The sequence below is a fragment of the Levilactobacillus bambusae genome, assembly GCF_003124125.1.
In the GTDB taxonomy this organism is placed as follows: Bacteria; Bacillota; Bacilli; order Lactobacillales; family Lactobacillaceae; genus Levilactobacillus; species Levilactobacillus bambusae.
Genome location: NZ_QCXQ01000005.1, coordinates 1 through 57671 on the forward strand (window position 1 = coordinate 1; position 57671 = coordinate 57671).

Genomic DNA, 57671 nt, shown 5'->3' on the forward strand with positions numbered 1-57671 from the left:
AGCTCAAGCAGTGAATCCAGCTCTAGCTCACAATCGAGTTCAAGTTCTCAATCAAGCTCGAGCTCACAATCAGATACAGGAAGTGAATCCAGTTCTAACTCACAGTCGGGTACGGATAGTGAATCTGATTCAGACTCGCAATCAAGTACGAACAGTGATTCTAACTCCAGTTCAGAATCTAACTCTGCTTCAGATTCTGAATCTGGCTCCAACTCCGTAGATGATAGTGACAGTAATAATGGGGCGGGGAACCCTGGCAACCCTGGAAATGACAATAACGGATCGGGTTCTAACGATTCAGCTAGTGGATCGAATGAATCAAGTCAAGCATCCGAAAATCCTTCTGATAAGGGACAATTGCCACAGACAGGCGAAGAAGCTGCTGATCCAACTGCTGAACTTACCGGTTTAGCATTATTGGGAGCCACACTTCTAGGTCTTCTGAGACGGCGTAACAAACGTAACGAAGACTAATAATTAGTGGATTTACCACAAAAATAAAGGAACCTGAGAAGTATTTTCTCGGGTTCCTTTTTTGTGATATCTAATGAAAGTCGAACTTAATTGTTTTATAATATAACTAGGTTACTAAACTAAATATTTATGAAATGGGGGAAGACTATGGAACAACCAACCGTTCCTAAACGGATAATTTTGGCTGAATATCTAGTGGATATGTTTGATGCCCAACGACAAGATAAAAAAACAGTTGAAGATATTTTACCTAAAACCGAAAAGTTGGTTGAGTCAACCAAATCCTTTAATATTCCCGTCTATGTTCTGACCAATGCGAAGATCTCATACAATACACCTGAATTGACGATACTAACGGCATCGTTGCCTCCAGAACTTAAGGACCTTTCGCTATATATGCTAAGGTGGGTCATGGCTTATCAATTCGTGCTCCAGCACCCAGAAATCGAGGAATTGGTATTAGTGGACTTAGGTGATGTGGTCATGCTAAAGAATCCGTTTGGCTTGTTCGATGAACGTTACCTGTACATGGGTGATGAATTAACCGATTTAAATATTCCGATTATTAATACGGGCTATATCCCAGATTATGGGCGTAACTTTCTGCGGGAGAATCAATTAGTTCAGGGTCTAAACCCGGGAGTAATTGGTGGGAAGCGGGCCATTGTTCTAGAATTTTTAAGTATTATGGCCAACCTTATTTGCCAAACGGAAGTGGAGCATCAAATAGATGGCAAGCCAGCAATCCGCCCGTTTGAAATGGGGTTGATCGATTACATATTTTATCGTTACTTTGCTACTCGAATGAAACATGGGCGGCAAGTGACAACATTATTTTACTTTAACCGGCCAGATATTCGGGCATGGTTTAAGCATAAGTAAGTGGCTTTAAAGGAGTTTAGTTATAATGAATAAAGCGGAATTTTATCGCAGTGTTAAGGACCACTGGTGGAAGTTCGCCATTGATGGGTGGCGGAATCTTACTTTAGAGGGTAATGACGGGACTAAAGCTCTCTTGTCCATTGAGTTTGAGGCTGACGGTGATCTTTCCTTTCCCTCTGAAATTCCCTATCTACCAACGATGCGGCACTGGGATTGGAATGAAACAACAAATACCATTCTGTTACTGGATGGTTACTATGGGTTAGATAAAACGCTGCTACCGCCAGTCCGTGAGAATCAGGATTTAGTAATCCAAGATGCAAGGACTAAGGATCGGTGGGTGAGTGCGAATGTTTTTGAAACCATTATTCGGCATACTTGGGCGCCCGATCCGCTAATTAAAGATTTAGGGACGTTCTCTCGGTTAATGCACCCCTTTATGGTAGTGGATAAGCAGCTTCCAATTGATGAATACGAGTCATTGGTTCAAGAATTGGCCATCGCAAGTATTCAGGTTCAACGGAGTTCCTATCAATTAGGAAATATTCAACTGTGGGAGGAACTTCATCAAGAACTATTGGATCAGGCCGAAAAAAGTCCCATTGCGGTTCTGAATGGACGCGTTAAGATGAGGGAGCCTTTTTATGTGAGGCTCAAGACTAATAAGTTGACCTTATTGACCTCGCAGCATGCTGAGGTGGTGGGGGTTATGGGGCACCGCTCACTAATGACAGAGTTTGTGGGCGAGCTTCTATTTGAGTGGCGCTTAAACCAGCTGAATCAGCAGTCACAATCCGTTAATAGGTTATGCTTAACCATTTTGGAACGTTATTTTAAGGGCCGTTATGTCAATCGGAAAGAAAAAGCCATTAAAGGAGAATTCAATCGTGAATCTCAATTCAATTTTTAAGTTAGACCAGATCCCCGTTAACTTTCAGCCTCACCAGGCCGTACAGCGGCAGATTGTGCTAGGTGAGTTAATGGGCGATAACCATGATGAAAATATCCGGGTGGGGAATCGACTAGCTGATTCGGTGAATCAAGTTATGCTGCCCCTGTATCTGCGGTCGTCAACAACGGGATTTGACGAGCGGCCAGGCTTCTACGTTATACCCAATGCGGAACCCGAAAGCTTTTGGCGTTGGGCCTTTCAGTTTGTTCTAATACACGATGAGTTGGAAGAAATGGCGCTGACGGATCCCTTTGAAGTTCAACTTCTTCATCATCCGTTTGAGGCGCTGCAGGCTAATCGCCTGTACGTGGCCGATGAATGGGGCGAACTTTCTAAAATTAATTTTAGTGAGAATAGTATTTCGGCTGTTCAAGAGTTCGGTAGGATTAATCCCCACCTCCAGCTTCTCAATGCTTCAGTCATCATGGGTGATAGAAGTCTCATATTGGAATTTTTGAGTTTAATGATCCGATATACGGAACAGTTAGAACCTGCAGAACAACAGAATTACTTTAAGGTGGACCAGATTTTTAATTTTGTTTGTTACTCTTATTTTGCTAATCGGTTAGTCCACGGCCGACAGGTTACAACAATCTTTGGGTTTGAGCAGCAGCATAGTGAAGCCTGGTTTAAATGTCGATAGAAAGGCTAGATGATATATGGACAGATTAAGTGTGGTACGGCAACTGTGCGGCCATAATTGGATTTTTTTAAAGAACGGGCATAGTTTGATTAAAATGGGGGACGGTGGAATTCTGGCCCTGAAATTTTTAGAATCGGGCCGGCTGGCATCAGAGTCTGAAATGAGTTTTTTACCTGATACCCAGACCTGGGATTTTAATAGTGATCAGCAATTGATTGAGCTGATGAACCGGAGCGGCAAGGTTGCTTTGACGCTTCGATTGCCGATTCAAGAAGGCCGGCAGGTAATTATGCGGGACGTTAATTCTAACGATCAATACAGCTATTTTAGTAACGTTGACGCCATTTTGAACTTACCATTAGCGCCGGACCCCTTGGTGATGGAAAATCCCAGCTTAGGTCGCCAACCAGTCCCAGTAGTCTTACAATTAGGTCAAAAAGAAAGCTCACCGTTAAAACACTCCGTCCGGAAGCTAAACGTCAGGATGGAGACTTTATCCATTGATTTGACGCTGCGACAGGGCTGGGACAGTCTGTATGATTACCTGACCCAACATCCGGAAATGGATCTAATTGCGGCTATGACGCCCGAATACCAGGTATTAAATGCCCCCTTTGATAGTCTGGTTCCTGACCTGCTATATTTAGATGATGAGTTAGAATTTATGACGCTTCCGAATGGGCGTGGCGAAGTCATGCGGCTCAGTGGGCAGATGATGATTGGAACGAGAAGTCTACTGATTGAGTGGGTCAGTGCGATTTTGATGCAGACGGATTCTGAACGGCTCACCCCGCATACCATTAATTGGGTGGCCTATACTGACTTTGCAGATCGACTTGTCCATGGACGCCAAGTTACTCAGAAGCCTAGTATTAATTCACCCCAATCATGGATTCAGAGTCCAGATATTCGCCGAAAACGGCATTAATTTAAGGCTAAAGTTATTGAACGCTTTAGTTTTTATCCAATTGATTTATAGTGTGAAAATAAAATACAGTAAACTATTGACATATCATATAAAAATTATTTATACTTAGTGGTGGTTAGAAAACCAAACACACTTTTTTAGGGGGAATCATTTTGAATATCAAGACTTCAATGGCTTGCGCCATGGTTTTAACAACTATGGGAGCCACAGCAGTTACCAGCGTAGCTGCACCCGCAACTCAAGCACAGGCAGCAACTACAACGACGGTTAACCGACGGGAAGCTGCTGCAGCGCGTTCATTAGGGGTTTACACCAAGGGAAGCTTAACCGCTAGCGGGACTGCTGTTAACGGTTTACGTCTTCAAGCGAACAATACGGTCACTACCGGTCAACTAAACCTGCAGTACAGTGCTACTTCAATTTCAACAGCCTTATCTGAAAATTCGAAGTACGTGGTTAAAGTTCCTAAGGAATTACAGCCTTTAGTTGCTTCGAAGGACTTTAAACAATATATTTCTGGTTCATTTAAGTGTAAGGTCAAATTAGGTGGCACTGCTAAGCGTACATATACAGAAGATGATATGAGTATTGCTTCGGATGGTTCAACAATCTCATTTGATAACCCACAAATGACGTATTTAATTGGTTCAGAATATACGATTAACGTTACCTTGGACTTAGGTCAAGCAGTAACAAACTCAGGAATTCGGATTGCTAATTCTAGTGCTGCTAATGGTTACCACTTTGATAGTGCGGTTACTCCAGCTTCTAACGCCATTAACTGGTCCGCTGTCGGTAACTATAATGCAGGTGCAACGTTGCCAACTGTTCAATTAGATCCTGGTTATGATTTACTTCATACCAAACCAACTATTGAAAAAGTTACGGATAAGAGTACGTACGTTACTGGTACTGGAACTCCAGGTGCCAAAGTAACGGTTAAAGTTGGCGACAAAGTAATCGGAACGGGTACCGTTGATGCTAATCGAGTATACGTTATCGATATTCCAAAACAGCATGCTGATGTAACGTTATCCGTTACTCAAAATACTGGAGTAGGTGAAAGTGATGCTGCAACCACGGTTGTTCAACATGAAGCCTCAGCACTTCCAGCACCCACTTTGACACCAGGCGTTTACGCTCAAGGTGCTAAAGTTACTGGGATTGGTGACACACCCGGCGATAAGATTACGGTAATGGATGCCAATCGAGGAAATGTACTTGGAATCAGCTACGTTAATTCCGATAAGACATTTGCTGTTGGCGTTTCCAATGCAGGAAGTAATACTGTTATTTCCGTATACGAATCTAATAATGACGGCGATAAGAGCCAATCAACCTTTGGACTGATTCAATAAACTTAATGGTAATAACGATGAAAAGATGTCAATGTTATTTGACATCTTTTTTTGTCAACTAAATTGCAAATTTATTCACAAATAGTTCATAAATATGATTTTTTTAAGAATTAAGAAATATTAAGATATCTTAAAAACGCTAATATATATGAACTAGTTAAGTATTTCATAATTAATTCATAAAATTAAATCAAATTATAGTGTTGACTAACTAGATTTAGGGGTGATATTCTATGGGTATGGAAACGCTATCTGATAGCGGAGCCAAAAAATTTTTGGAGGGATTCATATATGGCTAATTATAAGACAGCGTTAATGAGCGCTATTGTTCTTGCTTCTTTAGGAGCTACAGCTGTTACTTCTACTACGCAGGCGGATGCTGCTTCGTATAAGGGGCAAACAACATCGGTTGCTAAGCAAAAGGCAGCGGATAAGCAGAACTTAAAGAAGACCAAAGATGGCAAGCAAACCAGAGCATTGGACGTCTACACTAAGGGTACTTTAACTGCTAGTGGGACTGCCGCTAACGGGCTAGACTTGCAAGCTAATAACACAGTAACGACTGGTGTGCTAAACTTAAGCTATGACGGTGAATCCGTTGGGACTGCGTTATCAGAAGATTCAAAGTATGTTGTAAAAGTGCCAAAGGAATTACAACCATTAGTTGCCTCCAAAGATTTTAAGCAGTATATATCTGGTAGCTACAAGTGTGATATCACTGGTGGGGGAACAGTAAACCATACCTACACTGAAGATGACATCAGCATTGCAACGGACGGTTCAACCATCTCCTTTGATAACCCACAGACAACGTATCTGTTGGGTGCTAACTATACCATCAATATTTCCTTAGACTTAGGTCAGGCCGTGACAGATACTGGAATTCGGATTGCTGATTCGACTGACGTCAGCAATGATTATCATTTTATATCAGCTGTAGTACCTAGTGAAGGCGCCATTGACTGGTCCCTAGTAGGGGATTACAATGCTGGCGTAAACTTGCCAACTAATAAGTTAGATCCAGGATACGATCTGCTAAACCAAAAGCCGACGATTGAAAAGGTAACGGACAAGAGTACGCATGTTACCGGTTCAGGGGTACCTGGAGCTAAGATCACGGTTAAAGTTGGCGACAAGGTAATTGGAACGGGTACCGTTGATGAAAATGGAATTTATACGGTAGAAATTCCGACGCAAAGTGAGGGTGTGACCATCACCGTTACCCAGAATACTGGGGTCGGTGAAAGTAAGCCGGCAACAACAGTGGTTCAGCATGAAGATGCTGACATTCCTGCTCCAGTTGTGAATAATCCGATTAAAGCTGGTGAACCCCTGACAGGTTTAGGTAGTGAACCAGGTGATAAAATTACCGTGGTTTCTGCTAATGACCAAACTAAGGTGTTAGGAACGGGTTATGTTGAAGATGATTATACATTCTCCATTACCCTGAGTGATGCTCCAGCGGGTACAATCGTTGGAATTTATGAATCCAATAGCAACGGTGACAAGAGCGCATTAGCTTATGCTTTCATTAGTTAATTATTAACTTATTAAAAAGATGCTAAAATAAAAGGGCGATTGGAATACTTTCCAATCACCCTTTTATTGAGTTATTAAGGAGTATAAATGGATAACGGAGACAGAGAGATTCGAACTCTCGCGCCGGTTGCCCGACCTATACCCTTAGCAGGGGCACCTCTTCAGCCACTTGAGTATGTCTCCAATACCTTACCTAATAAGTATAGCGCAATTGTAATCGCCTGCCAATAGTTATCACAATTATATTTTTAATTTGTAAATTATTTCTAGTATAAACTAAAAGCGATTGACAAATTTCTAGTGGGAATCTTCGGAATGGTGGTAGCCCGTTGAAAACATCCGGAGGGTCATGAGAACGCTGAGAAATCCGACGATGATCAGGCTCAGCACGGGCGAGAAAAAGGCGATGCCAATACCAATACCGCTGAGATAGGTCAGGTAAATGATGCTGCGGTCAAGCGGACGGGTTGAATTATCGTGGGGAACGGTTGGGTTATCCCGAACAATCTGATGGTCCATGAGGTGGAATGCGATACTCCAAAGCAGCAGAATAAGACAGTAAAAGACTTCGGCCCACGTCGTATCGGGGTCGGTACCCACCCAGTTGGTGGCAAAGGGAACGAGCGTAAGGAAGAAGAGCCAGAGTCCGTTCAGCAAGAACGTTCGAATGGAGATGAATTGGGCCTTCTCGAATAGGTCATGGTGGGACGACCAGACCGTATAAATCAGAATGTAGCTGATGGTATAGGCAAAAAAGACGGTTCGATCTGCCCAAAGGCCCCTAAGATTTGAGGGGTGGGGAAGGTGTAAGTCTAATACCATGATGGTGGCTGCGATGGCAATGATTGCGTCGGTAAAGGCGACGAGCCGGTTCTTATTCATAGGAATGGACTCCAATCATGCGGCTAACCATTAACGGGTTGTAACTGAGAGATCTGATTAATCAGGGTAAGCAGCTGGTTCTTAGCCTGTTCGTATTCCGGAATCTGGTTGCCGAACTGTTCGTTGAAGCCGTCTAATCCACCAGTTGCGTACGCATTTTCATATTGGTAGACGGCTTCGTAGGCGGCAGAGAACTGGACCAATAGTGAATGGTTTTGGTCACCTGTCATTTGTAAGGCCATCTCAATGGTTCTAAAGTCAGTGTAAGCAAGTTCGAAGTGGATTGGAAATGCCCGGGTAAAAGGCTCCTGATTTTGAATAATTTTATAGTGATTTTCGGTAGTGGAACTCAAATTTTTGATGGATCCTTTAACATCTAACATGGTCATCATACTGGCCCTCCTAATTTTTAAGTTGGTAGTTTATTGATTATTATAGAAGGCTTTTTGTGAAAGAAAAGTATTTAGGCTTCGTTGCTAAATAGATTATAAAAATCTCCTATGATTAAGTCAATCACGGGAGATTTTTCGGATTATTAAGTATGATAGACGAACAGAGTGCTTAATGAAGATGGGGGTGTTCGTGTGAAAGGATTCAAAACGCTGATGACGCTAGCCATACTCGTTGGTGGCGGCTGGTGGGTGAAGACTAACCCGCAGGTAGTCGCTAACGCCTTCAATGAGCTGACGGCCCAATTCAGTCAGATCGAGCAGTCAACGAATTCCAAGGTGGCAACGAAATCCAAGACGAAAACGACGCAGAAGAAGGAACATAGCGGATCAGAGACACCGATTGAACCGATCGTCCAAGACGTTAAGTTGAGTTCGCACTACCGGTATCGGTTTGATAAGAACGTTCCGGCGGCTGCTCGGCGTGTTTTTCTGGATGCAGTGGCGGTCTATAACCGGACTAAAATTGTGCAAATTACACCGGATGGGAACGCTAAAAATCAGATTACGTTTGCGATGTACCATAAGCAGATGAGTCAGAATACGAGCAATATTGAGCTAGGGGTTGGGGGTCCGCAGATTACGACAACGACCAGTGTGACGGGCACCACAAGTGTCAATCATCCGACGGCCAAGCTGAACGGGGACTATGCCGATGCCTTTAGCGACTCTGTGGCAATTCATGAGTTGGGACACGCCCTCGGCTTAGACCATAGCGACAGTCCGATGTCAGTCATGTATCCTGAAAATCAAGGTCGGACCACGTTATCCGAAGCGGATATTGCTAGCTTGAGAGAAATTTATGGGTAACGTTCAATATTGTAAAGCAAGCTGATGATCACGCATTAAGGTTCAAATAAGCCGGGGCGTTTTCCACCGGATAAAAGACGGGATTGGTCCAGTGCAACATTGCATCGGTTAACTGCAGCCGAACGGGTGATAAACGGTGGTAAGGTTCAAAGTAGTAGGTCCGGGATTCGCAGCAGGTCGCCGCGCGATAAACGGAATAGGTTCGGCGGTGGCTGAGGCTCTTTGGAACGGTCACGGAATCGAGCAGCCGCCACGCACTAACTAGTGCTTCTTGTTCGTTCGTCGGCTGGTCAGCCCGTTCCTTATTATAGGCGGCCCGGATAAACCGGGCACCAACGGTATAGCCTCCGCTGGGAACGGGCCCAGCGAACTGTCGGGTGGTGACGTACGGCGTATTTAAGGGTACCGTTTGGTGAATAAAATCCGGCGTGAACGTCACGTACTTTGCTAGTTGAACCAGTTGGTGATCATAATCCCGTGAATTGGTGACCACGCCAAGCGGGTTTTCTCGAATGACCATGGGTGATTCAGTTGGTTCAATCACGACACACCGTCCCGTTCGATCAACGGCCGCAAAGTGCAGTTCGGGATGACCGTAATCAGTCAAAGCGTGGGTCGAGGCCATGAGTTCAATCTCGGTAATGTGGTCCTCAATATCTGCGACGCTGCGATAGTGGCCTAACATCCAAAATGAAAATTCGAACGGAGCAAGGTGAATTTTACCTGGAGTTGGATCGTCAATACGGCGGGTGCCGTTCGAAAATGTAAGCTTTTGAACGCTTAGCCCCCATTCGTTGACGCCATCGGATAAATCAATTTCGTCATCGTGGGCCCGGCCACCACCAATAATGGCATAGGGGTTTGCGTGTTGAACGTGATCAAAAAGGCTGCGCCACTGATAATTCCGGGGGACAAAGATGGGCTGGCTCCGCATTTCGTCCCAATCCATGGTTCGCGCAAAGGTATGGGTCAAATCCTGGGCAATTTGTAAGATACTGGTACACATAACAGCCATCTCCTAGATTATTGTTATCGGTCTATTTAGATACCCTAAGGATAAGGGAAACGAATAATATTGTAAACTTGATAAAGAAACCAAACTTTAAATAATCAACGGTATAAATTAGAGCCTAACTAAAATCCCGGATTTTGACGAAAAATCCGGGGTCAGTTAGGCTCTGTTTGTGCATATAATCGCATATTATTACATGCTAATGAATATCATTGAATGTTGATGAAAAATACCGATTAACGCTGTCGTGTCAGTACATTAAGCCGATTTTTAAAACGGGGTGATTTTCCAAGTTTGTCCTTATTTTACATAAAATCATGCCATTTTCGATAATTTTTTCGTTAATGAGGATTTTTTTCACATACGAGCCCATATAAATGACCCAATATGGTTAAATTATGTTCGACAATATTGTTATTGGGGTTCATTATTTACTTGTTTTTATGGCGTTAAGAGATATACTTAATATAAATAGTCTTGGAGCGTCCACATTTTATGTAAAAAAGTGCCATTCCGGTATTTAGTGTTAATAACCCACTAAATTAGGTCAATCCTTTTTTGCATAGTATAAATCTTAAAATGCTGACGCTCAATTTTTTGCAAAAGAGGGAGACCACCATGTCACGATTAATTGATTTAAAAGGTCAGCGATTTGGGCGATTAGTTGCACTGGAAATTGCCGGTCAAAAAGGGAACGGCAATAAGCTTTGGTTATGCCAGTGCGACTGCGGCAATACCTGCATTAAGGACGGATATAATTTACGTCACGGGATAACCAAGAGTTGCGGCTGCTTAGTCAAGGACGTTGCCCGTGAAAAATTCTACCAGCAGGAGGAAACCCGCCAGCGTATGGGGAACGTTGAACAATTGGCCTCCGCTTGGCATGTTACTTATATGGATAAGGTCCGGTCGACCAATCAGAGCGGTACAACTGGGGTGAGCTATGATTCAATGCGTGACCGTTGGGTGGCCCGGTTATACTACAACCACCGGTACGTCTTAAACCGAACGTTTAAGACCAAGGAGGAAGCCGTTGAAGCTCGGGTGGAAGCGGAACGACAATATTTAAAAGTTAATTAGACGATTAACAGGTAAGCGCGGGCTGTCGGTGGCTCAAACTTACCTGTTTTCATTAATAAAATCATCGAATTTTGGCCAAAGCGGCGGTGTTATTCGATATACTAGAGGAGGAAGATACGATATCGGGTAAGGGATGAGGAAAATGAGAAGATTACTAGGTGTTAACTTGATTTTGCTTATGGCGGTGATGCTATCTGGATGCGGCAATGAGACGGCAGATGATGGTCAGGCTAAGGATGAAAAAATTAGTAGTTTGCAGCGGGCAAATAGCCAGCTAAGGGCGCAATCCGGAACTGAATCCACTGAAAATGGAACGGATTCAACGGCTGCTGTCAACGCATCAAGTAGTCCAACCACTCCGGTGCAGCTTAGCGAGGGTCAAATGACAGCTGTTAATAACGCCTTCTACAGTTGGGCAGCTGGCCGCGCCGAGGTTGGAAACATGGCGGTAACCGACTGGACATTTGAACATGGCGCTGGTGGTCGCGGTGACTGGTACGCGGACACACCGGATGGAAAAGCCATCATGCAGGATGAAGGGCATCCGGGTAAAACGGCGTACCCGATTCAGGCTATTGGTGGCGTCACCTTTTTTACAGCGAAGGATGGTTCGGTAGGCAAGCAGGACATGAAAGATGTGAGCACTACCGCCGGTTATTCCACGGTCGCAAGGGAGGACAAACCAGTTACGAAGTACCTCTTAGGAAACAATGGGGTCGTCTACGAATTAAAGGGAACTCCTAAAACAGTGGGACTAACGACGGGCTATGGCGAAGCTGGCGATGATGGCACCTTTGGAGCATACGAGCCTCAGAAAAAGTTCATTGTCTCACAGGATACAGCCGCACAGACGGAGTTAAACCAACTATTGGACTCCTATCGCTAATTGGCGGGTGGTTTTCAGACATCTTTCTACATAAAAACAGCGGCAGCATGACTAATTTCTGGCATGCTGCCGCTGTTTTTGTTTCGTAACGTAACGTTAAAATGTTATGAGATCGGTTGACCTAGTTGCTTGGCTTTGACCGCATTAGGAACATTGCGGCCGCTGCGCCGATTAAAATGAGGACCATTGCCGTATAGGAAGCGGCAGTTAAGCCGTGATCGTATGCGTTGATGACAGCCGTTTGAATGCTTTTGGCGAACGGCGTTGCATTTACCCGGTGGCTAAATGCGATGGCATGACCCGAGAAGGGACCGGCCTCCAAGAGGGCCTTGTGCAGCCCATCTGCCATCTGGGCTGGTAGATGAAGCCCGTTAAAGGACTTGGTAATGTGGGCTTCGTACACCTTCGTTTGACTGAGCCCAATCACAACGACCCCAAAGGTTACCCCGAATTGCCGAAAAACATTGACGATTCCGGAAGCCATTCCCATCTGTTGCTGACTAATTCCCTCTAAGGCTGCGGCGTTCAAGGTGGGGTTAATCGTGGCGTTCCCGATCCCCATTAAAATAAGGGCCGGGAGAATTGAGATGAAGGTGGCAGTGGGACTAATGGCCTGGTTAAAGACGAGTTGGGCGATGGCGAGGAGGAGCAAGGCACCTGTGGCAATCCACTTCTTTGAGAAACGGTTGCCCAAAATGCCAATGAAGGGCCCCAAGAAGAGGGACCAAACGGACATGGAGAGCTGCCGAAGCCCAGTCCCAAGGGCGGAGTACCCCATGTAGTTCTGCATGAGACTGGTCAGGTAGACGTTAAAGGCGAAGACTCCCGCGCCTAAGCCAAAGGCGGCCAGGACGGAGCCTAAGAAGCCGAGGTCGGTGAGCATTCTCATGTCCATCATAGGTTGGGCGAGGTGGGTTTCCACGATCACAAAGGCGACTAAGAGTCCTACCGCTAGCGCCAACCAACCGCCAACTTGCCAACTAAGCCAGGCGAGGTCGGGATTGGTCTCCTTCTGGATCAGTCCGTAAATTAAGGCGAATAAACCGCCGGCGGATAACAGCATCCCAACGAAGTCGATCTTATCGTTCTGACCGTCATGGGGCAGTTCTTTCACCGTCGTCAGGGTTAAAATCACCGCAATGATCCCCAGCGGAACATTCACAAAGAAGATGGCGGGCCAGTTAAAGTATTCCACGAGGTAACCGCCAACGAGGGGGCCGGCAGCCACGGAAAGGCCGATAACGGAACTGAGAATTCCAATGGCTAAGCCCCGTTCCTTCCCCGTAAAGTTAGTGGCAACGAGGGCCATGGAGAGGGAGCTGACGCCGGCTCCACCAATCGCTTGCAGGGCCCGGGATAGGTCTAAGAAGACGAGGTTGGGAGCAATCCCGTTCAAGAATGAAGCGGCGGTAAAGATGATGAGGCTAATGACAAACATGCGTTTTAACCCAAACATGTCTCCTAACTTGGAAACAATCAGCAGGGTCACGGCGAAGGCCAACGTATAGGCGTTTAAAACCCATTGGAGCTGATTGAAACTCTCTCCGAAACTGCGCTGCATAGTGGGAAGGGCGACGTTCACAACGGTAACGTCAATCAGCGCCATAAATTCGCCCAGTCCTGCGGCGGTTAAGGCGAGCCACCGCTTCATTGATTTTTGTTCTGGCATAATTTAATGGCTTCCTTTCATAGTAAGCTGGTGAATTTGGTTATCAATCCACGTGAGTTTGGTAGTTGCGATATTTAAATAAAGGTCAAAGGAAGTCGCCGTCCAAGCAATTTCATCCGCCGGTTTATTGGGCAGCTTTAAGACGTGTTCTCTGTGCTCGGCATAGGCGTCGTATTCGGACTGGGTCACCGACCGAAAGTCCTGCAGAATTTGCAGCTGGACTTCGGGATCCACCTGGCGAAGTTCGGCAATCTTGAACCGGTACGTCTCGTCTCGGCGGGCATTTTCTGGAACGGGTTCCCGCATGAGCGCCTGAAAGTGTTCGGCACCTTGTGGGGTAATCTGGGCGTTCTTCTTTCCCCGGGTACTTTTGGGGTCCACCTGCCAAGTCAGGTCGCCCTCCTTGCCCAGTCTGACCAGGAGGGGATGCAAAGTCCCGTTAGAAATCTTTCGGCCGGGACCCAGAATATTATTGAGGATTAACCCTAATTTATACCCCGATTTATTGTTTTCTAGGAGTTCACCAAGAATCACTATTTCATACATCAGTCACACCTCCATATATCGAATCGACTTATCCAGTATAAGTCGATTCGATATATTGTCAACCCAAATCCCTAAAAAGATTTGGGTTTGCGTGATTGGAGGTTGTCCGGGCGGCGTTTCTGTGCTAACCTTGAAACAACTTAATAGTTAACGACGATAAAAAGGACGAGTACAGCTGGGAATTGCCCGTAGAGAGCTTAGGATTGGTGGAACCTAGGCGGCAATCCAGCTGGAAAAACACCGTTTTGTTTCTAACTGAAAGCAGTAGGCTTAGACGTTACCGCAACGTTACCCGCGGAAAGTATGTTTGTACTTTTAAGCTGGCTTCGTTGAAGCAATTTGGGTGGTACCGCGGAAAGACCTTTCGTCCCTGTATAGGGGATGACGGGTCTTTTTTGTCGTCTGGTGAAGAATTGAAGGGAGAGTGGATACAATGGCAAAACAAGTAACGGTCAAAGAATTATATACCGCTGATACTGAAGTGACGGAACCCGTTGAATTAACGGGTTGGGTCAAGACGGTGCGGGCATCAAAAAACGTGGGGTTCGTTGAATTAAACGACGGTTCCAGTTTGAAGAACGTCCAAATTGTGATGAAGAGCGACCTGCCTAACTACGAAGCGTTAGGCAAAATGCCAATCAGCACCACCATTACCGTTGAAGGAACGGTGGCCTACACGCCAAAGGCTCCGCAGCCGTTTGAAATTCACGCGGCAAGCATTAAGGAAGTGGGCCATTCCGATAACGATTACCCCCTCCAAAAGAAGAAGCATTCATACGAGTATTTACGGACGATTGCCCACTTGCGGCCCCGGACAAACACCTTTTACTCCGTGTTTAAAATCCGGTCCCTCGCAGCCTTTGCGGTCCACCAATACTTACAGGATCGGGACTTCGTATACGTGAACACCCCGCTAATTACCAGCAGCGACAGCGAAGGGGCCGGGGAAATGTTCCGGGTTACCACGTTGGACCTCAACAACCTGCCGAAGGATGAAGAAGGCCACGTCGATGACACCCAGGATTTCTTCAAGAAGGAAACCAACTTAACGGTGAGCGGTCAGCTTCCCGTTGAATCCTTTGCGTTGGCGCTCCGCAATGTTTATACGTTTGGGCCCACTTTCCGGGCTGAAAACTCGCACACGACCCGGCATGCTTCCGAGTTCTGGATGATTGAACCCGAAATGGCCTTTGCCGATCTTAAGGACGTCATGGATGTTTCCGAAGGCCTGTTAAAGAGCGTCATCCGGTACCTGTTCAGCCACGCCCAAGACGAATTGCAATTCTTGAACGACAACGTTGATGACCAACTCATCGAACGGTTAACCACCACCGTCAACGAAGAGTTTGCCCGGGTAACCTATACGGACGCCATTGATATTTTGCAACAGGCCGACGTTGACTTTGAAGAACCCGTTGAATGGGGCATTGATTTAGATGCTGAACACGAACGCTACCTATCCGAACAGGTTTACAAGAAGCCCGTCTTCTTGACCGACTACCCGAAGGACATTAAGGCCTTCTACATGCGGGATAACGCCGACGAAAAAACGGTTGCTGCGGTAGACTTGCTCGTCCCTGAAATTGGGGAACTGGTCGGTGGAAGCCAACGTGAAGAACGGGAAGCCGTCTTAGCCCAAAAGATTCAGGACTTTAACCTTTCCGAAGATGAATACCAATGGTACCTGGACCTGCGGAAGTACGGCGAAACGGAACACTCTGGGTTCGGAATCGGGTTTGAACGCCTCGTCATGTACGTAACGGGTATCGATAACATTCGCGACGTGATCCCTTACCCAAGAACGCCAGGGAACGCTGAATTCTAAGACGAATGTGTTAAACCGATGATACTCATACAGCAAAAGTAAAAGGGAGAGACGTTAGGTCTCTCCCTTTTTTGTGTGGGGTGGATTATCGAAATAAATTGTGGTAGGATGCTTTGCTTTTGTAATCGTAACCATTACCTTAACACAAGCGTTTTAATTAAAAATCAAGGTTTACAAATGTAGGGAATATGGTAGGCTAAGGGTGGTTAAAGCAACGCAAATTTAGTCATGGGTAAAGGATGTGAGCAGATGTCCAAAAAAGGATGTGCCTTGATGATCTCAGCCGGTGTGACCGCTGCTGTGACAGTTTACGTGTTAAAGCAACTCGATTGGTTCCACGATGACGCAAAGGACTACGCCATTTTTGAATCGTAAGGATGACGAATCAGAAGGAGGTCGGTTAGATGATCAAACACAAAGCAATTATGATTGGCGCAGGGCTAGCAAACATGGCGAGCGCAGTCTACTTGATTCAAGAGGGTCACTGGGAGGGTTCCGCCATTACCTTTTACGGGGTTGACGACCACGGGTCAAACGATGGGAGTCTCGCTTCGGAACAAGCGGATGATTACTGGAACAAGAACCACCCGCTCGATAATACCAAGGGATACATTGCCCGTGGCGGACGGATGCTGAACTACCGAACCTACGTTGATTTAATGGATCTGCTCTCCCGGGTGAAATCCGCGACGGAGCCAAATATGACGGCGGCAGAAGACACCCGGGACTTTGATGCCCAGCACCGGACCTTTGATAAGGCGCGGCTATTGCGGCGGGGTGAGGGCATTGTGGACGCCGGTAAATTAGGGCTGGATAACAAGGACCGGATGCTGCTCTCCCGGCTGGTAATGATGCCCGATAAAGATGAAGAAAAGTTAGATAATATTTCCATTGCCGACTACTTTAAGGATGATCCCCACATCTTTACCACGAACTTCTGGTACATGTGGGAGACGACCTTTGCCTTCCGGACCCAGAGCTCCGTTCAAGAATTACGGCGCTATATGCACATGATGCTGTATGAATTTACCCAGATTGAACACTTAGTCGGGGTGAACCGGACCCGTTACAACCAGTTCGAAAGTATTATGCTGCCGCTGATTAACTACTTGAAGGAAGCTGGCGTACACTTCGAGTTCGGTAAAATCGTTTCCGACTGGGAATTTAAGACCAGCCCGATGCAAGATGAAATTACGGTGACGGGGCTAGAAGTGACGGATGCCAAGACGGGTCAGATAGATCATGTCACCGTCGACGATGACACGGCCGTCATCTTTACGAACGGCTCGATCACGGATTCCGCCACGATTGGCGACTACGATTCACCGGCCCCACAAGATATGGCGTACGGGCTTTCCGCCAGTCTCTGGAAGAAGGCAGCAGATAAGTTCTATAACCTAGGCACCCCGGATAAGTTTTTTGACGACCGGGACGCCTCCGAGTGGATCAGTTTTACCCTCACCACGAAGGACCACCTGCTGTTAAACGAAATTACGCGGATTACCACTCAGGTGCCGGGTAACGCCCTCAACAGTTTTCTATCGACGGCCCCGATTACCGACTTGGGCAACCCGGACGTCAACATGTCGATCGTGGTCCATCATCAACCCCACTTCACCACGCAAAAACCGAATGAGGGTGTGATTTGGGGTTACTTCCTTTACCCCCGGCGGACGGGCGAGTTCGTGAATAAACCCTACATTGAAATGAACGGGAAGGAAATGCTGCAAGAACTCATTGGGCAGCTCAGCTTGGTTGATCCCGGCCCCGTTAACATCCGGGAAAAGGAGCAGGCTATCATGGACTCCGTGATTAACTGCATCCCCGCTTACATGCCGTACGCTTCGGCCTTGTTCAACAACCGGGCTAAAACGGATCGGCCGCTGGTGATTCCGGAACACTCAACGAACTTAGCCTTCACCGGTGAATTTGTGGAACAACCGTACCAGATGGTCTTCACGGAACAGAGCGCCGTGCGGTCGGGTGAAATTGCCGCCTACCACTTTGCGGGGATTCCAATGAGCCGCTTAGTTAAGACACCCCGTTACGATAAAGACATTCCAACGTTATTGCGGGCGACGAAGAAAATGTTTGAATAAATAGGTTAATCAATCAAACCGGTTCCGCTAAAAACGGCATGATCCAAATTCGAGTGAACGCCACCCGAATTTGGATCATGCCGTTATTTGTTTTGGGGGAATGAGTTGGTCGTCCGTCGGCTAACCATGTTCATACTTAGCGGCAATTTGACTCACCATGTCTTCCAGCCGGAATTGTTGCTGGTAGAGTGCAAAGCTGCGTTGGCTATCCTCAACGACAACAGCTTGGAGGTATTCGGTGACTAGGTGGGCGGCCGAATCAATGTGGCCCGGTGTATAAAGGTGACCGTTATGGTTAGTGACCAGGCCTTTGTGCCCGGTCACAGAACTGAGAACGACCGGGATTTGGTAGGCTAACGCATCAATCACGGAGAAGGGCATCCCCTCATAGTGCGCCGTGGACAAGAAGACCTTGGCCTGCCGGTAATAGGGGTCAACGTCACTAATGTGGCCCACGAAGTGAACGTTGGCGCTGATCCCCAAGTTGTTGGTGATGGCCTGCATATCTGCTAATAAAACGCCGCCGCCCGCATAAATGAATTGGGCCTCCGGGACGGTTTGCAGAACCTTGTAGGCGATTTCTACGAATTCTAAGGGGTTTTTCTGGGCGTCGCACCGGGCAATGTTGATGACTACCGGGGCGTTATCCGCGTAGTGACAGTTCTTTGGCTCGCTGACCCCGTTATTGACGACGACCGCCTTGTCCTCGGTCACGATCTTCTCCCTTAGGGCGTAAGCCTGTTCATCATCGGAAACGTGGATGACTAAGTTGGCCCGGGAAGTAATGAGTTTTTCCATCACTAAGATAATGGCCCGCTTCCACTTAGCCAGTGGCTTTTCGGAGTAGTAAGCGTGGGCGGTGTAGAAGACCTTGATTTGGTGGTTCAAAAAGAAGGTGTAGAGAAAAACGATCATGCCGGCGTACGAACTGTGGGCGTGCATAATATTAACGTCGTTTTCCCTGACTAACCGGTGGAGCTGCCGCAATACCCGCCAAAGGTTCCAGGGTTTGTAAAACTCGGACTGGCGGTTATCGACCAGGTAGTCATCTGGAGCGGCCTCGTTGATCCGGGTCGTTGTCACGTAGGGCATAATTTTAATGTGGTCAGTATTTAAATGGTCGTATAAGTGGTCAACGTGGCGTTTGACACCGCCACCGTAGGCTTCACAAACTTCAAGAACGGTTAACATAGCGAGCACCTCCAAGGGTTGGGTTAGTAAGCGGCGTTGGGTTTAGCAACGATAGCTACTGTTTTGAACATGATTTTAAGATCCATTTTAATGCTAGCGGTTTCAATATAGTGTAAGTCGAGGGCCACCATTTCATCGAAGTCCGCCGCACTCCGTTTAGTTACCTGCCATAGCCCAGTACAGCCAGGCTTGACGTATAACCGCTGCTTATCGTAGCAGGTGTACTGCTGGTATTCGTTAGGCAGGGGCGGCCGGGGTCCGACGAGGGTCATCTTCCCGGCTAAAACGTTGAACAACTGAGGAAGTTCATCCAGGCTGAACTTTCGGAGGGACGCTCCAAGTGGCGTCACCCGGGGATCGTTTTTCATCTTAAACATGGCACCGCCAACTTCGTTTTGGTCGGCCACTTCATGAAACCGCTGTTCGGCGCCGGGGACCATCGACCGAAATTTAAACATGGTAAACGGCTGGCCGTTCTGACCGATGCGCGTTGCCCGGTAGAAAATGGGGGCCCGCCAATCTTCGTGCTTTAACCCGACTATAATAAGTAAGAATAGGGGGCTGAGCAGGAGTAGGCCGGCTAGACTAACCAGAACGTCTAACGTGCGTTTGGCAAATTGGTATCGGGGACGCCGATGAACGGTCGCGGGATTTAAGCAGATGACGGAACGCTGTGTGTTAGGCGTCGTGATTTGCATCGTTAAAACCTCCTTCGTGAATGTTCGAACGGGTATTACTGATTGGTATTAATGATAAATGGGGTGTAATTGACTTGCAATGGATTTTTAATGAACAGTTAGTGAATTTTAGTGTATTTACTCACGGTTTTTTCACCGTAGAAACTTAGTCTCTTCACAAAACCGGCATATTTTTCAGACATACTAGCACCATTCAAACGGACGACAACCGAAAAAAGCTTCAAGAATCAAGTGATATGCACAACCACTAAGAAAAGTGAGGCGACTGAATATGAAAAAGTACGTTATTTTCACCCACGTGATCCGCGGAACCGAAATCGGAGGCTCCCTAATTTATACCCGGAACAAGGTTAATGATGTTAAGGATCGCGGTCACGTGCCCTACGTTTACTCCCGGATGGGGGACCGTGATGATGTGATTGTCTACCCCGAACTCCTACCCTTTCGGGATCACCTCATCTATGAACTGGCTTACGCTCCCAGCCTATTCAGCCGTCAGCGGGTTCGCCGGATTCTGGACCGGTTCCTCACCGAGATTGATTACCAGGTGGGTGACGACGTAATCATCGAAAGTCACGATATTACCGAAGCTTTATGGGCAGAACTGCTGGCTCAGGAAACGAGCGGCCAAAATTTTGTCTACCTTATTAATGAGTACACGGCCGATACTCGTTTAAAGTCCCGGGAGCGGGATTTCATCGGCTGGAAACTCTCCCACCGGCAGTTAGCAGTCCTATCACCCGTAACTTATGATTACCTCCTGCCGGGCCACCGGGTGCCCGATTACCAACGGTACCTATTGAAAGCCCCCGACAGCAACGTCGTGGCGGATACGAGCCAACCGACACCGGTCGATGACTTACCGTTAGCGGATTACCACGTTGCTTCCATTGGGCGACTAGAAAAACCGTACGTAGCCGAGATGCTTACGGCGGTGATTGAATTTTGCGAGCGTTACAAAAAAAAGCAGGTTCACCTCACCCTCATTGGGGACACGGCTGACGAAACCGTTAAAAACCGGTTAATTGACCGGTGTGCGGCCGTCCCTAACTTAGAGTTGCTCATTACTGGTTACTTACTGCCTATTCCAAGGCGATTTTTCCGGCAGGTGGACGTCTTTATCTCATCGGCGGGTTCCACGCTCGTCTCCCATCACGAAGGGATCCCAACCCTCGTCATGTCGCCGGAAAGCCAGGCGTTAGGCCTGATGGGTTGGACGACCGACCAAATTCTGTTTGGTAAACCCAGCCCAGTCGGGATTACCGATTGGCTCGACCGCATTCTGGTGGGCGGCTACTGTCATACCCACCGGCCACTTTTCAAGATTTCCAAACCGGATTTTGCCCGTCAATTTGATGAACACGAACGGTTCGTTCAAAAGATGATGAAGGGGCATTATTTTCCCGCCCGAACTTTTAACGCCGATCCCCGTTGGAAGACGGAGCTGAATTGGCTGGGCGTGCGCCTGCTGGGACCGCGCAGATACGGCCATATGCGAGAAAATATTGTCCAACACGTTCGGGCAGCCGAAACGCAGGCTTAGTTCCCTGAAAGGAGCATCCAATGATGTCAAAAAAAATTATGGTAACCGAATCCACGATGCCGCCGTTTGCGGAGTATGCGAATGAAATTGCGGAACTGTGGCAAAGCAAGTGGCTCACGAATAACGGCGCAAAAACCCAAGAACTCACACAGCAGCTGCAGGACTATCTCGGGATCGACCACTTAAGCCTCGTGACAAACGGGCACATGGCGTTGGAGCTGGCTCTGATGGCGTTGGGGGTTCAGGATGGCGAAGTAATTACCACGCCGTTTACGTTTGCCTCAACCACCCACGCCATTGTGAGAAACGGGTTAACTCCGGTGTTTGCGGACATTGATCCCGAAACCTTTACACTTGATCCCACTAAGGTGGAAGCCCTCATTACCCCGCAAACCCGGGCGATTATGCCCGTTCACATTTATGGGAACGTGTGTGACGTGGAGGCCTTTGAACGGCTGGGGAAGAAGTACCATTTGAAGGTTATTTACGACGGGGCCCACAGCTTCGGCTGCCAATACAAAGGCAAGAGCCTCGCAAGCTACGGGGATGCCGTCACCTACAGTTTCCACGCCACGAAGCTCTTTAATACCATTGAGGGGGGCGCCGTTGTTGTGCGGGATGACGCAACGAAGACCCGGGTCGAACAGATGAAGAACTTCGGGTTAGCCGACGGGGTACCCGTAGAGGTTGGAATAAATGGCAAACTGAATGAGTTCAGTGCCGCCATGGGAATTTGCAACTTACGCCACCTGGACGCAGCAATTGCGGCCCGTCAGACCCGGGTGAGAGCCTACCGCAAACAGCTGGGGGCGATTCCTGGCGTTCAAGTGAACCCCGTTCAAGCAGCGGCCGAACCCAATGCCGCCTACTTTCCCGTTATCTTTCATGATGTTGACGGGCGTACCCGGGATCGGGTGTTTGATCGACTGGCAGAGGAAGGAATTAACGCCCGCAAATACTTCTCGCCGTTAACCAGCGATAGTCCGGGTATCGCCTCCCGATTCACCGTGCAAATTACCCCCATTGCGGCCGACTACGCGAACCGGGTTTTAACCCTCCCGCTCTATCCCGACCTTGCCATTAGCGACCTGCTTCGGATTACCGCAATTATCCGAGAGGTGTGCGGAGTGAAGACTCAATCCGTTGCCAACGGTTAATTGTAACCGATTGCAGATTATTTCACCGGAAAGGAGCCCCTCATGAAAATTCAACCGAAAGCCTCAAAAACGTTAAAACACTGGTGGTGGCTAAGCGTAGTGTTCGCCCTGATTGGCGGATTGCTAGGCTGGGGAATCGTGACCTATGCGGTGACCCCACACTACCAAGCAAAAAGCGAACTCGTCATTCAATCCAAGAAGAGCGTTACGGAAGGGATCACGGGCGATCAGCTGAATACCGCAGTGGCCGGGTACCAGGATTTGGTAACCAGTCAGGCCGTGCTGTCTAGGGCCCAGCACCATCTAAAATCAGACGGAATTGATGTGACGACGACCCAGTTGGGCAAGCAGGTCCAACTGCAGCACCAGGAGGATTCGAACCTGATTCACCTCGTGACGACGGCTAGTTCACCACAGCGGGCCCAAACCATTAACCAGGAAATTAGTGACGCCTTTACGGAGGAGGCCAACCGGCTAGGTGACCAGCTCTTGGTTAAACCAATTACCCCAACGTCCTATTCGGATAAGTCGAAGACGACCAGTACTAGTTTGGTTACCATGATTGGCGCCGTCACCGGATTTGTCTTCGGATCACTCCTAGTCCTTGGCCTGATGGTGCCGAACTTGAAGAAGGAAGGGTAACGGCATGAAAAGACTAAAGGTACTTTACTTTGTGGACACACTGGCAGCGGGGGGGATTCAAACCCTGATGCAGCAGACAATTGCCCAGTTTGACCCGGCGGAAATCGAGGTTACCATCCTCACGCTGGACCAAACGACGGATCGTGACATGGCGGATAAGTTTGGGCCGGATGTTGCCATTCACCGCTTGCCAAATCCGATGAAAACGCCGCTGGACCTGCTGAGACTTAGTCAGCAGGCCCGCCGCTACTTTAAGCAGTCAGCAGATTACGATGTCCTGCACGCCCACGCCTCCAGCAAGTGTGTGGGCGTGTTGCGGGCCGCCAAGCGGGCTGGGATTCCCGTTCGGATTATTCACGCTCATAATACGGCGTTTTTTACGGATAGTCAGATCAAACAGTGGCTGGGAACCGCAATGAAACCAGCGCTACAGCGGGTTGTGACAACCCGGTTTGCTTGCTCAAACCAGGCGGGACGGTGGCTATTTGGCACCCATGACTTTACGGTCATTCCGAATGCGATCCACCTCGACCGGTTAGAATACGCAGCCGCCACGAGAAAGCGAGTTCGGCAGGCGGAGGGGCTTGCGGATAAGACGGTGCTCGGGCACTTCGGAAGTTTTAGCCCGGCTAAGAACCACCACCAACTACTGCAGATCTTTGCCCGGTACCACCAAAAACACGATGATGCCATTCTGATGCTGGTGGGCAGCGGTGATCTCATGCCGCAGATCAGAACTGAAATTCAGAATCTGGGGTTATCGGATGCCGTCCGGTTAATGGGGTACCGCACCGACGTTGCAGATTTACTACAGGCAACGGACGTGCTGCTATTGCCGTCACTCCATGAGGGCCTGCCAGTCGTCCTATTAGAAGCTCAGGCGGCGGGCGTGCCCTGCGTCGTCTCCACGGCGGTTGATTCAGTGGCAAAAATTAGCGATCACTACCAGGTGGTGGCTTTAGACGCTGATATGGCGGTCTGGATTAACCGGATTGAACAAGCCAGCCGAATGCCTGCCGCATCCCGGCATCAGGGCCGCTGGCAGGTTCAGCGGGCTGGATACGACGTGACTCAAGCCGCTCCCGACCTACTCGCAAGGTACCGGGAATTGTTAGCCCATTAAAATTAAGAGGGGAAGTGAAACCATGTTCATTAGTGTGATTGTGCCGTATCAAAACGCCGCTGCTTATCTCCCACGGTTTGTGGCTGATTTGGCCGCCCAGACGTACCCGAACTTCGACGTTATTTTTATTAATGATGGGTCGACAGATCAAGGTCCCAAAACCCTAAGCCGGGTCCTTGCTAAAACGACCCTCCAGGCGCAACAGCTATCGCAGCCGGCCCGGGGCGTTTCCACGGCCCGTAACTTAGGCCTCCGGCAGGCCAGCGGGGAATATGTTATCTTTGCGGACGCTGATGACCGGCTGAAACCGAATTACCTAATGACCTTGGCGGAACGAGCCTTTGAAACCCATGCGGATATTGTGGGCGGCCAGGCGGTCACCAGGAATAAGCGGGGCCGGTCGGTTATCATCGGACAGGCTGGATCCTACGAGGGTTCCGAGGCCTTAATGAGCCAGTTCTTGACCGGAACCATTCCCATGAACCTGTGGACCAAACTCATTCGTCGGTCGCTAGCAACTCAGGTGACCTTTGATTCAACCCTCTGTATTAACGAAGATCGGTGGTACCTCTACCAGATTATTCAGCGGGCAACTCGGGGTCAGTTTGTGGCGACGGTCATTTATGACTACCAAGTGAACGCTAATTCTGCGTCCCGCCAACCCCGGTTTCACCCTAAGTACCTGGATATTGCAACGGTGGCCCGCCGGATTGAAGCGGGCAGCCAGCGTCAGCATCCCCGGTTAGCCCGCCAGCAGGCCTACCTGAATCAGATGGACCTGCTGCGCCGAGAAATTCGGGGGCACGCTGAACCAAGCCGGATGAGAACCTTACGTAATGAGTTGACACGGCTGAGTCAATCGGGGCTTGGCCTCTCCCCAGTTCAGCGACTGGAGGACTTTGGCTGGCGGTACTGCTGGCCGGTCTACCGGCGGCTAATCGGAATGGATGTGCATCTCTATGGCTAAACTAACGCATGGCATGACAACCGGATTCGCCTTTCTCTTGGGCCTGTTTGCCTGTACGGATTCTGTCTACCTGATTCTAGTTGGTCAAACCCCCATTCTGTGGGTATACGTGGTGGCCCTGATGCTGCTGCTTTGGGTGGGCATGACGGATCGCAGCCGGCTCGTAACGGCATTGTCCCGGGTTAGCCCGTGGTACTGGGCCTTTCTCGTTGTCTGCTTCTTCTCGATTATCCCCATGACGGCGATTTTTATTTACCAGCCCACCATTATGCGCAGCTTTTTCAACGGTCAGATTAGTCTATGGCTAGCCACCGGCGTTTACCTGGCCGTCCTTTGCCTGCCTGATCGGCTGCCGACGATTTTTCGCGGGGTCTGGTGGGGCATTGTCATTAACGTTTTCTGGTCGGTGGGGCAGTACGTTTTTTGGCGGGGCGGGCAATTTTTCAGCCTATACACCTGGTTCCCCCAGGCCAACTACCTCGTTTCACTGCCCTGGTCTGCCCAGCAGACGCAAGACGCTGACGTGAGTTTTATCACGGCTTACCGGGCCTCCGGGCTGTTTTTGGAAACGTCCTACTACGTCGTTTTCCTGATTGCGGCCCTGGTCGTTACGTTGTACTTTCAACGCTTGACGCTTGGCAAGTGGCTGGTGATTCTGATGATGCTAAGTTTCCTCGTGATTTCTCGGTCGGCCAATACCGTGCTGCTTGTTGTTCTACTGGTGATGTACTGCTGGTTAATGTGGGATCGACGGCACGACGGGTCATCGGTTCTGCTGGCGGCCCAGCTCATTATTGTTGGGGGCTTGCTGGTAATCGGCCTCGTCATACTGGCCCCCAAAATGGGGCGGGTCATGACGGAAAACGACGTCTGGGGCGCCGTCAAAGAGTCCCTTCAGACGCTGGATTTAAGGGATCAGGGAAATCAGGAACGCTACCAAAACATGCAGATTGCACTGGGCCAGTACCAGGACCACTGGTTTGGGGTGGGGTACAACATGCTGTCCAGCTACCTTGAGCTGAATGCCGGGCCTCAGTTGAAGACTACTTCGGCCTTTAATTGGTTCATCAACTTATTATTGGAAGTGGGACCGTTGGGACTTCTCGTTTACGTCTGCATGATGGTGAACTGGATATGGCGGACGTGGGCAAGGGGGCGGTTAGGCAAGCTAACGAGTCTAACGCTGATTGCCATCTGTGCCGTTCAGTTTGCTAACGGCGTCAAACTCTTTCCCATCTTCATGATTATCTTTGCCGTTGCCAGTCTGCTGGTCAAACCCGGTCGGGAACCCCTCCCGGACGTCAACCCCAGCTAAAGGAGGTGCACCCCATGGGACAACCAAATCAACTGCGCCGTCAAACTATTGCCGGTTTTCTGTTCACCGGAGTCGAACTGGTGGGAAACCAAGGCCTAAGGTTAGCCATTCAAATTTTACTGGCCCGGTTACTGGTGCCCGCCGACTTCGGGTTGATCGGGATGCTGATGGTGTTTACCGCCCTGTCCCAGTCCCTCATTGACAGCGGCTTTCAGAACGCCTTAATTCGGGAGGACCGGGTGACCCCCGCCGCCTACGCCACCGTTTTTTGGTTCAACATTGGCTTATCGGTGGGACTCTATGCGGTCTTGTATTTAAGCGCCCCCGCCATTGCGGGCTTCTACCGCACGCCCGACCTCGTTATGACGCTCCGGGTGATGGAGGTGATTCTCCCGATTAACGCCCTGAGCCTAATCAGCCGGACCATTTTAACCCGCCAGATGGCCTTTAAGGCCCAGATGAAGATTAACCTTGTGAGCTCGCTTATCGCTGGGATAGTGGCGGTGGGGCTGGCGCTTAACGGGTTTGGGGTCTGGAGCATGGTATGGCAAATGATTATCGGTCAGCTGCTGCAAACGGTGGGGTTTCTGAAAACCGCTCAATGGCATCCCGTGAAACAGCTGGACCTCAAGGCGTTAAGCCGGTTGTTTTCCTTTGGGTGGAAACTCACTTTAGCCGGTCTCATCAATACGTTATATAACAACTTGCTGACCATGATCATCGGTCGGTTCTACTCCGTGACCACCCTCGGGTACTTTACCAACGCCCAAAAAATTAGCCAGTCGGTGACGGATACCTCAACGATGGCCATCCAGAAGGTCAGCTACCCGGCATTCAGCCAGCAAAAGGCAGATTTGACGGCCCTGAAACACGGCTACCAGAAGGTCATTCTCCACGCCGTTTACCTGTTGTTTCCGGTCTTAGTTGGGGTGGGACTCTTAAGCGACCAGATTTTAGGCCTGGTGTTCGGACCCCAATGGCTGCCAGCCGCCCAGTACTTGATGCCGCTTTGTCTAGCCGGACTTTTCTTTCCGCTGCAGGCGCTTAACCTGAATATTCTGCAGGTGGTCGGACGTTCCGACTGGAACCTGCGGCTAGAATTTGTGGAAAAGGGTTCGGGCCTCCTGCTGTTTGGGACGGCGTTTCTTCTGCACCTGAGTCTGGCGGGATTAATGTGGCTGCTCGTAGCGCACGCCGCCTTCAGCTACCTAGTCGATGCGGCGGTGGCCGGCCGGTTTATTCAGTTCGGCGCCCTGGCCCAACTGAAATCAGGGTGGCGCATTACCCTGCTCGTAGTGGGGATGGGGATCGGCGTCAAGGGACTAACGGTGATGCTGCCCATGAGCTGGTGGGCGCTTGGAATTGAAATTCTAGTGGGAATTGGCCTTTACGTCGGCGGCAGCTGGCTGATGCGGCTTCACGAATTCCATTCCTGCTGGCAGATGGTGAACCGATTATTGGCGAAGCGGCGTGGGTTAGCGGTGGATTAGAACTTCTCAGAAACTTCACGAATTTCCCCTAAATCAACCGTACTTTTTGGGTATAGTTACACCATCGAATAACGAGTGAATCGTCAGGAAGGGAGACGTTCTCAATGAAAGGGATTATTTTAGCCGGGGGATCCGGAACCAGACTCTATCCCGTAACCCGGGGAATTTCAAAGCAGCTGATTCCCGTATACGATAAACCAATGATTTACTATCCCCTGTCAACGCTTATGCTGGCGGGCATTCAAGAGGTCCTGATTATTTCAACACCAAGGGACTTGCCCCGGTTCCAGGATTTACTGGGTGACGGTCGAGAAATCGGGATGCAGCTGAGCTATGCTGAACAGGATCAGCCAAATGGACTCGCCGAGGCCTTCATCATTGGCGCTGACTTCATCGGGAACGACAGCGTCTGTCTCATGCTGGGCGATAACATCTTCTACGGTGACGGACTGTCCGATCTGCTGCACCACGCCGCTAAAAAGCGTGGGGGCGCTACTGTGTTCGGTTACCACGTGAGTGATCCGGAACGGTACGGGGTCGTTGATTTTGATGCCCACATGCACGCTAAGTCGATTGTGGAAAAGCCTAAGCACCCCAAAAGCAACTACGCCATTACTGGTATGTACTTCTACGATAACGAGGTGGTGGACATTGCCCGCACAATTCAGCCGTCCGACCGGGGCGAGTTGGAAATCACGGACATTAACAACGTTTATTTAGACGGGGGAAGGTTAGACGTCGAGGTGATGGGCCGGGGGTTTGCCTGGCTCGATACCGGAACCCACGAATCCCTGCAGGACGCCGGCAGCTTTATTGCCACCATTGAAAAACGGCAGAACGTCAAGGTGGCCTGCTTAGAAGAAATTGCCTACCGGATGGGCTACATTACCGCCCGACAACTGGCAATCCTTGCGCAGCCGCTTAAGAAGTCGGACTACGGCAAGTACCTGTTGAACCTCATTCAAGATGACCAAATGGCTAATCAGGTGGTGGCGTTCGGTCAAGTTTACCAAGCCTAATGGAGGGTAGAATAATGAAAAAAATCTTAGTAACGGGCGGCGCCGGCTTTATCGGGGCAAATTTTGTCCGCTATGTGGCGACTCACCACCCCGAAATTCAGATTACCGTGCTGGACAAACTGACGTACGCCGGCAACCGGGCTAACCTAGCCGGATTAGAGGGAAACCGGGTCAAACTGGTGGTGGGGGACGTGACCGATCGCCTGCTGGTGAACCAGTTAGTGGCTGGCGTTGATGCGGTGGTTCACTATGCGGCCGAAAGCCACAACGATAATTCGCTGCGGGATCCCGATCCGTTTATGCAAACGAACATTATCGGCACCTATGAAATTCTGGAGGCCTGCCGGCACCATCACGTCCGGCTGCACCACGTTTCAACGGATGAAGTATACGGTGACCTGCCGTTAACCGGCGCGCCGGCTTTTACCCCTGATTCTCCGTATCAGCCCAGCAGCCCTTATTCGGCGTCCAAAGCTAGTGCCGATATGCTGGTGCGGTCGTGGGTGCGGTCGTTTGGTCTGGAAGCAACGATCTCCAACTGTTCCAATAATTACGGCCCGTACCAGTACATCGAAAAGTTTATTCCGCGCCAAATTACCAACATTTTGATGGGGCAGCGGCCAAAACTGTACGGGACCGGTCAGAACGTCCGGGACTGGATTCACACGGATGATCACTCCAGTGCCGTCTGGGAAATCTTAACCCGGGGTCGACTGGGTGAGACCTACTTGATCGGAGCGAATGGCGAGCGGTCAAACCAGGCCGTCTTAGAGATGATTCTGAAACAAATGGATCAGCCAAGTGACGCCTACGATCGCGTAGCTGACCGGCCGGGTCATGATTTACGGTACGCCATTGATGCGGGCAAACTCCGCGATGAACTGGGGTGGGAGCCGACCTACCTCGACTTTGATGCCGGACTGGCCCAAACCATTGATTGGTACCGAACCCACCAGGATTGGTGGCTAACGGATAAGGCAGCGGTGGAACAGGGGTATGCGATGAATGGTCAGTAAGGTCCATATCAGGCAATTAAAAGCACCGCCGCCAAGTCCTCCCTGGGACTTTGACGGCGGTGCTTGTTTTTCTCATAAAAATCTAATCTTTCTGACCCACCTTTCGACGGGAAGCGGTATAATAATGCTAATCTAGAATAATGGGAGGCAGTTATGACAGAATCTAACCATTTATATGATGCATTTCAACCTGATCACTATGATCTTTACATTGATATTAACCGGGAAAAGAAACTCATTACCGGAACTTCAACCATTCAGGGCCACGCCTCTGACCAATCGATTGCGATTAGCCAGAAGTATTTGACGGTCAAAAACGTGACGGCGGACAGTCAGCCGGTTGCGTTCAAGCTGGATAACGATGCTGAAACCATCAACATCGAGTTGTCCCAGGCCGGTGACGTGACCTTAGTCATCGATTACTCCGCACCTTTGACCGATACGATGATGGGCATCTACCCGTCCTACTACGAATTGAACGGGGAACGGCAGGAAATCGTCGGCACCCAGTTCGAAACGACATCGGCCCGGCAGGCCTTTCCGTGCGTGGATGAGCCCGAAGCTAAGGCAACGTTTAGCTTAGCCATTAAGTACGATGAAAAACCGGGGGAAACCATTATTGCCAACATGCCGGAAAATCACGTGACCGATGGCGTTCACTACTTTGACACCACGCTGCGGATGTCGTCCTACCTCATTGCATTTGCCTTCGGGGACCTCCAAAGCAAGCAGACCACAACTAAGAGCGGCGTTCAAATCGGGGTTTTCACAACGAAGGCTCACGACATGAACGAACTGGACTTTCCGTTGGACATGGCAAAGCGGGCCATTGAATTCTTCGAAGACTTCTACGAGACCCCGTATCCACTGCCGCATTCCTGGCAGCTGGCCCTCCCTGACTTCTCGGCCGGGGCAATGGAGAACTGGGGCTTAGTCACTTACCGGGAATCCTACCTGCTGTTTGATCCCGAGAACGCGTCGATGCAGACCAAGCAGCACGTTGCCACAACGGTGACCCACGAACTTGCGCACCAGTGGTTTGGGGACCTTGTGACCATGAAGTGGTGGGATGACCTCTGGTTAAACGAAAGTTTTGCCAACATGATGGAATACGTGGCGGTTGACGCTCTTGAGCCCGACTGGCACATTTGGGAAACCTTCCAAACGCTGGAAGTTCCAAAGGCGCTTCAGCGGGATGCTACCGATGGGGTTCAACCCGTTCACGTTCAGGTGGAAAATCCAGCTGAAATTGCGGCGCTGTTCGATAGTGCCATTGTTTACGCCAAGGGGTCCCGGATGCTCGTCATGGTCCGGGCCTTAATCGGGGATGATGCTCTGCGGCAGGGCTTAAAGACTTACTTTGCTGCCCATCACTTTGCTAACGCCACCGGAGCTGACCTTTGGGCTGCCTTACGGGACGCTTCCGGATTAGACATCGGCGGCATTATGAATTCCTGGCTGGAACAGCCGGGCTATCCCGTTGTTAACGCAGCCGTTGTCAACGGCCAGTTGACCCTGTCGCAAAAACAGTTCTTCATTGGCGAAGGCCAGGATGAAGGCCGGCTCTGGCAGATTCCACTGAACGGCAACTATGAAGATGTGCCAACCATTATGAAGGACCAGACGATAACGCTTGGTGATTACCAGGACCTTCGGAAAAAGGCGGGGCAGGCCTTCCGTCTGAACGTCGGAAACAACTCGCACTTTATTGTGAAGTACGATGACACCTTAATGGCTGATATCGAAGCGGAAATGGATCAGTTTGACCCCATTTCCCAACTTCAAGTTCTGCAGGACTTACGTCTGTTAGCTGAGGGTCGCCAAATTCCGTTTGCCCAAGTGGTCCCAATGCTGGAACGCTTTGCCGATAACCACTCTGCCATTGTGACGGCCGGGTTATACCGGATAACCAGCGACCTCAAGGAATTTGTTTTGCCTGACACCGCAGAAGAAAGCCACTTGCAGACATTCTTAGGCCAATTGAGTGACCACCAAGTTGCCCGGTTAGGCTGGACGAACCAAACGGGAGACACGGAAGATGACCGAATGACGCGGCCATACATCCTTAACGCTGCACTTTATGCGGGTAACAAGGATGCCCAAGCATCGGCCCACGCGCTCTTCTCCGACACCGCCAACCATTTGATTGATCTGCCGGCTGAGGTCCGCGCCCTCGTCTTAACGAACGAAATTAAGAACTACAACAGCGACGACTTGTTTAACCAGTTAGTCAACGAATACAGTCAATCGAGTGATGCCAGCTACAAGGCTGACTTGCAAGCAGCCCTGGCTAGTACCCCGATCAGCAGTCAGGCCGATCAATTGATTACAGACTTCGAAAAGCCTGAAATCATTAAGCCGCAAGACTTACGGGCTTGGTTCCCTGCCGTTCTAGCTAACGATGCGGGCCAACAAGCTGCGTGGGATTGGATTCGAAACGACTGGTCGTGGATGGAAAAGACCGTGGGGGGCGACATGGAATTTACCGGATTCATTACGTCGATTGCCAACGTCTTCAAGACGCAGACCCGGCTAGATGAATTCAAGGCCTTCTTTGATCCTAAACTCAACACGCCAGGTTTGACCCGTGAAATTACGATGGACACTAAGATCATCGAGAGTCGGGTTGACCTCATTAAGCAGGAACAGGCAGCCGTTAACGCCGCCGTATCACAATCGGTTAAATAGGGGCTCGGTGTGAACCCTGATTAAGACGGCCGAACACCAAAAAGAGAGAACAGCCTAATCCGGTTAAAAGCTCATCGGATCGGGTCATTCTCTCTTTTTTGCTGCTGGAACACCTTGTGTTTCAGCTTGATTATTAGGGCGTCGTTGATTCACTCAGATAAAGCTCATGGCTGTGGGGAAACGCGATGGTCATGAGCTTTTTGAGTTGGTGCGGACGGGAAGTAATTTCATGGACCTTTAGTCCGACACAAGGGTTCCCGCCTTCGGGCCAATATCCAGGAGGAAAATTTGGTCGATACGGATGACGCCAACCTGTTTTGGTGCCGGGCGGCCCGCAGCCTTTTCAAGGGCCGCTTCGGAATCGTAGAAGGGCCCACTCGAATAAATATCCGCGCGGCCCGAGAACCGGAAGCCCTTCATTGCCTGCCGGTCAACGAAAGCCACCGCCGCCTTACTCGTCTGCTGAATATTTTTAAGGGTTTGTTTGCCGGTAAATTCATTATAGATTAAGTGGGAATCATCGTAGAGCCGCATGGTCATTTTAGGACCTACATCGGGATTCCCTGCCGTATCAGCCGTTGCAATGTACGCTAACTGTTTTTCAATCATATCTTTCATATCCTGTGTCACAGTAACCATATTAATCGACTCCTCTCGTTTCAATCCACTAGTCGTTACCTTAACTGTACCAGTCTGAGGAGAAAAGACAAAGGAAGAAGCATTTTGATTTGATAATTGTGAAGCAGCCTCCGAAAATCGTTTCATTATAAGCTATTTATATTTTATTACCATAATATTAAGATTATGGTTTTTTCACATAATCTTCAAAATTCAAGCCTTAAATAAATGGAGTACATGTCGAATTGCTGATGGGAGGTGTCAGCCACAAATTCGCCGGGGATGTTCAATTCATGTTCAAAGGAGTGTTTCGAATTGAAGATCAAACGATCGTTTTTGGTTACATTAGGGTTGGTTGGGCTATCCGGCCTAATCCTGGCTGGATGCGGAAAGTCTGTCATCTCCGCGTCACACGGAGTGACGACGGTTTCCAAGGCCAACCAGAAGAAGAACGGGGTCATTAGTGACGCCCAGATTAAGAAGAACCTTGGTTCCAAGCTGTCCACCACCAGACAGGATAGTCAAAAGGCGCTGGTGGCCACGTATCAAAAGGCGGCCACCAGTAACAAATATTGGTTGTCATCGCCCTACGTTAAGGTTAATCCGTACAAGCGGTCGCCGTTAACCGGACTGGTCATCTTCCAAACGTCGGAGGCCAGCAAGGTTAAGGTGACGGTACCGGGTAAAACTGCCAAAACAACGATTTCCACGACGTATAAGTCGTATACGACCAAGCATAGTATTCCGGTAATGGGACTGTATGCGGGAAAAACCAACCGGGTCAAACTGACGGTTACCAGCAAGTCGGGCAAGGTCACGACGAAGACGGTCAATATGAAAACGGCCGCTTTGCCAAGCAACCTAGCAAAAATTAAGTTTAACGTCAAAACGGCCAAGACGTCGAAGATGGCCCTGGGTCCGGGCAACGATAAGCTGACGTTTTTAGTTCGGACTACGCACCAACCGTTCGGGGTGGATGCCAAGGGGGACATTCGGTGGTATTCCACGGATTACAACCAACACGTGTTTAAACAGCTAAAGAACAACCATATTTTACGGTTGGCCAAGAAAAATAACGGCGCCAAAGTCTACAATGAAATTCTGGAGGAAGACTACCTGGGCCGGGTTTATAAACAGTACGACCTGTCGACCGAAACCCATTCGGCGAACGCAGGGAATAAAAAGTACCCCGTGAAATCGGATGAATACACACTGATTCACCATGACGCGGTCCAGCTGCCAAACGGCAACTACCTGCTGACCGTTTCGGATGGGACGGAAAATATGACGTCCCGGAAGAACTCGAAGAAACGCTATTCTGAAGATACGATCGTTGAGTTAGATCATAAAACGGGAAAGATCACCCGGGTCATCGACTTTAAAAAGATTCTCCCCGCAAGTATGTATAACAACACGAAGCTAACCGGCAATTCGCGGGATTGGCTGCACATGAATTCAATCTACTACGATCAAAAGACCGGCGATATTGTGGTCTCGTCCCGGAACCAGGATATGGTGATGCGGTTGAACTACAAGACCCTGAAGTGGCGGTGGATTTACTCCAGCAAGACGAAGTCGAGTTGGCCAAAGGCATACCGGAAGTACCTGCTAACGGCGGATAAGGGGACCCCGTATACCGGTGGTCAGCACGCTGCCATATTACTGCCCAATAGCACCAGCACGAACCAGTACCTGCAGGTGTTTGATAATAACATTGCGGTGACTTACGGGGATAAAAAGACCAGCGGTAAGTATTCACAGGGAATCACGTACCGAATTAACCCGAAGACCAAGAAGGTTAAAAAGGTTCAGTCCTATGGAGCGTCCCTCGGTACCGGCAACTTTAGTCCAATTATTGGCAGCAACCGGTACCTGTATAACGGCAACTCACTGTTGGACTTTGGGTACCTGAGCTTAGGAACGAAGAGTAATATCCGGGAGGTCACGAAGAACGGCGACCTGGTCTATAACCTCGAGATGTCGAACCTGGAAAACAAGGGCTACACGTACCGGGCCGAACGGTTCTCGCTCTATCCGGACAACGATGGCAGCCTAGCCAAAACGTATGAATAATTAAAATGGGGAATGAGAATGGGAAGTAAGCAGATTTGCCTGGCCGCCCTCGTAACGGTGGGGCTAGGGTCCATTTTGGCGGGATGTCATCAGTCGGATCACCAAACCGCCTCGGAAACCTTGTCCACGGCACAGATTAAAAAGAACTTGCAGCCAACGATGAGTCAGACTCGGGTTAAGCGGGATAACCGGTTGGCTGACGGCTATCAAACGCAGGCCCACCGGAAGGCCAATACCTTAGCCAGTCCGTACGTCAAGTTGAATCCGTACCAGACTAGTCCCTTGACGGCCCTGGTGGCGTTTACCACGCCACGGGCGACTCAGGTAACGGTGAAGGTCGTTGGGACCAGTGAGAAAACGACGATTACCCATACGGTGAAGGGGTATCAGCGCCACCACCAAGTTGGGATCACGGGGTTGGCTGCCGGCAAGGCCAATCAAGTGACGCTGACCGCGAAGTCGGCGAGTGGCCGGGTGACCACTAAGACGGTAACCCTAACCACGAAGGCGGCCCCAAAAAGAATCGGGCAAAACACCGTTAAGACGTCGAAACCCCAGGTTATGGCCCTCGGCAAGGGGAACGACCAGCTGACGTTTGCGGTTTCTAGTCTAGGATTAACCTATGGCTTAGATACGGCTGGCAACGTTCGCTGGTATTCCAGCCGGCCGATTGCCCACGTCTTTAAGGTGCTGAAAAATCACCACCTGCTGGTTTTATACCAATCGAAGAACGGAAAGTATAACACCCTGGTTGAAACCGACTACTACGGCCGAATTTACCGGGAATATGATTTTAAGGGGGTCTTTCCTACCCGCAAGGACCCTCATAAGACGAGCGCCAACACGGTGATTCACCACGATGCAATTGAGCTGCCGGATGGCAACCTGATGCTGACCGTGGATGACGGCGGTTCAAAGTACGTTGAAGATACGATGATTGAACTGAACCGGCGGACCGGAAAGATTATGCGGGTAATTGACCTAAAGAAAATTTTCCCGGCGTCGGCTTACACGACGTACACGGCGACTAAACGGGCCGACGGGAAGGTGGATTGGTTCCACCAAAACACCATTTACTTTGATAATCGGCGCCAGCAGCTCCTTGTTTCGGGCCGGAACCAAAGTACCGTGCTAGCGCTAGACTGGAAGACCATGAAAATTAAATGGATTTTCGGAAGCCACCAGGGCTGGCCGAAAAAGTATCAGAAGTACCTCTTAAAGCAGGTGGGAACGCCGTTTAGCTGGAACGGTGGTCAACACGCGGCGGGGCTGATTCAGACGGGTCAGTTCACGGGGAATACCGAGCGCCTGGAATTTTATAACAATAACGTCACGGTAACCCGGGGGGCCGAAAAGACGTCCAAGCAGTACTCCAACGGAGCGATTTATGACATCAACGTAAAGAAGATGACGGTGCGCCAAAAATGGACGTTTGGTCAGTCCCTGGGCAAGGCCAACTTTACGAACATCATCGGCAGCAGCTACCGGCTGAACGGTCAAAATTCGTTACTGAACTTTGGCTACTGTGAATCCGGGAAACGCAGTGAGTTTGTGGAAGTGAACCGAAAGACTAATCAAATCGTGTACGCCGTGAACCGGACCGATTTCCCCACGGGGGATTGGACGTACCGGGCGGAACGATTGCCAATCTACCTGGATTAATACCAGCATAAAAGGTTCCGCCAGCAGCACTTGGTCCACGTCGACTAAGTCCCGCTGGCGGGCTTTTTTGTGCCCCTCCGCTTTGGGGAGCGATTTCTTGACAAAGTTCGGGGGGCATTGCACACTAACTGTGTTTAGACACCGTCAAAAAGAGAGGAAGATTCAAAGTGTTAGAGAAGACAGTCTACAGTCAGTTAATTAGCCGGGCCTTTGATATTCCGGTTTCGGTTACCTATTGGGATGGCAAAACGGAAGTGTACGGCGACGGGGAACCGGTGGTTAAAATTAAGTTCAACCAACAGATCCCGCTAAAGGAAATGACGAACCAGCCCACCCTGGTGTTGGGCGAGGCCTACATGAAGAAGGACATTGAGATTGAGGGCAGCATTCAGGAATTGGTGGCGTCCGCTTACCGGACCACGGACAGTTTCCTAACCAATAATCCGTTCTTAAAGCACCTGCCCAAAATTTCTCACTCAGAAAAGGCCAGCCAAAAGGACGTTCAAAGCCACTATGATATTGGTAATGACTTCTATGAAATGTGGTTAGACCCCACGTTAACGTATTCCTGCGCCTACTTTATTAACGCCGATGATACTCTGGAACAAGCCCAGTTAAATAAGGATCGGCACATTTTAGATAAGTTAAACCCAGAGGCTGGCAAACGGCTGTTGGATATCGGCAGCGGCTGGGGTACCCTGTTGTTCATGGCGGCCGAAGAATATGGGTTAACGGCCACCGGGGTAACATTAAGCCAGGAGCAGTACGACTACACGCAGGACCAGATCCAAAAACGGGGATTGGTAGGTCAAGTGGACGTCCAACTGTTAGACTACCGGGAAGTTCGGGGAGAATTTGACTACATTACGTCCGTCGGGATGTTTGAACACGTGGGGAAGGAAAACCTGGAAATGTACTTTCAGAAGGTTGCCGACTTGCTGACGCCGGATGGGCGGGCCCTGATTCATGGAATCACCGGTCAGCACGATGGGGCCGGAGAAGATCCGTTTATTGAAAAATATATTTTCCCAGGGGGCTACATTCCGAACGTTGCCGAAAACCTCAACCATATCATGGATGCAAAGTTGCAGTTTTCGGACATTGAACCCTTACGGCGCCACTACCAAAAAACGCTGGAACTGTGGACGGCAAACTACCATGCGGTCATGGAACGGGTGATTGCTAAGTACGGGGAAGAGTTCGCCCGGATGTGGGACCTCTACCTTCAGGCTTGTGCTGCTTCGTTTGAATCCGGTAACATTGATGTGATGCAGTACCTCTTAACTAAGCAGCCAAGTAGTACCGGCCTACCCATGACGCGGGACTACATGGCCACAACGGATACTAAGATTAAAGCGTAACCCGATGACAACTAAAAATGATGACCCAGTTTGATTAAAGTGCAATCAAACCGGGTCATCATTTTTTGGTAAATCACTTACCCGAGTGTTTCGTGTTTCATAATGGATTCTTGATGGTGCGCTGTGATGAGGCCCCAGACAAACCGGCTGTACTGCAGCAGAACGAAGAGGATCACACAGATGGCAAAGCCTTGTTCAACGTAGGAGAGCACCGTAAAGAATGGGGTTACCGCCGTGTATGGAAGCTTTTGGAAGAGCATGAAGAGTCCGGTGGCCGAAATCACCATTGGGAAGGTGAAGGCCGCAAAACTCGGGAAGAACTTCAGCAGGGAGTGCCGAACCGAAACGTAAATCCGAATCATCGTTAGGACGGTCGCAAAGTAGAGCAGCTGGGCTAAAATCCCCATGGCAACCGCAAAGATAATGTTGATTTGGTTAAAGGAGAAGAGGTACCCGGATAGACATAGGGAAGCGGGGGCTGCCGTAATGGTGATGAGGGGCAGGGTGCCTTCTGGCATTTCCTTGTACCGGTATAGTCGCCAAAGGACGATTGGCAGTAAAATTGCGTAGAAGATCAGCGCCACGACCAGGAGAATTCGGCCTAGTTCCGGAATGAACTGGCCCGCGGTAACGGGCGCAACCCCGATTCCAACGAAGGTCACGAACCAACTTGGGTAGACGTGTTCAATGCCGACTTCCGGCTTGATCAAATGGAAGTAGATGAACGTCCCGGTAATCATGAACTGAACCACGATGGAGACTAACCAGAGGCCGAGGCCCAAGTTATGAAGGCCCCAGCGCCCGAGGTGGGTCGCAATGACCATCATGGCCATCGTAAACGTTGGCAGCGTAGCGGCTGCCACTGGGTTTTTGATTTCCGCCCAGACGGTTTCAAACGAACTAACGAGCTTAATGACCACGAAGAACATTAAGAAGATCGCTAGACCGCCGCAAAAGTTGGCGGGCCCGATTAATTTTTCGTTAACAAATAAATTCCCCAAGGAAGCAATCCCCAAAATCAACCCACAAATGGCCATTGGCAATTTCTTTAAGATAGATATCATGTTGTACTCCTTTTCTTCCGTAATTTATACCGTTATTTTAAAAAGTCTTAAACGATAAGTCAAAACAATTATTTTTATTGTTATAATAAAAATATTCAATAGTAAGGAGTGAGTCAGATGAATCAAGCGTTGGAAACCTTCATTAGTGTGTACGAAAGCCGGAGTTTTTCGATTGCGGCAAAGGAACTCTTCGTGACTCAACCCACCGTTTCCGTCCGAATTGAACAGCTCGAAAAGGAGATGGGGACCCCGTTATTTGTGCGGAAGTACCGCCAAGAAATTATTCCGACTAAGGCGGGCGACGTGCTCTACCGGCAGGCCATTCGAATGCGGCAGCTCTGGCGGGAAACCCAGGATGAAATTCGCTACGTGGACGACCATCACCGGCGGATTATTCGGCTGGGTTTTTCGCAAACTTTAGCCGTCACGACCGCCCCCCAGTTTTTAATGCGGGCCCACGAGCAGCTGGCCGACTTTGACTGGAACATCACAGCCAGCAATTCCGAAGCGATTTCCCGGCTCATTGACGGTAAAAAGCTGGATATGGGGATCGTGGAAAAACCAATGCTGACGGATACGAGTATTGTGGCCCGAAAAAACATCGCGTCCGATCAGCTGGTTCGAATTGGTACCCCGACCGGCACTTGGCTGATTCGGGAACCCGGGTCGGGAATTGAACACTACACGAACCTTTTCTTTGAGGAGTACGATGTGATTCCCGAGCACACCATCGTCCTTAACCGAAACGACCTGATTATGACGCTCGTCCAGCAGGGGATTGGCGAAACGGTGGTGTCAAAAAGCATGTTGCCAGCGGGGATGCCCTATACTGCTTTGAACCCTCACTTTCAGCGGACCCTATACTTTTTGTACGGGCTGGGACTGGATAAGCGCACGTTAGAAACGACCTATGACCTATTAATTAACGTTATTCAGCAGGTTTACCCGGATTAAGGGTGATGGATAATATTTGTATAAAAATTAATTAAATGGATATTTAACGGTTGAAAGAACGTGGTGGTCCCGGGGAGTTGATGAAATTGGTCTAACCGCCATCGGTAGGGAACCGACGGGGAAGGTTAAGTTGGTGAGGTCCCTTTAAATTCATGTATGAAATTATGTTTGTCGACTAATCGACATTTGTTCAAAAACCGGGGATATGGCATAATCGTTTATGTAAACGGATACATAAATTTGTACTAGGAGGAAGAGTTGATGGCTAAGCAGAAGTCGAAGAAAAAGTTCAAGTTGAAAATGCCGGGCGCGTTTGTCATTCTGTTCATTTTAACAATCGTCGCAGTGGGAGCAACGTGGTTAGTCCCGGCAGGATCCTATTCCAAACTGTCCTATAGTCACTCGCAGCTGCAAATTACGGACCCGCACGGAAAGGTGTCCAAGATTCCTAGCACCCAAAAGGAACTCGATAAGCTAGGGGTTAAAATCAACATTAAACAGTTCACATCGGGCGGGATTACCGCCCCCATTTCCATTCCCAATACATATGAACGACTGGAACAGAAACCCGCTGGACCGGGCGCGGTCACAACCAGCATGGTTAAAGGAACGATTGAAGCCGTTGATATTATGGTCTTCATTTTCGTTCTGGGGGGCCTGATCGGGGTGGTTAAGGCAAGCGGGGCGTTTGAATCCGGCCTAGTGGCGTTAACCAAGAAGACCAAGGGGCATGAATTTATGCTGATCTTCTTGGTGGCGGTACTCATGGTGCTCGGTGGAACCCTGTGTGGAATTGAGGAAGAAGCGGTGGCGTTCTACCCCATCTTAGTGCCGGTATTTATTGCCATGGGCTATGATTCGATCGTCTGTGTCGGGGCCATCTTCCTGGCAAGTTCGGTAGGGACCGCGTTTTCCACGATTAACCCGTTCTCCGTTGTGATTGCGTCGAATGCAGCGGGAATCAGTTTTACCGAGGGAATGGGCTGGCGGATCTTTGGCTGTATTGTCGGGGCCATCTTCGTTTTGGCCTACCTTTACTGGTACAGCAAACGGGTTAAGACCCAACCATCGTTTTCGTATTCCTATGAAGACCATGATTCCTTCAATAAAATGTGGGCGGTTGCGCCGACTTCAACGACTGAAACGGTCGCGGTGACTGATGAAACAGCAACGGCTGATACCACCATTACGCTAGAAAATCACGTTGGCGATGACGCTGGCAAGTCGTTTACGCTGAGAAAGAAAATCATTCTGGTTCTCTTTGTGGTGACGTTCCCCATCATGGTCTGGGGTGTCATGTCTCAGGGCTGGTGGTTCCCAACGATGGCGTCATCCTTCCTGTTTTTTGCCATTATCATTATGTTTATTACGGCAACCGGACCAAACGGAATCGGGGAAAAGGGTGTCGTCGATGCCTTTGTGAATGGTGCCGCGAGCTTAGTCGGGGTCTCATTGATTATCGGGTTAGCCCGGGGAATTAACCTGGTGCTAAACGAGGGAATGATTTCGGATACCATGTTACAATTCTCCTCCTCGATTGTGTCGCATATGAGTGGACCAATTTTCATTCTGGTAATGCTCGTGATCTTCTTTATTTTAGGCTTTATTGTACCGTCCTCGTCAGGTTTAGCTGTCCTTTCCATGCCAATCTTGGCACCACTAGCGGATACGGTTCACATCCCCCGCTATGCGGTAGTCACGGCCTACCAGTTTGGCCAGTACGCCATGCTGTTCCTCGCACCAACCGGTTTGGTGATGGCCACCCTGCAAATGCTTGATATGAAGTATTCCCACTGGCTCAGGTTCGTCTGGCCGGTCGTGGTCTTCCTGCTTGTCTTTGGTGGGGGATTACTAGTTGCGGAAGTCTTAGTGTACTAATCTTATTGGCTAGACGGACGATGTTTTGGTTACGCAAAATTTGGATGATGATTGGGGCGATTTTTAATTGGCCTTGGTCACCATCCTTATTTTTTAGCGGGGTTTGGTGTGAGATGCGTTATAATGAAGGAAATTAGGAGTCCGATTTGGGAGGAAGAGTATGACTGACAAACCAGTAAAGAAACGCACCCCACGAAAATCAAATCGGGAATTGATGCAGGCGATCTACGGCGCCGCCCTCACGATTTTAACTGAGGCGGGGTACGACCACGTCACGTTTTCTAGCGTTGCTAAACGGGCTAAGACGGCTAGGGCGGTTCTTTACCGCCGGTGGCAGAGTCCGTTTGCCTTGCTATACGATGCGGTTCAGTACTTTTCGGATGCCCAAGACGAAACCCCTGAATCGGTGGATTTAACCGCCCATTCCTTACGGGATAACCTCGTCTATGCGGTGGGCCGGCTCCGAACGTCGTTTCAGTTTTTTGGGACTGACTATCAGTTTATGCAGGCGTTTTTAGCGGAACTCAGTAGGAAAACGCCGCAAATTAACCAGATCATGGCTGATTTGCGGCGCCAAAACCTTTACTGGATGGACCGAATCTTGGCCCAGGCTGCAGCCACCGGTGAAATCAACCATCCCGTAACGGATGACGTCAAGCTAGTGCCGTTTCAGCTCATCCTATTTCAGGCCATGACGGACCCCGAAAAGATTACCGATACCTACGTGGAAAACTTGGTGGATCAGGTTGTTCTACCTGCTTTTCAGGCTTACAACGAAGGAGGAAGTTAAGATGACTTCAGTATACTTATCAGCAAAGCTGCCTGCTAACGCACGTGAAATTCTAACACAGGCGGGCCTGGATATTTCCGAGTATGACGGACCGGGCCTCATTTCACACGACGAACTCTTGAATCAGATTCCTGGTAAGGACATATTAATTACGCCGCTTTCGACGATCGTTGACGATGCCGTGATGGCGGCCGATCCAGATCTCAAGCTCATTGCTAATTTTGGCGCGGGAGTCAATAATATTGATACGGAAGCGGCCGCCAACCGGCACATTCCGGTGACGAATACGCCGATGGTTTCCACGACGTCCACCGCCGAAGTAACCACCGGCCTCATTATTAGCCTGCTGCACCGAATCGTTGAAGGTGATCGGGTGATGCGGACAACTGGGTTTGACGGGTGGGCACCCCTGTACTTTTTGGGTCATGAACTATCTGGTAAAACCCTGGGAATCATCGGAATGGGACAGATAGGTCAGGCCGTAGCAAAACGGATGCATGCGTTTGACATGCCCATTCTATACAGTCAGCGGCACCCGTTAACGAAGGCCCAGGAGGTCGAACTGGGCGCGACCTTTGTTTCGCAAGCTGAACTGGTGAAGCAGGCGGATGTCATTACCATCCACAGTCCGCTAACGCCGGAAACCCACCATATGTTAGGGGCGGCCGAGTTTAAGGCCATGAAGCCGACCGCCTACCTGATCAACGCTGCACGGGGGCCCATCATTGATGAAGCGGCGTTACTTTCAGCCCTTGAAGACCATGAACTGGCCGGGGCAGCACTGGACGTTTACGAGCACGAACCCAACGTGGATGCCGGATTTAAGGCCCTACCAAACGTCATTCTAACGCCCCACATTGGGAACGCAACGGTTGAAGCCCGTACAGCGATGGCCCAGATTGTTGCCGATAACGCCGTAAAGGTCGCCGAGGGGAAAGTCCCGGAGTATGTTGTTAATGGGGTTAAGTAAGGGTTAATTATCACTATTAGGCTATGTGGTAAGAACGAGTCTAATAAAAAGGAACGACTCCAATTTNNAATTGGAGTCGTTCCTTTTTTGCTTCTGACGTTAATCCTCAAGATCTACCGAGCGGTTCCACACCCTTTTAGTCGGGTTACAAGCCTCAACTCTCGAGGGTTTCCACACCCTTTTAGTTGAGTTGCGCATTTCAACTTTCTGCGGTTAACCAAGCTATCGAATAATGCTAAAACCCAGCATTTTTCGATAGCTCCGTTAATCCTCAAAAGTTAAACGAAATGCGCCACATCCTTTTAGTCGGATTCCACACTCTCCACCCTAAAGCTCAGTTGATGGTCCGTTTCTCCGGAAATGTGGTAGGGAGCGGTAACGTCGGCGCCCCAGCTATCAATGCCGCCAACGCCGCGAACGGCGCCCGCAATGGTGAGAACGGTTCGGCGGGGAAGCGGCAGTTCTTCTTTATGGGTGGCGTTTTCTAGTTCCTCAGCGGTATAGGGAAGGCAGCTAAAGGCGAACGGGTGATCCAGCGCGGTTAGCCGAAGCACAAACGGGTCCTGACGGGGATCGGCATTGTTGAGTACTGTGGTACGGGTAATTGCAACGTCTTGAGTGCGCATGTGCATGCCATTTTCCTGCGGGGTGAGGTAGGGAGTTACGGGTAAACCGGTAATGGTATAGGTGCCAGGCACCCCACCTGCCAGTCGGTCGGGGTAGGTTTCACCAGACAGTCCGGTGTAGGTATACTGCGTTGCGGGGGTTGGCATAATGAACCGCACCCCAAAGACGGGTAATTCCGGTAAATCAGGCTGACCCGTAATCCGAGCCGTTATCTGAATTGCCCCGTCAGCGGCTACCTGATAGGCAGTCGTCACCAGGGTTTTAGGAACGGTTAGGGTTTCGTAGGTATACGTGATTGTAACGGTCGTTGCGAATTCGTGGTCGCTGTAACGGTTATTTTCCGGGGCAATTGGCAGTGGAATGGGCTGTCCGTTGACCGCAATAGCCACTTTAACGCACGGTAAAAATTGATCGGTTCCCAGCCACATTGCCGCGCGTTCAGCAAAGTGGTTCCCACGGTCGTTATCCGTTGTGGCCCGCCAAAAGGTTGGTTTAGGAACCCGATACAACCATTCCTTGCCGTTTTGGACGAGGGATTCGAGTCCGCCGCGTTCATAGCTGAAAATATAATCAAAGTTGGTTCCCTGTAGGCCAAGGGAACCATCACCGTAAATGACGTGAAGCTTAGTCGAATTGGCCGTACTCATAGCGCACCTCCTGCATTGCGGGTTTTGGCGTCCGGTCGGCAAATAATAACCCGTCGCCAGAAAATTCATAGTCGGAATGGCGGTCGTCGAAGTCACCACCGTAACGTAACACTGGTTGTTTCGTTATTTCGTCGGGAACGAGGAGGGCCTGATCAATGAAGTCCCAAATGAATCCGCCGGCATAGCTGGGGTAAGCTTGAATGAGATTCATGTAGTCTGCCAGTCCCCCCAATGAGTTACCCATGTCGTGCATGAACTCACAGTTCAAAAACGGTTTTTGGGGATCCTTTTCAAGGTAGTTCGCAATATCCTTAGGGGCCGCATACATCATACTTTCAACGTCCGAGATGGTTGCCGTATACTTCCGGTTGCGGCACACCCCTTCATAGTGGGTCAGCCGGTCAGGATCAACCGTTTTATAGTAGGTATTCATAGCTTGAATATCTTCCCCGGCGTAGGATTCGTTACCGAGTGACCAAAACAAAATCGCAGTGTGGTTCTTGAAGGTTTCGTAGTTGGATTTGGCCCGGTCTAACACGGCGGCTTGCCACTGGGGAAGTGAGCCTGGGACGTTGTAAGAGGGTTCGACTGCGCCCATTTTCTGCCAGGTGCCATGGGTTTCCAGGTTCGTTTCGGCCATCATATAAATACCTTCATCGTCGCACATGTCGTACCACGGAATTTGGTCGGGGTAGTGACAGGTCCGGACTGCATTAATATGATTATCATGAAAGGTCTGCATGTCGGCTCGCATATCCGCTAGGGTAATGGCCCGGCCCGTTTGATCATTCCATTCGTGGCGGTTAACACCGTTTAGCACTAACCGGTCGTTATTAAGCAGCAGTACGTGGTCCTTGATTTCAACGCGGCGAAAGCCAAACCGGTAGGGAATCACTTCCATCAAGTTCCCTGCAGCATCTAAAAGCTGAATTTGCAGCTGGTAGAGGTAGGGATGGTGATGGTCCCAGAGGTGAATTTGATCAAACGGCAGGTCAGTGAACGTTACCGTTTCATGGGCCTCAACCGTTTGGTGCACCCAAGCATGGCCGGCGTGATCGAAAACGGTCACCGTCACACTGCCAGACAAAGGTGCAGTTGCTGCGGATAGGTTTAGCGTTAAATTCAGGTTACCGGATTCCAAATTCTCGTCCGGGATTGGGCGAATGGTGAGGTCCTCTAAGTGGAGTTCGGGTTTGGCAATTAAGTTCACGCTGCGGAAAATTCCGGAAAACCGGAACATATCCTGATCCTCAAGGTAGGAGGCCGTGCTATGCTTAAAGACAGCCACGGCCAGTAAGTTCTCGCCGCTGGTGAGGTAGGGGGTCAAGTCAAATTCAGAGGGGGTAAAACTATCCTCGGCGTAACCGATGAAGTGACCGTTGAGCCAAACGTACATGGCGCGTTCCACGCCCAAGAACTGAATGATGACCCGCTGATTTTGCAGGCTTTCGTTCAGGGTAAAGGTTTTGCGGTACATGCCCACCGAATTATCTTCCCCGTCACTAAACGTTCCCGTTTCGGGCCGATCCTGGCCCATCGAGTAAGCGGGCCGGCGAAACTGTTTGCCCTCCCACGGATACAGCGTGTTAATGTACTGGATTTGACCGTAATCGTTCAGCTCGATGTGGCCGGGAACCGCAATCGTGTCGTATTGCTGGGCGTCAAAATCAGGCTGGTAAAACTCCCGGTCCCGATCAGCAGGAGTAGCCGCAAAATTAAAGGCCCATTCCCCGTCTAGGGACTGAATGTAGCGGCTTTTTTTGTGGAGGAGTTCATCGTAGTTGCCGTAGAACGGGTGATCGCTGTGGGCTGGTAGTTGATTAACCCGAAAGACTTCGGGGTCGTCTAACCAGTGAATATCAGGTTTCATGAAGAGGCTCCTTTTAATAAAGAAAACGCTTTCTTTTAACAATTGCCCCTAGTTTAGCACGCCCCGTTCGGGACCTCAATGGGGAACGGGAAATCGACCGCTTAGTTTAAAAAACGAACCGCTTGGTCGGCAGCAATTTACATTTAATTTTGAATATGGTGTACTTAGTGACGTTGAAAGGATGGTTGAGGTGAAAATTCGGGTTGAAGTGGATTCACAATTAAACGACAAGGAAGTTGTGATTCGGGTTCCTAACCGGGATGCCGAAGTGGTTGAATTAATGGCCGCAATCGAACAGCTGGCGGCCAAACACCAAACGCTGCCGGTAACTAAGCGGGGGACCCAATTACAGCTGCCACTGGCTGACGTTTTGTTTTTTGAAACGGAGAACCGGCTGGTCTATGCTCATACGGGAGCCGACAGCTACGTGACCCGAAAACGGCTTTATGAGCTGGAAACGGATCTGCCCGTAAACTTTTTACGCATTTCTAAGTCCGCCATTCTAAACGTGGAGCAGGTTTACACGCTTACCCATTCGGTAACGGGAAACCTGGTGCAATTTAAGCAGTCGCACAAACAAATTTACGTGTCGCGCCGGTACTATAAGGCACTCAAAGCGGCACTCGAATGAAAGGGAGTTTCGTCATGAAAAATTACATGTGGCATAAATGGTTTTGGGGGTTGTTCTTCCTCGTTGCCGCAGCATTTTTAGTCACCAGCCAACTGGGATTGTTATCGATTCAGATTGGGTGGGTGGCGTGTCTGCTGGCCATTTTCTTTGTGGGGACTTTGATCGCCGCCCTGAGTCACTTCTCCGTTTGGGGGAGCGCCTTTTCCCTGGCGTTTTTGGCGATCGTCTTTGCTAAGCCCCTGGGGATTGCCCTTTCCGCTTGGGCCATCTTGGGAACGGCACTCCTCATTAGTATCGGATTGAGCATCCTTCTGTTTCCATTCATTCGGAACCACCACGTGAAGTGGATGAAGAATAAGTTTGTCTCCCATAATTGGGTGGATGATGATAATTGGCACCACCACGGTCATAGCGGCCACTACCATCCAAACGCAGAGGTGGACGTGGAAACCATGTACGACCCTCAAACCATGGTGCGGGCTACCATGAATAATACTATTCGGTACATTCAATCCGATCACTTTGAGACCGCCACGATCTACGCCAAGATGTCGGGGGTTAAAGTCTATTTTGATAACGTCACGGTGGCGGGGGATCATGCTGAAATTAGCGTTGATGCGTCTTTGAGCGGGGTCGACCTTTTCGTTCCCCGAGCTTGGAACGTCATCCCCCAACTTAATCTGAGCATGAGCGGAGTGACCGAGACGGATCTGGGCGCCACGAAGACGGGCCCAACCGTGTACATTAACGGTCAGCTGTCGTTGTCGGGGTTGACGATTCATTATATTTAAACGAAACAAGGCTGTGATATTAGGCGTCTAAGCCTGGCAAAATAAGGATCCTTCCGTAATGCGAATTCTTTGTTCGTGTTTTGGGAGGATCCTTATTTTGATTTGGCTTGACTAATGTCACAATCCCGTTTTTGATATGGACCAGTTTGGCAGGAATGGAAAAATTGACCTCCAACGTGAGCTTTCTCACGACCCGTTTTCTCGGAAATTTTTTTGGACTGGTAAAAGTTGGTACCGCTTAACTTTCAGTTATAAACCGGTAAGTTCACCAAATTGCAATGTAGTAATCCGTTTAAGTAAGCGTTACCATTAATCCATCAGCATAAAGGAGGAACCGGGAATGGCTTACCAAACAATTAATCCCTATACCAATGAAGTCGTTAAAACGTATCCGAACGCGACGGATACCGAAATAAAATCCGCCCTTGAGGTCACGGGCAACTTATATGAAACAATGAAGACCCAAAAGATTGAGGATCGGGCGGTGATATTACATCGAATTGCCGATCAATTACGGGCAAACGAGGATGAGCTGGCGAAGATTGCAACCACTGACATGGGCAAGTTATTCCGCGAATCAAAGGGTGAAGTGGAGTTATGTGCCCTCATTGCGGATTACTTTGCGGATCATGCGGGGAAGATGCTGCAGCCAACGGAATTGAAGTCCCAGGCAACCGGGCACGCCTACGTTGAAAAACAGGCGACGGGAGTCTTGATGATGGTTGAACCCTGGAACTTCCCGTACTACCAAATCATGCGGGTATTTGCGCCGAACTTTATGGTCGGCAACCCCATGATTTTAAAGGGGGCGTCAAATACCCCGGGGTCATCAGAAGCGTTTGAAAAAATGGTCCAACAAGCGGGGGCACCTGAGGGCAGCCTCGTTAACCTGTGGCTTTCCTACGATCAAATCGGTCAGATTATTGCCGATAAACGGGTGCAGGGCGTTGCCTTAACGGGCTCGGAACGTGGTGGTCGTGCGGTGGCCGTTGAAGCCGCCCAAAACCTTAAGAAAACGTCGATGGAGCTTGGCGGAATGGATGCCTTTGTCGTTTTAGACGATGCCAATATGGCTGACGTAACGGATATTGCTTGGCGGGCCCGGCTGTACAATGATGGCCAAGTCTGCACGTCATCCAAACGGTTCATTGTGATGGACAACGTTTACGACGAGTTCTTGAAGCAGCTGAAGACGAACTTCAGCCGGGTGAAGATGGGGGATCCCATGGCTAATGAAACTAGCCTGGCCCCTATGAATACCAAACGGGCTAAGGCCAAACTTCAGGATCAGGTCGATGACGCCGTTAAGAATGGGGCTCACGTCTACTACGGTAACGAACCCGTTGATTTACCCGGCCAGTTCTTCATGCCCACCATTTTGACGGACATTACTCCGGATAACCCGGCTTACCGGACCGAAATGTTTGGCCCAGTGGCACAGGTCTACAAGGTATCTAGCGAAGCCGAGGCCATTAAGCTAGCGAATGACTCTGAATTCGGTTTAGGGGGCATCGTCTTTAGTGGGGATACTAAACGTGGCGAACGGGTCGCGTCCCAGATTGAAACCGGAATGGTCTTCGTCAATAACTTCATGACGTCCCTGCCGGAACTTCCGTTTGGCGGAATTAAGAAGTCCGGGTACGGCCGCGAAATGAGCGAACTTGGGTTAATGGCCTTCGTTAACGAAAAGTTAATCGTGGCGACGGATAAACCAAATTTAAATAACTTAGCGGGTGGGCTGGTTGCTACCGATTAACGGAGCAGGTAGATCTCCACTCTAAGTTAAACTAAACCGATTTTTAGTTTCGAGGGTGTTTAAGTCGAAATTGAGAATCGGTTTTTGTGCGGCTGGGATTTGCGACCGGTTTTTCCTTGCATATGGCGTGCACCCGACCCCAAACTCCCCCATAATAGAAGCAACTAAGAAGGGAGGGCTTTTCATGACATTTGGCGAACGGGTAAAACAGGCTCGGGAACAACACGGATGGACGCTGCAGCAAATGAGCGAATTTTTGGGTCAAAGTCCAGAAATCATTGCTGACTGGGAAAGTGGCAAGGTGGAACCGACAGCGAGTCAGCTGCAAAAACTAAGCCGGTTACTGGGAGTCAGCTCGGATTGGCTCCTATCCGGAAAGGAAACGTCGGCCGCCCACCTTTACCGTCAGGCCCATCCGGATCACCCCATGAACTTCTGGGAATTTGCTTCCCGGTACTGGTGGTTAATTTTTGCGGTGGGTGCTTGGATTGGTTGGATGGTGCAATGGTTGCGCTGATCAATAGTTTGCAGGCCAATTAGTTTGGCCTATTTTTGGTTGTAGGCAGAGCTTTTATTTTTCCGACAGATTCTTGATAATGGACACCTAGTCTAATTTCAATGGCAGGCAGTTATTGAAGTGGGGATTGATGAACAAGAATAGTGGAGGAAAAGTATGGAATATAATGTACAACCATTAAGAAGCGAATTTGAAATTCAAGAATTTATTCAAGCTTTGTACCACGGAAAGAACGCCCAACGCAACTACGTTTTGGTGTTACTAGGCATTAACACGGGTCTTCGGATGAGCGACATCCTAAATTTAACGGTTGGACAGGTTCGGGGGCAGGATCAAGCCATTATTCGGGAAATTAAGACGGGCAAACGGCGGTGGCTGTTTCTGGGGAAGCTCAAAAAGATTTTGTCAGATTACACCACCGAAATGCAGGATGAGGATCCGCTGTTTCCGGGACGGGATGGCGCCATGACCGTCAACGGGGTATATAAATTATTTCACCGGGCAGCCGTTAGAATCGGGCGGGATGACATTGGGACTCACACGCTCCGTAAAACGTTCGGCTACCACTACTACCGGCAAACCCATGATATTGCAACGCTAATGGTTGTTTTTAACCACAGTAGCGAAGAGATCACTAAACGGTATATCGGACTGAGCCGGGATGAATTAGAGGCGAGTCTATCCCAGTTTGAACTTGGGATTCCACAGTTAATGCATCCCGGAATTTTTTAAAAGGCTATAGGCAGGGACATAGGCCGTTTGGGCCGCGATAATAAGGGTGATGACCAGGGTCGATTTTGCGGATTTGGTGATCACCCTTATTTAGGTTCCACTTCTCAACTTCCTGCGGTTAACCAAGCTTCCAAATAACACTAAAACCCGAGTGTTTTTTGGAAGCTCCGTTAATCCTCGGGAGTAAACGAGAAATTTCACACCATTTATTTAGGTTCCACTTCTCAACTTCCTGCGGTTAACCAAGCTTCCAAATAACACTAAAACCCGAGTGTTTTTTGGAAGCTCCGTTAATCCTCGGAAGTAAACGAGAAGTTTCACCCCATTTATTTAGGTTCCACTTCTCAACTTCCTGCGGTTAACCAAGCTTCCAAATAACACTAAAACCCGAGTGTTTTTTGGAAGCTCCGTTAATCCTCGGGAGTAAACGAGAAGTTTCACACCATTTATTTTGGCTCTGCCCCTCCACTTCCGGTGGTTAACCCAATCATCGACTAGTACCCGAATCTTTTTTAGTTGGCGAACTAAATAAAAAGTCAATGGCGTATACAATTAATATCCCCTATAGGCATGAGAAAGGGGAGCAAAAATTGGCGTGACAAATTGGATCGAATCGATTAAAATATAAACTTGTCACTTTGTGATACTTCCAAAATGTTAGTAACGGGTATGAACAATCGATTACGGGCCATAAATTATCCGGTCAATTCGTCAAAAACAGCGTGGATACAGCGTTTAACGTGTGATAATATATGATCTGAATATCGGAGTAACCGGGTAATGTTTAATCAGATTGTGGGGATAGTAAAAATGAGCAAGCGACATACCGTCAAATTCAGTCTGTTAATGGTCTTAATTCTCACGGGATTGACGGGGATTAGTGTTATTGTTCACGATGGCCAAAAAGTTGAGGCAGCTAAGACAAAGACGGTCAAAACGGTAAAGTCAACCGTGAACGTTAACGCTAAAAATAGTGACGATCTATCCTACTTAACGACACACGGGTACGCCTTGGGAGTGGCGTCCAACTTTAATATTTTTGCCACCGAAAGTTATACGCAGGATAACGACATTGGCAATGCGCGGATTGCGGCCAATAAATTCCAGGTGAATAACTACCAGCGATCAGTCGGATGGACTCAGGCCGACCCAGACATTGACTCCCATATGCTAGCGGTTAAGTCACTGGCTGACGACAGCAACACGCAGTCAACCAAGCTGATTACCGACCGTACTTCGGGGGTTTTTGCGGCGGAAGATTCGGGGACGACGGCACTGAGAAATAGCAGCGGGAATCCGGTTGACGTGGACCAGCTGACAAACGTTAAGGACTTTTCGGAAAATCAGCTCACAAACTTCGCCAGTGCCAACGATCAGGTCGAGGCAGTCAGTAAGTTCTACGCGTCGGAGGATCAAATTAACCAAACCTTTTCCAAGAAGTTTGTTAATAACACCACGCTAACCACTGACCAACTTAGCCAGATTCACGCGGGGAAAACGGTCACGATCAATGATCCAAATGCTGAACGTAAATGTTTGGTCGTCAACATTCCGGTCGATTCGGTTAAGGATCTGAAAACGCAGGAAGACGTCTTAAAGCTGCACCTCCAATACGTGACTAACCTGTCAGCCGAACCCATTGTGATCCTTAATTTTCCGAACCTTTCGAAGGAAGACGTTCTGGATTTGAACTCGGCGGGAGACATCGTGGACGTTAGCTATGGAACGGTCGACCATCAAACGCAAATTATAGATAAAAACCACCTGCTATTGAACTTTAGCCAGTTAAAGACAATTAAGTTTAATAATCAATTCATTGGGACTGTGATTGCCCCGAACACCGATATTGAAATTAATGCGCTCAACTCGGCGTTAACCTCCGTCATCGGTAAGAATATTCATGTGGCGACATCTATTAATACGTTAGGGCCAAACGGAATTTTTAATCCGCCCGATTTTTCTGATCCGGACAACAGCGCAAATTCGGATGATAAACCGTCGAAGTCAGTTGAAACCACCCTGAAAAAGACGGGAACGGACGGCCAATCAACGAGTACCTCGTTTGATAACCCAACGACAATGGCCTCAGCCTTTACTTACAATGACAAGGCCAACTTCAGTTTGAAATGGGAGGCCTACGAAGGGACTAACCTGTATGAATCCATCGGGAATCAATCCTCGTGGAAACAGGTTGCAAGTTCGGATGGTGATGGAGCCGGAAAATTTAGTACGGATCAGTATCCGGGGCAGGACCAGAAACTGACGCAAACTAGCGACGCTGATTACGTCACCCTAATGACCCCCAAAAATCAAGTGGTCTACTTTGCTCTAGCTTCGTCAGATCCCAATGATTCTAAAACGGAAAAACAATGGTCTAGTAGTATTACCCTCAACCTTGCGCCGTTTTCAATTTCAATGCCGAAGAAAATTCTATTTTCTAACCTGGCCGTCCAAAATGGAGTGACAAGGCCCGACCCAACGCCAACGATGAAACTCAATAATACGTTGGACGCACCGTTTAAACTCAAGGTGGGGGTTGACGCACAAAGCAGTGTGACTGAGCCCGTCGAGAAGGCGGCTAACGTCTTTTTGGGCACGGCCAACTTTACGTATAACAACGTTAATCTGTACGATCCCGGATCAGATCTCGGAATGACTCAGTCGGATGCGGATCAATTCATTAAAGACCTAGCCACCGATCCGCTGACCGATGATGGGGGCAAGGTCTACCAAATGAACGACTTCCAGCTTAAGGTTCCCAGTAACCTGCTGTACACCAAGGCCACGGTCGGGATGCTCTGGCAGTTTTCGTGGTTCCCAAGTAGTTAAGGAACCACATCAATAACTTAGGTAACAAACTTTAAACTATTTCCATCCAAAAGGAGAGACTATCGATGAAAAAGATGATGTTAGGCTTTACTAGCATGGCCATTGCCGCAACACTGTTAGGTGCAGGTGGTAACACCGTTAACGCTGCAACTACAAATGATAAGGTATCCACCCAAGCCGAATTTACGGTGAAAAACGGGGATATCACGTTAAACTCAGCTCCCCACTTAAACTTCGGGGAAACGAGTTTGGACAAATTAACGAACGGCAACGTTAAGTTAGATTTGCAAAACAACACAAAAACTAACGGAAATGATAATACTGGCAAGGACGCCTTAACAGTTACCAACTACGATGCCACAGCCAAGACCTGGAATGTGACGGCCACTGCCAGTGACTTTCAGGAAACCGACAAGTCAACGGGGGCTCAAAACGGAACCGTATTAGCCGGGGCTAAAATCTTAGTGAACACCGCTAAGGTAGCAACGGTCAATGAAGATTCCTCGAAAAGCAATAATCAGGCCAAGGGAACGAGTTCGTTAACGAACATCATGGGCCAAGGTGCCGTGGTGCTTTCCGGTAACCCATCCTTTGGGACCACTACCGCTGCGGTTAGTGAAGCCAACGATGCCCAACTAGATTTATCCGGCGTTGATGCTACCAAGGTTTCACCAGATAAGGCCTACACCGCTGACATTGACTGGACGTTAGCCATTAACCCTACGGCTCAAGCAGCTGACTAACCAGATTAACTTTTAAAACACAACCTGAGTTGGACTGGATATTTATTCCAGTCCAATTTTGTTAGGAGGACATGAGATGAAAAAACGACGCTGGTTGATTGGGCTAATGTTTGGCGTGATCGCCATTTTAGGGCTGTCAACAACTCCAGCCCACGCTGACCAATCATCAGGGGCTGGGTTTACGATGCAAATTGAAAAACCGGCTAATACCATTGATGAGACGCAGAGTTACTTTAATCTGAAGGTAAGACCGAATCAAAAACAAACCTTAGCGATTAAAGTTATTAATCTGCAGGATCGCCAACGAACCGTTCGGGTCACACCCGTTTCCGCCTATACGAATGATAACGTTCAAGTGGCGTACCGCCCCCACGTGGCCGCTGGACAAACGTTAGCCAACTACCAGTTTTCCGATTTAGTATCTGGGGCTCAAACGGTGACGGTGGCACCGAAAGCAACAAAGGTCGTCAAGTTTCAGCTTCGGGTTCCGACACATACCTTTCGGGGATTGATTGACGGTGGATTTAAGGCTGAGGGGACGGATCAAAAGCCGGCCAAAGCCGAAAAGGGATTTTCCATCAATAATCGGTACGCGCTACTGATGGGGGCCACCCTTCAGGAAGATACCAAACGGGTTTCGCCCACGCTAAAGCTGACGGCCGTAACCCCCAAAATTGTGAATCAAACGACGACCCTCGTCGCTAACCTCAATAATGCCAAACCGGTGTTGTTTGGTCAGATGACGATTAAGTCCCAGGTGACGAAGGTGGGCAGCGATAAGGTTCTGCATAGCCAAACCAAGCGGAACTTGACGGTTGCGCCTTCAACGGCTTTTGGGTACCGGATGGATTGGAACCGGGAACCGTTTAAGCCGGGCAAGTATAATCTGCACCTTGTGGCAACTTCGGGGACCAAGGAATGGATTTTTGACCAGCGGTTTACAATTAGCCGGCAGGAAGCCGCTGAGTTAAACCAGCGGGGCCATAACCTCAAGAAGAGTTACCTTTGGTTATGGATTCTGTTCGGAATTTTACTATTAATTCTCCTATTAATTGCCGTGTACTATTACGGGCGGCATCAGGCTAAGAAATCAGCGGAATAAAGGGTGTTATTAAAACGATCGTCGGCTGGGGCCGGCGATTTTTTTAATAAAAGCGATTTTATTGTTGCTTACTTTTTGTAAGAGATATATACTGAGGTCATCTTAAATGAGTTGGAGGAATCGATGATGACAGAAGTAAATGGATATGAGCAGAGTGATCGTGAACAGCACATTGATGTTTTAAACCTAGAGTCTTTGGAACCGGAAGCTGAAAAAATTATTCCCACGGGTGGTTTTGGCTACATTAGTGGCGGCTCGGAAGACGACTGGACGTTAGCGGCTAACCGTGAGGCGTTTACACATAAACAAATCTATCCCCGGGTCCTGTCGGATATGGATAATCCGGACTTAAGTACGACGGTCTTTGGGGTGAACGTTAAGACGCCCATTATGATGTCGCCGCTGGCAGCCCAGGGGTTGGCAAATTCTCAGGGCGAGAAGGATACCGCCAGAGCGTTTGCCGCCGAGGGAGCCTTTATGGGTCAAAGTACTTATTCATCAACGTCCATTGCGGATACGGCAGCCGCAGGTAATGGCGGACCGCAATTCTTCCAACTCTACATGAGCAAGGACTGGGATTTCAATGAGGCCTTACTTGATGAAGCGAAAAAGGCCGGAGTTAAGGGAATCATTCTAACGGCTGATGCAACCGTAGACGGCTACCGGGAAGATGATATCGTGAATGATTTTCAGTTCCCAATTCCAATGGCCAACCTGATTCAGTTCAGCGAAGCTTCGGGCCAGGGGAAGGGAATTAAGGAAATCTATGCGGCAGCCGCCCAAAGGATTAGTCCGGATGACGTTAAACGCATTGCAGACTACAGTGGATTACCCGTGATTGTTAAGGGAATTCAGGACCCAAACGACGCCGACTTAGCGATTGGTGCGGGAGCGGCCGGAATTTACGTTTCGAACCACGGCGGCCGGCAATTAAATGGCGGCCCCGCTTCCTTTGACGTTTTGCCAGCCATTGCGGAGGCGGTTAACGGCCGGGTACCCGTGATTTTTGATAGTGGGGTCCGTCGGGGTTCCGATGTCTTTAAGGCGTTAGCATCCGGTGCTGATTTAGTGGCCATGGGACGGCCGTTCGTTTATGCACTCGCCCTTGGCGGCGCAATGGGTGTTCAAGATGCCCTGCAAGAAATCAACGAAGAATTTAAGACGGTTATGCAG

Annotated in this window: 50 protein-coding genes, 1 tRNA gene and 1 other annotated feature (1 of these 52 running past the window's edge); of the genes, 39 read left to right on the top strand and 12 right to left on the bottom strand. The window is 49.3% G+C overall.

Features of this window, described 5'->3' with window-relative positions; genetic code table 11:
- From DCM90_RS07425 to DCM90_RS07455, 7 genes are all read left to right on the top strand, one after another.
- On the top strand, nt 1-474 hold a 474-nt coding region (locus DCM90_RS07425; protein ID WP_133244331.1), incomplete at its 5' end, for an LPXTG cell wall anchor domain-containing protein.
- 147 nt (nt 475-621) lie between these two features.
- Nucleotides 622-1356, top strand: coding sequence for a hypothetical protein (locus tag DCM90_RS07430; RefSeq protein ID WP_109250742.1), 735 nt, complete (start codon nt 622-624; stop codon nt 1354-1356).
- Between the two features lie 25 nt (nt 1357-1381).
- The gene (locus DCM90_RS07435; RefSeq protein WP_109250743.1) at nt 1382-2266 is read left to right on the top strand and encodes a hypothetical protein; all 885 of its coding nucleotides are present in this window, start codon (nt 1382-1384) and stop codon (nt 2264-2266) included.
- A complete protein-coding gene (locus tag DCM90_RS07440) occupies nt 2244-2951 on the top strand; it encodes a hypothetical protein (protein ID WP_109250744.1) in 708 nt (235 codons plus the stop codon). The genes DCM90_RS07435 and DCM90_RS07440 overlap by 23 nt, the downstream gene beginning before the upstream one ends.
- 16 nt (nt 2952-2967) lie before the next feature.
- On the top strand, nt 2968-3879 hold the full coding sequence (locus tag DCM90_RS07445) for a hypothetical protein (protein WP_133244332.1): 912 nt from the start codon (nt 2968-2970) through the stop codon (nt 3877-3879).
- A gap of 152 nt (nt 3880-4031) precedes the next feature.
- A complete protein-coding gene (locus DCM90_RS07450) occupies nt 4032-5237 on the top strand; it encodes an Ig-like domain-containing protein (protein ID WP_109250746.1) in 1206 nt (401 codons plus the stop codon).
- 291 nt (nt 5238-5528) lie between these two features.
- Nucleotides 5529-6776, top strand: a complete 1248-nt coding sequence (locus DCM90_RS07455; protein ID WP_109250747.1) for an Ig-like domain-containing protein — start codon at nt 5529-5531, stop codon at nt 6774-6776.
- 95 nt (nt 6777-6871) lie between these two features.
- Here the strand turns inward: DCM90_RS07455 and DCM90_RS07460 are convergent.
- From DCM90_RS07460 to DCM90_RS07470, 3 genes are all read right to left on the bottom strand, one after another.
- Nucleotides 6872-6959, bottom strand: a tRNA-Ser gene (locus DCM90_RS07460).
- Nucleotides 6960-7073: 114 nt separating this feature from the next.
- Entirely contained in the window at nt 7074-7658 is a 585-nt protein-coding gene (locus tag DCM90_RS07465; protein WP_109250748.1) for a TMEM175 family protein, read from the bottom strand.
- A 23-nt stretch (nt 7659-7681) separates the two neighbouring features.
- The gene (locus DCM90_RS07470; protein ID WP_109250801.1) at nt 7682-8041 is read right to left on the bottom strand and encodes a hypothetical protein; all 360 of its coding nucleotides are present in this window, start codon (nt 8039-8041) and stop codon (nt 7682-7684) included.
- A gap of 222 nt (nt 8042-8263) precedes the next feature.
- On the opposite strand from DCM90_RS07470, the gene DCM90_RS07475 reads away from it, so the two are divergent.
- Complete coding sequence (locus DCM90_RS07475) at nt 8264-8917, top strand: matrixin family metalloprotease (RefSeq protein ID WP_165815250.1); 654 nt, start codon at nt 8264-8266, stop codon at nt 8915-8917.
- Nucleotides 8918-8945: 28 nt separating this feature from the next.
- Here DCM90_RS07475 and DCM90_RS07480 read toward each other — a convergent pair whose 3' ends face one another.
- Nucleotides 8946-9923 carry a linear amide C-N hydrolase gene (locus DCM90_RS07480; protein ID WP_109250750.1) on the bottom strand — a complete coding sequence of 326 codons (978 nt, stop codon included), beginning with the start codon at nt 9921-9923 and terminating at the stop codon, nt 8946-8948.
- 624 nt (nt 9924-10547) lie between these two features.
- On the opposite strand from DCM90_RS07480, the gene DCM90_RS07485 reads away from it, so the two are divergent.
- Together DCM90_RS07485 and DCM90_RS07490 are read left to right on the top strand one after the other, a co-directional pair.
- Entirely contained in the window at nt 10548-11009 is a 462-nt protein-coding gene (locus DCM90_RS07485) for a hypothetical protein (protein ID WP_109250751.1), read from the top strand.
- Nucleotides 11010-11151: 142 nt separating this feature from the next.
- Nucleotides 11152-11895, top strand: coding sequence for a hypothetical protein (locus DCM90_RS07490; RefSeq protein ID WP_109250752.1), 744 nt, complete (start codon nt 11152-11154; stop codon nt 11893-11895).
- A 121-nt stretch (nt 11896-12016) separates the two neighbouring features.
- Here the strand turns inward: DCM90_RS07490 and DCM90_RS07495 are convergent, their stop codons facing one another.
- Nucleotides 12017-13564, bottom strand: a complete 1548-nt coding sequence (locus DCM90_RS07495) for an MFS transporter (RefSeq protein ID WP_109250753.1) — start codon at nt 13562-13564, stop codon at nt 12017-12019.
- Between the two features lie 3 nt (nt 13565-13567).
- Nucleotides 13568-14110: a PadR family transcriptional regulator gene (locus tag DCM90_RS07500; protein ID WP_109250754.1), complete on the bottom strand. Its 543-nt coding sequence runs from the start codon at nt 14108-14110 to the stop codon at nt 13568-13570.
- Nucleotides 14111-14257: 147 nt separating this feature from the next.
- Nucleotides 14258-14485: a binding site (T-box leader), on the top strand.
- A 58-nt stretch (nt 14486-14543) separates the two neighbouring features.
- Here DCM90_RS07500 and asnS point away from each other — a divergent pair.
- The 3 genes from asnS to DCM90_RS07510 all read left to right on the top strand — a co-directional run bounded on the left by asnS (nt 14544) and on the right by DCM90_RS07510 (nt 18034).
- Nucleotides 14544-15935, top strand: coding sequence for an asparagine--tRNA ligase (asnS, locus tag DCM90_RS07505; RefSeq protein WP_109250755.1), 1392 nt, complete (start codon nt 14544-14546; stop codon nt 15933-15935).
- Nucleotides 15936-16184: 249 nt separating this feature from the next.
- Nucleotides 16185-16310: a hypothetical protein gene (locus DCM90_RS10165; protein ID WP_263852058.1), complete on the top strand. Its 126-nt coding sequence runs from the start codon at nt 16185-16187 to the stop codon at nt 16308-16310.
- A 29-nt stretch (nt 16311-16339) separates the two neighbouring features.
- A complete protein-coding gene (locus DCM90_RS07510; protein ID WP_109250756.1) occupies nt 16340-18034 on the top strand; it encodes an oleate hydratase in 1695 nt (564 codons plus the stop codon).
- Between the two features lie 120 nt (nt 18035-18154).
- Here DCM90_RS07510 and DCM90_RS07515 read toward each other — a convergent pair whose 3' ends face one another.
- Nucleotides 18155-19225 carry a glycosyltransferase gene (locus DCM90_RS07515; protein WP_109250757.1) on the bottom strand — a complete coding sequence of 357 codons (1071 nt, stop codon included), beginning with the start codon at nt 19223-19225 and terminating at the stop codon, nt 18155-18157.
- A 23-nt stretch (nt 19226-19248) separates the two neighbouring features.
- Nucleotides 19249-19923 carry a sugar transferase gene (locus DCM90_RS07520; protein WP_109250758.1) on the bottom strand — a complete coding sequence of 225 codons (675 nt, stop codon included), beginning with the start codon at nt 19921-19923 and terminating at the stop codon, nt 19249-19251.
- Between the two features lie 271 nt (nt 19924-20194).
- Here DCM90_RS07520 and DCM90_RS07525 point away from each other — a divergent pair, with 271 nt between their 5' ends.
- The 10 genes from DCM90_RS07525 to DCM90_RS07570 all read left to right on the top strand — a co-directional run bounded on the left by DCM90_RS07525 (nt 20195) and on the right by DCM90_RS07570 (nt 32883).
- Entirely contained in the window at nt 20195-21466 is a 1272-nt protein-coding gene (locus tag DCM90_RS07525; protein WP_109250759.1) for a glycosyltransferase family protein, read from the top strand.
- A 23-nt stretch (nt 21467-21489) separates the two neighbouring features.
- On the top strand, nt 21490-22623 hold the full coding sequence (locus DCM90_RS07530; RefSeq protein WP_109250760.1) for a DegT/DnrJ/EryC1/StrS family aminotransferase: 1134 nt from the start codon (nt 21490-21492) through the stop codon (nt 22621-22623).
- Between the two features lie 42 nt (nt 22624-22665).
- Nucleotides 22666-23265, top strand: coding sequence for a YveK family protein (locus tag DCM90_RS07535; protein WP_109250761.1), 600 nt, complete (start codon nt 22666-22668; stop codon nt 23263-23265).
- Between the two features lie 4 nt (nt 23266-23269).
- Nucleotides 23270-24388 (top strand): glycosyltransferase, encoded by a 1119-nt coding sequence (locus DCM90_RS07540; RefSeq protein ID WP_109250762.1) that lies wholly within the window; start codon nt 23270-23272, stop codon nt 24386-24388.
- A 22-nt stretch (nt 24389-24410) separates the two neighbouring features.
- The gene (locus tag DCM90_RS07545; protein WP_109250763.1) at nt 24411-25355 is read left to right on the top strand and encodes a glycosyltransferase family 2 protein; all 945 of its coding nucleotides are present in this window, start codon (nt 24411-24413) and stop codon (nt 25353-25355) included.
- Nucleotides 25348-26670 (top strand): O-antigen ligase family protein, encoded by a 1323-nt coding sequence (locus tag DCM90_RS07550; RefSeq protein ID WP_165815251.1) that lies wholly within the window; start codon nt 25348-25350, stop codon nt 26668-26670. The genes DCM90_RS07545 and DCM90_RS07550 overlap by 8 nt, the downstream gene beginning before the upstream one ends.
- 14 nt (nt 26671-26684) lie before the next feature.
- Nucleotides 26685-28160 carry a lipopolysaccharide biosynthesis protein gene (locus DCM90_RS07555; RefSeq protein ID WP_109250765.1) on the top strand — a complete coding sequence of 492 codons (1476 nt, stop codon included), beginning with the start codon at nt 26685-26687 and terminating at the stop codon, nt 28158-28160.
- Between the two features lie 104 nt (nt 28161-28264).
- Nucleotides 28265-29179, top strand: coding sequence for a glucose-1-phosphate thymidylyltransferase RfbA (gene rfbA, locus DCM90_RS07560; RefSeq protein WP_109250766.1), 915 nt, complete (start codon nt 28265-28267; stop codon nt 29177-29179).
- A gap of 14 nt (nt 29180-29193) precedes the next feature.
- Complete coding sequence (gene rfbB, locus DCM90_RS07565) at nt 29194-30195, top strand: dTDP-glucose 4,6-dehydratase (protein ID WP_109250767.1); 1002 nt, start codon at nt 29194-29196, stop codon at nt 30193-30195.
- A gap of 153 nt (nt 30196-30348) precedes the next feature.
- Nucleotides 30349-32883: a M1 family metallopeptidase gene (locus DCM90_RS07570; RefSeq protein ID WP_109250768.1), complete on the top strand. Its 2535-nt coding sequence runs from the start codon at nt 30349-30351 to the stop codon at nt 32881-32883.
- A gap of 237 nt (nt 32884-33120) precedes the next feature.
- Here the strand turns inward: DCM90_RS07570 and DCM90_RS07575 are convergent, their stop codons facing one another.
- Nucleotides 33121-33522 carry a pyridoxamine 5'-phosphate oxidase family protein gene (locus tag DCM90_RS07575; protein WP_109250769.1) on the bottom strand — a complete coding sequence of 134 codons (402 nt, stop codon included), beginning with the start codon at nt 33520-33522 and terminating at the stop codon, nt 33121-33123.
- A 294-nt stretch (nt 33523-33816) separates the two neighbouring features.
- On the opposite strand from DCM90_RS07575, the gene DCM90_RS07580 reads away from it, so the two are divergent.
- The 3 genes from DCM90_RS07580 (at nt 33817) to DCM90_RS07590 (ending at nt 38597) form a co-directional block, all read left to right on the top strand.
- Entirely contained in the window at nt 33817-35574 is a 1758-nt protein-coding gene (locus tag DCM90_RS07580; protein WP_225366004.1) for an aryl-sulfate sulfotransferase, read from the top strand.
- Nucleotides 35575-35592: 18 nt separating this feature from the next.
- Complete coding sequence (locus tag DCM90_RS07585) at nt 35593-37236, top strand: aryl-sulfate sulfotransferase (RefSeq protein ID WP_165815252.1); 1644 nt, start codon at nt 35593-35595, stop codon at nt 37234-37236.
- Between the two features lie 167 nt (nt 37237-37403).
- Nucleotides 37404-38597 (top strand): SAM-dependent methyltransferase, encoded by a 1194-nt coding sequence (locus DCM90_RS07590; RefSeq protein ID WP_109250771.1) that lies wholly within the window; start codon nt 37404-37406, stop codon nt 38595-38597.
- A 77-nt stretch (nt 38598-38674) separates the two neighbouring features.
- Here DCM90_RS07590 and DCM90_RS07595 read toward each other — a convergent pair whose 3' ends face one another.
- Nucleotides 38675-39661, bottom strand: coding sequence for a TDT family transporter (locus tag DCM90_RS07595; protein ID WP_109250772.1), 987 nt, complete (start codon nt 39659-39661; stop codon nt 38675-38677).
- 117 nt (nt 39662-39778) lie between these two features.
- Here DCM90_RS07595 and DCM90_RS07600 point away from each other — a divergent pair, with 117 nt between their 5' ends.
- From DCM90_RS07600 to DCM90_RS07615, 4 genes are all read left to right on the top strand, one after another.
- Entirely contained in the window at nt 39779-40615 is an 837-nt protein-coding gene (locus DCM90_RS07600; protein ID WP_109250773.1) for a LysR family transcriptional regulator, read from the top strand.
- A 261-nt stretch (nt 40616-40876) separates the two neighbouring features.
- Nucleotides 40877-42493, top strand: a complete 1617-nt coding sequence (locus DCM90_RS07605; protein WP_191981032.1) for a YfcC family protein — start codon at nt 40877-40879, stop codon at nt 42491-42493.
- 160 nt (nt 42494-42653) lie between these two features.
- Nucleotides 42654-43283 carry a TetR/AcrR family transcriptional regulator gene (locus tag DCM90_RS07610; protein WP_109250775.1) on the top strand — a complete coding sequence of 210 codons (630 nt, stop codon included), beginning with the start codon at nt 42654-42656 and terminating at the stop codon, nt 43281-43283.
- Between the two features lies 1 nt (nt 43284).
- On the top strand, nt 43285-44253 hold the full coding sequence (locus DCM90_RS07615) for a 2-hydroxyacid dehydrogenase family protein (RefSeq protein WP_109250776.1): 969 nt from the start codon (nt 43285-43287) through the stop codon (nt 44251-44253).
- 302 nt (nt 44254-44555) lie between these two features.
- Here DCM90_RS07615 and DCM90_RS07620 read toward each other — a convergent pair whose 3' ends face one another.
- Nucleotides 44556-45527 carry a beta-galactosidase small subunit gene (locus DCM90_RS07620; protein WP_109250777.1) on the bottom strand — a complete coding sequence of 324 codons (972 nt, stop codon included), beginning with the start codon at nt 45525-45527 and terminating at the stop codon, nt 44556-44558.
- Nucleotides 45505-47397: a glycoside hydrolase family 2 TIM barrel-domain containing protein gene (locus DCM90_RS07625; RefSeq protein WP_109250778.1), complete on the bottom strand. Its 1893-nt coding sequence runs from the start codon at nt 47395-47397 to the stop codon at nt 45505-45507. The genes DCM90_RS07620 and DCM90_RS07625 overlap by 23 nt, the downstream gene beginning before the upstream one ends.
- A gap of 181 nt (nt 47398-47578) precedes the next feature.
- Between DCM90_RS07625 and DCM90_RS07630 the strand changes: the two genes are divergently transcribed.
- The 9 genes from DCM90_RS07630 to DCM90_RS07670 form a co-directional block, all read left to right on the top strand.
- Nucleotides 47579-48028 (top strand): LytTR family DNA-binding domain-containing protein, encoded by a 450-nt coding sequence (locus DCM90_RS07630; protein WP_225366005.1) that lies wholly within the window; start codon nt 47579-47581, stop codon nt 48026-48028.
- A 14-nt stretch (nt 48029-48042) separates the two neighbouring features.
- A complete protein-coding gene (locus DCM90_RS07635) occupies nt 48043-48819 on the top strand; it encodes an MFS transporter (protein WP_109250780.1) in 777 nt (258 codons plus the stop codon).
- A 340-nt stretch (nt 48820-49159) separates the two neighbouring features.
- The gene (locus tag DCM90_RS07640; RefSeq protein ID WP_109250781.1) at nt 49160-50575 is read left to right on the top strand and encodes an NAD-dependent succinate-semialdehyde dehydrogenase; all 1416 of its coding nucleotides are present in this window, start codon (nt 49160-49162) and stop codon (nt 50573-50575) included.
- Nucleotides 50576-50759: 184 nt separating this feature from the next.
- Nucleotides 50760-51092: a helix-turn-helix domain-containing protein gene (locus DCM90_RS07645; protein WP_109250782.1), complete on the top strand. Its 333-nt coding sequence runs from the start codon at nt 50760-50762 to the stop codon at nt 51090-51092.
- A gap of 156 nt (nt 51093-51248) precedes the next feature.
- Nucleotides 51249-51824 carry a tyrosine-type recombinase/integrase gene (locus DCM90_RS07650; RefSeq protein ID WP_109250783.1) on the top strand — a complete coding sequence of 192 codons (576 nt, stop codon included), beginning with the start codon at nt 51249-51251 and terminating at the stop codon, nt 51822-51824.
- A 780-nt stretch (nt 51825-52604) separates the two neighbouring features.
- Nucleotides 52605-54653 (top strand): collagen-binding domain-containing protein, encoded by a 2049-nt coding sequence (locus DCM90_RS07655; protein ID WP_133244333.1) that lies wholly within the window; start codon nt 52605-52607, stop codon nt 54651-54653.
- Nucleotides 54654-54718: 65 nt separating this feature from the next.
- A complete protein-coding gene (locus tag DCM90_RS07660; RefSeq protein ID WP_109250785.1) occupies nt 54719-55396 on the top strand; it encodes a WxL domain-containing protein in 678 nt (225 codons plus the stop codon).
- A 76-nt stretch (nt 55397-55472) separates the two neighbouring features.
- Nucleotides 55473-56498, top strand: coding sequence for a WxLIP family cell surface protein (locus DCM90_RS07665; RefSeq protein WP_109250786.1), 1026 nt, complete (start codon nt 55473-55475; stop codon nt 56496-56498).
- A gap of 126 nt (nt 56499-56624) precedes the next feature.
- A protein-coding gene (locus DCM90_RS07670; RefSeq protein WP_109250787.1) for a lactate oxidase crosses the window boundary here: on the top strand, nt 56625-57671 show its 5' portion. The gene runs 63 nt beyond the window's last position; only the first 1047 of its 1110 coding nucleotides appear in the window; the start codon lies at nt 56625-56627; its stop codon lies off the right edge, out of view.

Coding starts and splice junctions, on each gene's coding strand:
- DCM90_RS07485 (WP_109250751.1), top strand. CDS start 10,548: ATGTCACGATTAATTGATTTAAAAGGTCAGCGATTTGGGCGATTAGTT.
- DCM90_RS07550 (WP_165815251.1), top strand. CDS start 25,348: ATGGCTAAACTAACGCATGGCATGACAACCGGATTCGCCTTTCTCTTG.
- DCM90_RS07600 (WP_109250773.1), top strand. CDS start 39,779: ATGAATCAAGCGTTGGAAACCTTCATTAGTGTGTACGAAAGCCGGAGT.
- DCM90_RS07660 (WP_109250785.1), top strand. CDS start 54,719: ATGAAAAAGATGATGTTAGGCTTTACTAGCATGGCCATTGCCGCAACA.
- DCM90_RS07470 (WP_109250801.1), bottom strand. CDS start 8,041: ATGTTAGATGTTAAAGGATCCATCAAAAATTTGAGTTCCACTACCGAA.
- rfbB (WP_109250767.1), top strand. CDS start 29,194: ATGAAAAAAATCTTAGTAACGGGCGGCGCCGGCTTTATCGGGGCAAAT.
- DCM90_RS07635 (WP_109250780.1), top strand. CDS start 48,043: ATGAAAAATTACATGTGGCATAAATGGTTTTGGGGGTTGTTCTTCCTC.
- DCM90_RS07475 (WP_165815250.1), top strand. CDS start 8,264: ATGACGCTAGCCATACTCGTTGGTGGCGGCTGGTGGGTGAAGACTAAC.
- asnS (WP_109250755.1), top strand. CDS start 14,544: ATGGCAAAACAAGTAACGGTCAAAGAATTATATACCGCTGATACTGAA.
- DCM90_RS07655 (WP_133244333.1), top strand. CDS start 52,605: ATGTTTAATCAGATTGTGGGGATAGTAAAAATGAGCAAGCGACATACC.
- DCM90_RS07640 (WP_109250781.1), top strand. CDS start 49,160: ATGGCTTACCAAACAATTAATCCCTATACCAATGAAGTCGTTAAAACG.
- DCM90_RS07530 (WP_109250760.1), top strand. CDS start 21,490: ATGTCAAAAAAAATTATGGTAACCGAATCCACGATGCCGCCGTTTGCG.
- DCM90_RS07595 (WP_109250772.1), bottom strand. CDS start 39,661: ATGATATCTATCTTAAAGAAATTGCCAATGGCCATTTGTGGGTTGATT.
- DCM90_RS07525 (WP_109250759.1), top strand. CDS start 20,195: ATGAAAAAGTACGTTATTTTCACCCACGTGATCCGCGGAACCGAAATC.
- DCM90_RS07500 (WP_109250754.1), bottom strand. CDS start 14,110: ATGTATGAAATAGTGATTCTTGGTGAACTCCTAGAAAACAATAAATCG.
- DCM90_RS07625 (WP_109250778.1), bottom strand. CDS start 47,397: ATGAAACCTGATATTCACTGGTTAGACGACCCCGAAGTCTTTCGGGTT.
- DCM90_RS07555 (WP_109250765.1), top strand. CDS start 26,685: ATGGGACAACCAAATCAACTGCGCCGTCAAACTATTGCCGGTTTTCTG.
- DCM90_RS07645 (WP_109250782.1), top strand. CDS start 50,760: ATGACATTTGGCGAACGGGTAAAACAGGCTCGGGAACAACACGGATGG.
- DCM90_RS07605 (WP_191981032.1), top strand. CDS start 40,877: ATGGCTAAGCAGAAGTCGAAGAAAAAGTTCAAGTTGAAAATGCCGGGC.
- DCM90_RS07615 (WP_109250776.1), top strand. CDS start 43,285: ATGACTTCAGTATACTTATCAGCAAAGCTGCCTGCTAACGCACGTGAA.
- DCM90_RS07465 (WP_109250748.1), bottom strand. CDS start 7,658: ATGAATAAGAACCGGCTCGTCGCCTTTACCGACGCAATCATTGCCATC.
- DCM90_RS07495 (WP_109250753.1), bottom strand. CDS start 13,564: ATGCCAGAACAAAAATCAATGAAGCGGTGGCTCGCCTTAACCGCCGCA.
- DCM90_RS07455 (WP_109250747.1), top strand. CDS start 5,529: ATGGCTAATTATAAGACAGCGTTAATGAGCGCTATTGTTCTTGCTTCT.
- DCM90_RS07630 (WP_225366005.1), top strand. CDS start 47,579: ATGGTTGAGGTGAAAATTCGGGTTGAAGTGGATTCACAATTAAACGAC.
- DCM90_RS07445 (WP_133244332.1), top strand. CDS start 2,968: ATGGACAGATTAAGTGTGGTACGGCAACTGTGCGGCCATAATTGGATT.
- DCM90_RS07665 (WP_109250786.1), top strand. CDS start 55,473: ATGAAAAAACGACGCTGGTTGATTGGGCTAATGTTTGGCGTGATCGCC.
- DCM90_RS07540 (WP_109250762.1), top strand. CDS start 23,270: ATGAAAAGACTAAAGGTACTTTACTTTGTGGACACACTGGCAGCGGGG.
- DCM90_RS07430 (WP_109250742.1), top strand. CDS start 622: ATGGAACAACCAACCGTTCCTAAACGGATAATTTTGGCTGAATATCTA.
- DCM90_RS07545 (WP_109250763.1), top strand. CDS start 24,411: ATGTTCATTAGTGTGATTGTGCCGTATCAAAACGCCGCTGCTTATCTC.
- DCM90_RS07585 (WP_165815252.1), top strand. CDS start 35,593: ATGGGAAGTAAGCAGATTTGCCTGGCCGCCCTCGTAACGGTGGGGCTA.
- rfbA (WP_109250766.1), top strand. CDS start 28,265: ATGAAAGGGATTATTTTAGCCGGGGGATCCGGAACCAGACTCTATCCC.
- DCM90_RS07575 (WP_109250769.1), bottom strand. CDS start 33,522: ATGGTTACTGTGACACAGGATATGAAAGATATGATTGAAAAACAGTTA.
- DCM90_RS07435 (WP_109250743.1), top strand. CDS start 1,382: ATGAATAAAGCGGAATTTTATCGCAGTGTTAAGGACCACTGGTGGAAG.
- DCM90_RS10165 (WP_263852058.1), top strand. CDS start 16,185: ATGTCCAAAAAAGGATGTGCCTTGATGATCTCAGCCGGTGTGACCGCT.
- DCM90_RS07520 (WP_109250758.1), bottom strand. CDS start 19,923: ATGCAAATCACGACGCCTAACACACAGCGTTCCGTCATCTGCTTAAAT.
- DCM90_RS07490 (WP_109250752.1), top strand. CDS start 11,152: ATGAGAAGATTACTAGGTGTTAACTTGATTTTGCTTATGGCGGTGATG.
- DCM90_RS07570 (WP_109250768.1), top strand. CDS start 30,349: ATGACAGAATCTAACCATTTATATGATGCATTTCAACCTGATCACTAT.
- DCM90_RS07650 (WP_109250783.1), top strand. CDS start 51,249: ATGGAATATAATGTACAACCATTAAGAAGCGAATTTGAAATTCAAGAA.
- DCM90_RS07610 (WP_109250775.1), top strand. CDS start 42,654: ATGACTGACAAACCAGTAAAGAAACGCACCCCACGAAAATCAAATCGG.
- DCM90_RS07535 (WP_109250761.1), top strand. CDS start 22,666: ATGAAAATTCAACCGAAAGCCTCAAAAACGTTAAAACACTGGTGGTGG.
- DCM90_RS07515 (WP_109250757.1), bottom strand. CDS start 19,225: ATGTTAACCGTTCTTGAAGTTTGTGAAGCCTACGGTGGCGGTGTCAAA.
- DCM90_RS07510 (WP_109250756.1), top strand. CDS start 16,340: ATGATCAAACACAAAGCAATTATGATTGGCGCAGGGCTAGCAAACATG.
- DCM90_RS07620 (WP_109250777.1), bottom strand. CDS start 45,527: ATGAGTACGGCCAATTCGACTAAGCTTCACGTCATTTACGGTGATGGT.
- DCM90_RS07480 (WP_109250750.1), bottom strand. CDS start 9,923: ATGTGTACCAGTATCTTACAAATTGCCCAGGATTTGACCCATACCTTT.